Annotated in this window: 57 protein-coding genes and 1 pseudogene (2 of these 58 running past the window's edge); 29 read left to right on the top strand and 29 right to left on the bottom strand. The window is 58.5% G+C overall.

Features of this window, described 5'->3' with window-relative positions; all coding sequences use genetic code 11:
• A protein-coding gene (locus GQ39_RS12810; protein WP_047530307.1) for a heavy metal translocating P-type ATPase crosses the window boundary here: on the top strand, positions 1–22 show its end. The gene continues 2261 nt to the left of window position 1, outside the view; 22 of the gene's 2283 nt are visible here — the last part of the coding sequence; the start codon falls outside the window, past its left edge; its stop codon occupies positions 20–22.
• Between the two features lie 124 nt (positions 23–146).
• On the opposite strand, the gene gstA is transcribed toward GQ39_RS12810, so the two are convergent.
• Entirely contained in the window at positions 147–776 is a 630-nt protein-coding gene (gene gstA, locus GQ39_RS12805; protein ID WP_047530305.1) for a glutathione transferase GstA, read from the bottom strand.
• A 150-nt stretch (positions 777–926) separates the two neighbouring features.
• Here gstA and GQ39_RS12800 point away from each other — a divergent pair, with 150 nt between their 5' ends.
• On the top strand, positions 927–1277 hold the full coding sequence (locus tag GQ39_RS12800; protein ID WP_047530303.1) for a winged helix-turn-helix transcriptional regulator: 351 nt from the start codon (positions 927–929) through the stop codon (positions 1275–1277).
• A gap of 207 nt (positions 1278–1484) precedes the next feature.
• On the opposite strand, the gene GQ39_RS12795 is transcribed toward GQ39_RS12800, so the two are convergent.
• From GQ39_RS12795 to GQ39_RS12770, 6 genes are all read right to left on the bottom strand, one after another.
• Positions 1485–1772, bottom strand: a complete 288-nt coding sequence (locus GQ39_RS12795; protein ID WP_047530301.1) for a cyd operon YbgE family protein — start codon at positions 1770–1772, stop codon at positions 1485–1487.
• A complete protein-coding gene (gene cydX / locus GQ39_RS31460) occupies positions 1769–1891 on the bottom strand; it encodes a cytochrome bd-I oxidase subunit CydX (protein ID WP_047530299.1) in 123 nt (40 codons plus the stop codon). Before cydX ends, GQ39_RS12795 begins: the two co-directional genes overlap by 4 nt.
• Positions 1892–1914: 23 nt before the next feature.
• Positions 1915–3051, bottom strand: coding sequence for a cytochrome d ubiquinol oxidase subunit II (gene cydB, locus GQ39_RS12785; RefSeq protein ID WP_047530297.1), 1137 nt, complete (start codon positions 3049–3051; stop codon positions 1915–1917).
• Complete coding sequence (locus GQ39_RS12780; protein WP_047530296.1) at positions 3044–4615, bottom strand: cytochrome ubiquinol oxidase subunit I; 1572 nt, start codon at positions 4613–4615, stop codon at positions 3044–3046. The genes cydB and GQ39_RS12780 overlap by 8 nt, the downstream gene beginning before the upstream one ends.
• On the bottom strand, positions 4612–4788 hold the full coding sequence (cydP, locus tag GQ39_RS33020) for a cytochrome oxidase putative small subunit CydP (protein ID WP_047530293.1): 177 nt from the start codon (positions 4786–4788) through the stop codon (positions 4612–4614). Before cydP ends, GQ39_RS12780 begins: the two co-directional genes overlap by 4 nt.
• A gap of 180 nt (positions 4789–4968) precedes the next feature.
• Positions 4969–6294, bottom strand: coding sequence for a sigma-54 interaction domain-containing protein (locus GQ39_RS12770; RefSeq protein WP_047530292.1), 1326 nt, complete (start codon positions 6292–6294; stop codon positions 4969–4971).
• A gap of 236 nt (positions 6295–6530) precedes the next feature.
• Between GQ39_RS12770 and GQ39_RS12765 the strand changes: the two genes are divergently transcribed.
• From GQ39_RS12765 to GQ39_RS31455, 6 genes are all read left to right on the top strand, one after another.
• Positions 6531–7409, top strand: coding sequence for an MBL fold metallo-hydrolase (locus tag GQ39_RS12765; protein WP_047530290.1), 879 nt, complete (start codon positions 6531–6533; stop codon positions 7407–7409).
• Positions 7410–7462: 53 nt separating this feature from the next.
• Positions 7463–9133, top strand: a complete 1671-nt coding sequence (locus tag GQ39_RS12760) for a bifunctional protein tyrosine phosphatase family protein/NAD(P)/FAD-dependent oxidoreductase (protein ID WP_047530289.1) — start codon at positions 7463–7465, stop codon at positions 9131–9133.
• Positions 9134–9161: 28 nt separating this feature from the next.
• Complete coding sequence (locus GQ39_RS12755; RefSeq protein ID WP_047530287.1) at positions 9162–9962, top strand: sulfite exporter TauE/SafE family protein; 801 nt, start codon at positions 9162–9164, stop codon at positions 9960–9962.
• Positions 9963–10138: 176 nt separating this feature from the next.
• Positions 10139–10573 carry a YeeE/YedE family protein gene (locus GQ39_RS12750; protein WP_047530285.1) on the top strand — a complete coding sequence of 145 codons (435 nt, stop codon included), beginning with the start codon at positions 10139–10141 and terminating at the stop codon, positions 10571–10573.
• Positions 10574–10575: 2 nt separating this feature from the next.
• Positions 10576–10995, top strand: a complete 420-nt coding sequence (locus GQ39_RS12745; RefSeq protein ID WP_047530283.1) for a DUF6691 family protein — start codon at positions 10576–10578, stop codon at positions 10993–10995.
• Positions 10991–11158 carry a YgaP family membrane protein gene (locus GQ39_RS31455; protein ID WP_442961747.1) on the top strand — a complete coding sequence of 56 codons (168 nt, stop codon included), beginning with the start codon at positions 10991–10993 and terminating at the stop codon, positions 11156–11158. Before GQ39_RS12745 ends, GQ39_RS31455 begins: the two co-directional genes overlap by 5 nt.
• Before the next feature lie 136 nt (positions 11159–11294).
• On the opposite strand, the gene GQ39_RS12740 is transcribed toward GQ39_RS31455, so the two are convergent.
• The 4 genes from GQ39_RS12740 to GQ39_RS12725 form a co-directional block, all read right to left on the bottom strand.
• Positions 11295–12668: an MFS transporter gene (locus tag GQ39_RS12740; RefSeq protein ID WP_047530282.1), complete on the bottom strand. Its 1374-nt coding sequence runs from the start codon at positions 12666–12668 to the stop codon at positions 11295–11297.
• 83 nt (positions 12669–12751) lie between these two features.
• Positions 12752–13084 (bottom strand): NIPSNAP family protein, encoded by a 333-nt coding sequence (locus GQ39_RS12735; protein ID WP_047530280.1) that lies wholly within the window; start codon positions 13082–13084, stop codon positions 12752–12754.
• The gene (locus tag GQ39_RS12730) at positions 13084–14832 is read right to left on the bottom strand and encodes an FAD-dependent oxidoreductase (RefSeq protein WP_047530277.1); all 1749 of its coding nucleotides are present in this window, start codon (positions 14830–14832) and stop codon (positions 13084–13086) included. Before GQ39_RS12730 ends, GQ39_RS12735 begins: the two co-directional genes overlap by 1 nt.
• Positions 14833–14947: 115 nt before the next feature.
• Positions 14948–15787 (bottom strand): SDR family NAD(P)-dependent oxidoreductase, encoded by an 840-nt coding sequence (locus GQ39_RS12725; protein WP_177329328.1) that lies wholly within the window; start codon positions 15785–15787, stop codon positions 14948–14950.
• 204 nt (positions 15788–15991) lie between these two features.
• Here GQ39_RS12725 and GQ39_RS12720 point away from each other — a divergent pair, with 204 nt between their 5' ends.
• A complete protein-coding gene (locus tag GQ39_RS12720) occupies positions 15992–16909 on the top strand; it encodes a helix-turn-helix domain-containing protein (RefSeq protein WP_052193577.1) in 918 nt (305 codons plus the stop codon).
• Positions 16910–16927: 18 nt separating this feature from the next.
• Here GQ39_RS12720 and GQ39_RS12715 read toward each other — a convergent pair whose 3' ends face one another.
• Complete coding sequence (locus GQ39_RS12715) at positions 16928–17386, bottom strand: winged helix-turn-helix transcriptional regulator (protein ID WP_047538830.1); 459 nt, start codon at positions 17384–17386, stop codon at positions 16928–16930.
• A gap of 100 nt (positions 17387–17486) precedes the next feature.
• Between GQ39_RS12715 and GQ39_RS12710 the strand changes: the two genes are divergently transcribed.
• Positions 17487–18770, top strand: coding sequence for an MFS transporter (locus GQ39_RS12710; protein WP_047530275.1), 1284 nt, complete (start codon positions 17487–17489; stop codon positions 18768–18770).
• 165 nt (positions 18771–18935) lie between these two features.
• Here the strand turns inward: GQ39_RS12710 and GQ39_RS12705 are convergent, their stop codons facing one another.
• Positions 18936–19871 carry a DMT family transporter gene (locus tag GQ39_RS12705; protein ID WP_052193575.1) on the bottom strand — a complete coding sequence of 312 codons (936 nt, stop codon included), beginning with the start codon at positions 19869–19871 and terminating at the stop codon, positions 18936–18938.
• A gap of 150 nt (positions 19872–20021) precedes the next feature.
• A complete protein-coding gene (locus GQ39_RS12700; RefSeq protein WP_047530274.1) occupies positions 20022–20645 on the bottom strand; it encodes a glutathione S-transferase family protein in 624 nt (207 codons plus the stop codon).
• A gap of 83 nt (positions 20646–20728) precedes the next feature.
• Here GQ39_RS12700 and GQ39_RS12695 point away from each other — a divergent pair, with 83 nt between their 5' ends.
• Positions 20729–21568, top strand: a complete 840-nt coding sequence (locus tag GQ39_RS12695; protein ID WP_047530272.1) for a helix-turn-helix domain-containing protein — start codon at positions 20729–20731, stop codon at positions 21566–21568.
• A gap of 53 nt (positions 21569–21621) precedes the next feature.
• On the opposite strand, the gene dapF is transcribed toward GQ39_RS12695, so the two are convergent.
• Positions 21622–22440, bottom strand: coding sequence for a diaminopimelate epimerase (gene dapF / locus GQ39_RS12690; RefSeq protein ID WP_047530270.1), 819 nt, complete (start codon positions 22438–22440; stop codon positions 21622–21624).
• A gap of 52 nt (positions 22441–22492) precedes the next feature.
• Between dapF and GQ39_RS12685 the strand changes: the two genes are divergently transcribed.
• The 4 genes from GQ39_RS12685 (at position 22493) to GQ39_RS12670 (ending at position 25532) form a co-directional block, all read left to right on the top strand.
• Positions 22493–22693, top strand: a complete 201-nt coding sequence (locus tag GQ39_RS12685) for a hypothetical protein (RefSeq protein WP_047530268.1) — start codon at positions 22493–22495, stop codon at positions 22691–22693.
• 63 nt (positions 22694–22756) lie between these two features.
• The gene (locus tag GQ39_RS12680) at positions 22757–24178 is read left to right on the top strand and encodes an SGNH/GDSL hydrolase family protein (protein WP_047530267.1); all 1422 of its coding nucleotides are present in this window, start codon (positions 22757–22759) and stop codon (positions 24176–24178) included.
• A gap of 70 nt (positions 24179–24248) precedes the next feature.
• Positions 24249–25073 (top strand): AraC family transcriptional regulator, encoded by an 825-nt coding sequence (locus tag GQ39_RS12675; protein WP_047530266.1) that lies wholly within the window; start codon positions 24249–24251, stop codon positions 25071–25073.
• Between the two features lie 72 nt (positions 25074–25145).
• The gene (locus GQ39_RS12670) at positions 25146–25532 is read left to right on the top strand and encodes a cupin domain-containing protein (RefSeq protein ID WP_047530264.1); all 387 of its coding nucleotides are present in this window, start codon (positions 25146–25148) and stop codon (positions 25530–25532) included.
• 65 nt (positions 25533–25597) lie between these two features.
• Here the strand turns inward: GQ39_RS12670 and GQ39_RS12665 are convergent, their stop codons facing one another.
• On the bottom strand, positions 25598–26509 hold the full coding sequence (locus GQ39_RS12665) for a LysR family transcriptional regulator (RefSeq protein ID WP_047530262.1): 912 nt from the start codon (positions 26507–26509) through the stop codon (positions 25598–25600).
• Between the two features lie 109 nt (positions 26510–26618).
• Between GQ39_RS12665 and GQ39_RS12660 the strand changes: the two genes are divergently transcribed.
• The 4 genes and pseudogenes from GQ39_RS12660 (at position 26619) to GQ39_RS12645 (ending at position 30042) form a co-directional block, all read left to right on the top strand.
• Entirely contained in the window at positions 26619–27743 is a 1125-nt protein-coding gene (locus GQ39_RS12660; protein ID WP_047530260.1) for an alkene reductase, read from the top strand.
• Complete coding sequence (locus GQ39_RS12655; protein ID WP_047530258.1) at positions 27731–28273, top strand: ester cyclase; 543 nt, start codon at positions 27731–27733, stop codon at positions 28271–28273. Before GQ39_RS12660 ends, GQ39_RS12655 begins: the two co-directional genes overlap by 13 nt.
• 301 nt (positions 28274–28574) lie before the next feature.
• Positions 28575–28805, top strand: a pseudogene (locus tag GQ39_RS12650) (TetR/AcrR family transcriptional regulator); the annotation flags it as partial.
• A 286-nt stretch (positions 28806–29091) separates the two neighbouring features.
• Positions 29092–30042 carry a DUF4238 domain-containing protein gene (locus tag GQ39_RS12645; RefSeq protein ID WP_081997903.1) on the top strand — a complete coding sequence of 317 codons (951 nt, stop codon included), beginning with the start codon at positions 29092–29094 and terminating at the stop codon, positions 30040–30042.
• 179 nt (positions 30043–30221) lie between these two features.
• Here GQ39_RS12645 and GQ39_RS12640 read toward each other — a convergent pair whose 3' ends face one another.
• Complete coding sequence (locus GQ39_RS12640) at positions 30222–31094, bottom strand: hypothetical protein (RefSeq protein ID WP_047530253.1); 873 nt, start codon at positions 31092–31094, stop codon at positions 30222–30224.
• Positions 31095–31492: 398 nt separating this feature from the next.
• Here GQ39_RS12640 and GQ39_RS12635 point away from each other — a divergent pair, with 398 nt between their 5' ends.
• From GQ39_RS12635 to GQ39_RS12615, 5 genes are all read left to right on the top strand, one after another.
• Complete coding sequence (locus tag GQ39_RS12635) at positions 31493–32053, top strand: thioesterase family protein (RefSeq protein WP_047530252.1); 561 nt, start codon at positions 31493–31495, stop codon at positions 32051–32053.
• A 447-nt stretch (positions 32054–32500) separates the two neighbouring features.
• Positions 32501–32935 carry a hypothetical protein gene (locus GQ39_RS12630; protein ID WP_047530251.1) on the top strand — a complete coding sequence of 145 codons (435 nt, stop codon included), beginning with the start codon at positions 32501–32503 and terminating at the stop codon, positions 32933–32935.
• On the top strand, positions 32932–34392 hold the full coding sequence (locus GQ39_RS12625; protein ID WP_047530250.1) for an ATPase domain-containing protein: 1461 nt from the start codon (positions 32932–32934) through the stop codon (positions 34390–34392). The genes GQ39_RS12630 and GQ39_RS12625 overlap by 4 nt, the downstream gene beginning before the upstream one ends.
• Positions 34393–34402: 10 nt before the next feature.
• Positions 34403–35428: a sensor histidine kinase gene (locus GQ39_RS12620; protein WP_047530248.1), complete on the top strand. Its 1026-nt coding sequence runs from the start codon at positions 34403–34405 to the stop codon at positions 35426–35428.
• 651 nt (positions 35429–36079) lie between these two features.
• A complete protein-coding gene (locus GQ39_RS12615) occupies positions 36080–36796 on the top strand; it encodes a class I SAM-dependent methyltransferase (protein ID WP_047530246.1) in 717 nt (238 codons plus the stop codon).
• Between the two features lie 198 nt (positions 36797–36994).
• On the opposite strand, the gene GQ39_RS12610 is transcribed toward GQ39_RS12615, so the two are convergent.
• The 5 genes from GQ39_RS12610 to GQ39_RS12590 all read right to left on the bottom strand — a co-directional run bounded on the left by GQ39_RS12610 (position 36995) and on the right by GQ39_RS12590 (position 41133).
• Entirely contained in the window at positions 36995–38209 is a 1215-nt protein-coding gene (locus tag GQ39_RS12610) for an aldose 1-epimerase family protein (RefSeq protein ID WP_047530245.1), read from the bottom strand.
• Positions 38210–38497: 288 nt separating this feature from the next.
• Positions 38498–39631 carry an aminotransferase class V-fold PLP-dependent enzyme gene (locus tag GQ39_RS12605; protein WP_047530243.1) on the bottom strand — a complete coding sequence of 378 codons (1134 nt, stop codon included), beginning with the start codon at positions 39629–39631 and terminating at the stop codon, positions 38498–38500.
• Between the two features lie 95 nt (positions 39632–39726).
• Positions 39727–40182: a VOC family protein gene (locus GQ39_RS12600; protein WP_047530242.1), complete on the bottom strand. Its 456-nt coding sequence runs from the start codon at positions 40180–40182 to the stop codon at positions 39727–39729.
• A 207-nt stretch (positions 40183–40389) separates the two neighbouring features.
• Positions 40390–40701 (bottom strand): hypothetical protein, encoded by a 312-nt coding sequence (locus tag GQ39_RS12595; RefSeq protein ID WP_177329327.1) that lies wholly within the window; start codon positions 40699–40701, stop codon positions 40390–40392.
• Positions 40702–41133 (bottom strand): hypothetical protein, encoded by a 432-nt coding sequence (locus tag GQ39_RS12590; protein WP_047530240.1) that lies wholly within the window; start codon positions 41131–41133, stop codon positions 40702–40704.
• Positions 41134–41516: 383 nt separating this feature from the next.
• Between GQ39_RS12590 and GQ39_RS12580 the strand changes: the two genes are divergently transcribed.
• Positions 41517–41705: a ribbon-helix-helix protein, CopG family gene (locus GQ39_RS12580; RefSeq protein ID WP_047530236.1), complete on the top strand. Its 189-nt coding sequence runs from the start codon at positions 41517–41519 to the stop codon at positions 41703–41705.
• Positions 41706–41726: 21 nt separating this feature from the next.
• Here GQ39_RS12580 and GQ39_RS12575 read toward each other — a convergent pair whose 3' ends face one another.
• On the bottom strand, positions 41727–43388 hold the full coding sequence (locus GQ39_RS12575) for a SulP family inorganic anion transporter (protein ID WP_047530234.1): 1662 nt from the start codon (positions 43386–43388) through the stop codon (positions 41727–41729).
• A gap of 175 nt (positions 43389–43563) precedes the next feature.
• Here GQ39_RS12575 and GQ39_RS12570 point away from each other — a divergent pair, with 175 nt between their 5' ends.
• Positions 43564–43794 carry a hypothetical protein gene (locus GQ39_RS12570; RefSeq protein ID WP_047538824.1) on the top strand — a complete coding sequence of 77 codons (231 nt, stop codon included), beginning with the start codon at positions 43564–43566 and terminating at the stop codon, positions 43792–43794.
• Between the two features lie 262 nt (positions 43795–44056).
• Here the strand turns inward: GQ39_RS12570 and arsA are convergent, their stop codons facing one another.
• Both arsA and katG read right to left on the bottom strand, forming a co-directional pair.
• Positions 44057–45913 carry an arsenical pump-driving ATPase gene (gene arsA / locus GQ39_RS12565; RefSeq protein WP_236693100.1) on the bottom strand — a complete coding sequence of 619 codons (1857 nt, stop codon included), beginning with the start codon at positions 45911–45913 and terminating at the stop codon, positions 44057–44059.
• Between the two features lie 554 nt (positions 45914–46467).
• A complete protein-coding gene (gene katG / locus GQ39_RS12560; protein WP_047538819.1) occupies positions 46468–48726 on the bottom strand; it encodes a catalase/peroxidase HPI in 2259 nt (752 codons plus the stop codon).
• A gap of 398 nt (positions 48727–49124) precedes the next feature.
• On the opposite strand from katG, the gene GQ39_RS12555 reads away from it, so the two are divergent.
• A complete protein-coding gene (locus GQ39_RS12555; protein ID WP_047530232.1) occupies positions 49125–50252 on the top strand; it encodes a GGDEF domain-containing protein in 1128 nt (375 codons plus the stop codon).
• A gap of 24 nt (positions 50253–50276) precedes the next feature.
• Here the strand turns inward: GQ39_RS12555 and GQ39_RS12550 are convergent, their stop codons facing one another.
• The 4 genes from GQ39_RS12550 to GQ39_RS12535 all read right to left on the bottom strand — a co-directional run bounded on the left by GQ39_RS12550 (position 50277) and on the right by GQ39_RS12535 (position 54401).
• Positions 50277–50639 (bottom strand): cupin domain-containing protein, encoded by a 363-nt coding sequence (locus GQ39_RS12550; protein WP_047530231.1) that lies wholly within the window; start codon positions 50637–50639, stop codon positions 50277–50279.
• 13 nt (positions 50640–50652) lie between these two features.
• On the bottom strand, positions 50653–52050 hold the full coding sequence (locus GQ39_RS12545; protein ID WP_047530229.1) for an NAD(P)/FAD-dependent oxidoreductase: 1398 nt from the start codon (positions 52048–52050) through the stop codon (positions 50653–50655).
• A 35-nt stretch (positions 52051–52085) separates the two neighbouring features.
• Entirely contained in the window at positions 52086–53369 is a 1284-nt protein-coding gene (locus tag GQ39_RS12540; protein WP_047530228.1) for a nucleotide disphospho-sugar-binding domain-containing protein, read from the bottom strand.
• 99 nt (positions 53370–53468) lie between these two features.
• On the bottom strand, positions 53469–54401 hold the full coding sequence (locus GQ39_RS12535) for a GntR family transcriptional regulator (protein ID WP_047530226.1): 933 nt from the start codon (positions 54399–54401) through the stop codon (positions 53469–53471).
• Between the two features lie 196 nt (positions 54402–54597).
• Here GQ39_RS12535 and GQ39_RS12530 point away from each other — a divergent pair, with 196 nt between their 5' ends.
• On the top strand, positions 54598–55653 hold the full coding sequence (locus GQ39_RS12530) for a polyamine ABC transporter substrate-binding protein (RefSeq protein ID WP_047530224.1): 1056 nt from the start codon (positions 54598–54600) through the stop codon (positions 55651–55653).
• A 97-nt stretch (positions 55654–55750) separates the two neighbouring features.
• Positions 55751–56021, top strand: the 5' end (the start) of a protein-coding gene (locus tag GQ39_RS12525; RefSeq protein ID WP_052193571.1) for an ABC transporter permease. The gene runs 590 nt beyond the window's last position; 271 of the gene's 861 nt are visible here — the first part of the coding sequence; its start codon is at positions 55751–55753; its stop codon lies off the right edge, out of view.

Here is a 56021-nt window from a genome sequence, read left to right as displayed (position 1 = left end):
CCGTTATCTGGACAGGCGCTGAAGGGCCTGGCGGGATACTGTTCAAGTGAGCGGCTAATCGTTGTTGCCTCTGCTACAGCGATCAACGACGAGCACCCAATGTCCTTCTATTGTCGATAACTGCCTAAATCGGCCTGTGCGTCGCTTCACGCAAGACCTTCTTCTCGCAACGCTTTCTGAACCGCAGGGCGAACCTTGACCCGGTCATACCAGGCACGGAGGTTATGCAAATCATCGAAGTGGATGTCGGCCTTGTAATAGCTGGTCAACCAGTCGGCCTGGCCCCAGCCTGTCACAGCGAACAGATAGGCATCAGCCACAGTGAACGCATCACCCATGAGGTATGGGCGGCTCGCCAACTGTTCGTCAATCCAGGCGAAGCGCTTCTCCAGCTTTGGCTTGGCAGTGTCTACGTATTGACCCGCGAGGGTTGAGTACAACAGCGGAATGTACCCCTTGTGAATCTCGGACGTCAGGAAGTTCAGCCATTCTTGCAGGCGGTAGCGATCAAGGGTGCCATGAGTGGGCACCAGTCCAAGCTCCGGCTTCAGGTCACCCAGATACTGCACGATTGCCGGGCCCTCGCGCAGGAGAGTGCCGTCGTCCAGCTCGAGGGCGGGTACGTAGCCCAAGCGGTTGACCTCGAAGTAATTGGCGCCCGATTCGGTGAGGTGCTTCTTGTGATCGACCTTGATCAGTGTGGCCTCGAGACCCAGCTCATTGAGGATGATGTGAGGCGAAAGGGAGCAGGACGCGGGGATGTAGTACAGCTTCATTTGCAGACTCCAGAGCATGAGTGATCGCTGTCAATTCCAACGCAGGGACGGCTCCGGCTCATTCTAGATGTCAGGTATAAAATAGGAAGAACGCACTATTTTGTAGTATAGGTACATAAAATATACCTGAGAAAATCCGGGATTCTGACCATGAAAGACAACGTATCAGGCTGCTCGGTCGAAGAAGCGATGCGTTTGCTGGGTGGCCGCTGGCGCCTGCTCATTGCCTCCTACCTGCTCGACGGGCCAAAGCGCTTCAATGCGCTCAGGCGGGACATTCCCGCTATTTCGCAACGAATGCTGACCATCGATTTGCGCGCCCTCGAGGAAGCCGGGCTTGTCAAACGGACTGTATTTCCCACTGTGCCCGTCACGGTTGAATACGAACTCACAGTTGACGGACGCCGGTTAGAGCCTGTCATCGAGGTCATGAAACAATTCGGGCTATGGGTCAAGCGTCGCCAATCCATTGATAGCGCATGCCCGGTTCACCTTGCGTGAGATAGGGGGGCACTGATGCGGCAGCAAGGGGTCGATCTCAAACGTGCCTGCCGATGCCGGCGGGTTCGGAGCTCATTCCGAAGTACCGCCGGCTGTTGCATATGTCGAGTGGCTTTTCCGCGGTGCCCTCCACGGGAGTGAAGACAAGATCAACGTTCGGTTGTCTTGAGGCTCCGACGCCTTGTGTGAAGGTTCAGCCGTCAGTCCTCAATGCAGAAACTTGACCCAGCCGGCCACCGCAAGTGCCGCGAAGCAGGTCCAGCCTGAGAACAGCCACCGCCAGACAAGCATCCGCGGGACAAAACCCACACCTCTCACAAAGGCCACGCTCATGGCGACGAACAATGCAGTCGCCAGCGCATGGTCAGGCTTCCCATCGGGGGAGACCATCATGGGAGGGTAGAGCGTACACGCGAGCATGATGACTAATGCGATAACCAAACTCGGCACTTGAATGTGTGAGGAGGGCGGGGGCGTCGCGACACCCGGCGTCATGACAGTGTCTCGTCATTGTCGCTCATGGCGCGGCCAGCTTCGTTCTCACCCCACATCGCATTCAATATGGCCAGTAGCAATGCGAAACCGACCCCCAGCATCCAGGCGAAATACCACATGTTTATTACTCCTCTGCCGTCACTTAGTAGGCGGAATGTTCGTTGGCTTTGATCTGAGCAACGGTGACCTTGCCGCGCATCACGCGGTACGCCCACGAGGTGTAAATCACGATCAGGGGCATGAAGATCAACGTGGCCCAGAACATGATGGCCAGGCTTAAATGACTGGAGACGCTGTCCCACACAGTCAGGCTGGCCGCAGGCACCGTTGACGACGGCATGACGAAGGGGAACATCGATACACCGGCGGTGCTGATCACCCCGATCACCGCGAGCGACGAAGCGACAAACGCGGCCAGTGTGCGGCGCATCAGCAGCAACAGCGCAGCACCGGCGGCGCCCGCCAAGCCAAGTGCAGGCAGCAGCCACAACGCGGGATAGTGGCCATAGTTGGCCATCCAGGCCCCCGCTTCGCGTACCACGGTCTTGTTGAGAATGTCCGGCAACCCGGCGATATCCACCACCGAGGTAATGCGATAGCCGTCGATCGATTGCAACCAGACGCCGGCAATGACGAATGTGCACAGCAGCACCAGCGCCGCGCCAACCCCGCCCTTGATGGCACGGGACTGGATCACGCCTTCAGTGCGGTGCGCCAGATAAGTACCGCCTTGCAGGGTGATCATGGCACTGCTCACCACGCCGGTCAGCAGCGCGAAAGGGTTCAGCAGTTGCCAGAAACTCCCGGTGTAAGTCGATACCAGCATGTCGTTGAAGTGGAACGGTACGCCTTGCAACAAGTTACCGAACGCGATGCCGAACACCAGCGGCGGCACGGCCCCTCCGATGAACAGACCCCAGTCCCAGGTGCTGCGCCATTTGGCGTTGTGAATCTTGCTGCGATAGTCAAAACCCACCGGGCGGAAGAACAGCGCCCACAGGACCAGAATCATCGCCCAGTAAAACCCGCTGAACGCGGTGGCATACACCACCGGCCACGCCGCGAACAGTGCGCCGCCGGCAGTGATGAACCACACCTGGTTGCCGTCCCAGTGCGGCCCTACGGTGTTGATCGCAACGCGTCGTTCCAGGTCCGTGCGGCCTACAAAGGGCAGCAAGGTGCCGACCCCCATGTCGTGGCCGTCCATGATGGCGAAGCCGATCAGCAGTACGCCGACCAGTGCCCACCAGATAATTTTCAGGGTGACGTAATCAAGCATGGTGGAGTTCCTTCATGTTGGCATCGTGAGCATAACGGCCGGTTCCGAGGCTGCCGGGCCCTTGGCGGGCGAACTTGACCATCAGGAACATTTCAACCACCAGCAGCACGGTGTAAAAAGCCACGAATCCTGCCAGCGAGCCATAGAGGTTATTGATACTCAGGGTGGAGACGCTCATGTGGGTGGGCAGTACGCCATAGATGGTCCAGGGTTGACGGCCGTATTCAGCGACGAACCAGCCCAGCTCGCAGGCAATCCAGGGCGCGGGCAGCATGCAGAGCGCCCAACGCAGCAGCCAGCGGCGGCGTGTGCAGGCCGACTGCAAGGTGCTCCAGAAGGCCACCCCGAACAGCAGGAGCATGGCAAAACCAAGGGCGACCATGATCCGGAACCCCCAGAACATCGGCGTCACGCGCGGCACGGTATCGTTCACTGCCTTGTCGATAATCGCCGGCGTGGCCTGGTTGACATCCTCAACATACTTTTTCAGCAGCAGGCCAAAGCCCAGGTCCGCCTTGTAGGCTTCGAAGGTCTCGAACGCCGCCTTATCGGTGCGATCGGCCCGCAGGGCTTCAAGCGCATTGACGGCGGTAATGCCACGCAGAATGCGCGCGCGGTTTTTCTCTTTGATGTCATGAATGCCCGGGATCTGCTTGCTGACCGAGCGCGTGCCGATCAAGCCCATCACCCACGGCACGTCGACTTCCCAGTTATTTCTGGACTCGGCTTCATTGATGCTGGCCAGCAAGGTCAGGCCTGCCGGTGCGGGTTTGGTTTCCCACATGGCTTCCATGGCCGCCAGCTTGGTTTGCTGCGCCTCACCCACCGTGTAACCCGACTCATCCCCCAGCACGATGACGCTGAGCACGGAGGCCAGGCCGAAAGCCGCCGCCACCCGAAAACTGCGCTTGGCGAACTCGACATCACGACGCTTGAGCAAGTACCAGCTGGAAATCGACAACACGAACATCGAGCCGGTGACATAACCGGCGGACACCGTGTGCACAAACTTGGCCTGGGCCACCGGGTTGAACACCACCGCCCAGAAATCGACCATCTCCATGCGCATGGTGATGTAACTGAATTCTGAACCCACCGGGTTCTGCATCCAGCCATTGGCGATCAGAATCCACAGCGCCGAGAGGTTGGTACCGATGGCCATCAGCAGCGTGACCAGCAAGTGGTGCTCTTTCTTCAGGCGATCCCAGCCAAAGAAGAACAGGCCGATCATGGTCGATTCAAGAAAGAACGCCATCAGGCCTTCAATGGCCAGCGGCGCACCGAAGATATCGCCCACGTAGTGCGAGTAATACGCCCAGTTGGTACCGAACTGAAATTCCAGGGTGATACCGGTTGTCACCCCCAAGGCGAAGTTGATGCCGAATAACTTGCCCCAGAAGCGCGTCATGTCTTTCCAGATGACATTGCCGGTCATCACATAGACGCTTTCCATGATGACCAACAGCCACACCATGCCAACCGTGAGCGGTACGAAAAGAAAGTGGTAAAGCGCAGTGGCTGCGAACTGCAGCCGAGACAAATCTACCAGGTGTTCTGAAATCACTTGCTTGCCCCTTGAGTCGAGGTGGGTACACCGAAACGGTTGCCGATAATGTTCGGGTCGACACTGACGTGCGAATCCCGGATGAACAGCCACCACAGCACTGTCAGCACCAGTAGTTTGATCACTACTGCCGTGAGCAGATGGCGTCGAAGTCGTTTGTCGGAAATGGTCATGACTTGCAGTTAGCACACGGCATGCCAAGGGGAGGGCGTCTGTTTTTATCGTTTTAAAACAGTTACTTAGTGATCGGGGTGAGCTGGTGCGGCAGGCCTTTGCGGGTCAGTGCGCTGCCAACCTGCCAGGGTGGCAGTGATTGGCAGTCGTTGGCAGTCGTGCGGCGTGAATGCGATTGATCAGGCCAAACCTTGTTCTTTCAGTCGTCTGTACAACGTACGTTCGCTGATGCCCATGTGCCTGGCCAGTTCACTGCGGGTGCCTTTGAAGGTAGCCAGTGTCTGCGCCAGCGAGCTGCCGTCGAAAGGCGTTGACGCGGGGGGCTGAGGAGGTATCGCCACGGATGCCTGGGGTAAATGTGTGGAGCGGATCACTCCATCGTCAGCGAACAGACTGGCTCTTTCCAGCACATTGCGTAATTCGCGGATATTGCCGGGCCAGGAATGGCGCTGCAGTTGTGTCAGCGCCTCTGTCTCTATTGTCAGCCGGCGCTTGCCGGTACCGGCACGTTGTAGAAATGAATTGGCAAGCAAACCAATGTCTTCAACCCGGTTGCGCAAGGGGGGCAACTGAATGGGAAAGGCGCTGATGCGGTAGTACAGGTCCTGCCTGAACTCACCGTTCTCCATCATTTTTTCCAGGGGTTTGTGGGTCGCGGCAATTAGCCTGAAGTTGGCGTGAAGGGTCTCGACACTGCCGACACGGCGATAGGTGCCCGATTCGATCAGGCGCAACAGTTTCACCTGCATGGCCAGTGGAACATCCCCAATCTCATCGAGAAACAAGGTGCCGCCCTGGGCTGTTTCAACCAGTCCGGGCTTGCGCGTGGTGGCCCCGGTGAATGCCCCTTTTTCATGGCCGAACAGTTCGCTCTCAAACAACGTTTCGGGCAATCCCGAGCAATCGACGACGACGAAGGGGCCCGTGGCCCGGTCGCTGTTTTCATGTACGGCGCGGGCGAACAGCTCTTTGCCCGTACCGGACTCGCCCAGCAGCAGTACCGGTAGCATGGATGGGGCCACCCGCTGCAACTCGGACAGGGCAAGGTTAAAGGCCGGTGAGCGGCCAACCAGGCCTTCGTTGCTGGGGCGCGCTGAGGCGCTGCGAACCAGTGTGAGACGCTCCACATAGGCAGTGATGACGCCGTGCTCGTCCAGAATCGGGCGCAGTTCGACGTCGACGTGCTCTGGACCGCGAGGCGTGTGGTGAATGTGCAAGACACGATCCGGTCCGCGCATTTCCTGGGCCTTTTTCATCGGGCAGTTCTCACCCGCCTGATCACAAGGAACGTCGTAGTGGTGTGAGATTTGATAGCACTTATGGCCGATAAAGGGCTTGTCAGCGCTGCCAAACTGCCGCTGATAGGCCGTGTTGGCAGCCAGGATGTTGTAGTTAGGATCGAGCACGATCATCGGCTGTGGTTCGTGCTCAAGAAACGAAACCAGTGACTGCACTTGATCCGAGTGCGGGAGTGGGTGGGTTGGGGTGGGCAAGAAAGTCTTCATCGTGGCTCCTGAGAATCCATCCATCCTGTTGTGGCACTGCCAACTCTGTCAACAGGCACTGCCAATGGCAGTGAATCCAGATGGATACAGAAAAAATAAAACCGTGTTTAAAAAATAAAACCAATAAAATCAAATAGATAGGATCATATTTTGGCTCTGTTTGGGTCTGGCAGACTTATTGCTATGTCAGTCCTTAGTGTGAGCGGCTTGGTAAAAGCCCCTAAGGAGACAGGCCAATGAGTGTAAAACTTCACGTCGAAGGATTCTTCGATTCTGCTACCAATACCGTCAGCTATCTTGTGCTGGATGAGGCGACCCGCCATTGCGCGTTGATCGACAGCGTACTGGATTACGACCCAAAGTCCGGCCACACCGGCACAACCTCTGCCGACAAATTGATTGCGAGGGTGAACGAACTCAATGCGAGGGTCGACTGGATTCTCGAGACCCACGTCCACGCAGACCACCTGACGGCAGCGCCCTACCTGCAGGAAAAGCTTGGTGGGAAAATAGGCATCGGCAACCAGATTTCGACGGTGCAGGAGGTGTTTGGCACGCTGTTCAATACCGCTGGCGAGATGCCCCGCGATGGAAGTCAGTTCGATCACCTGTTCGTCAATGACGAGCCGTTCACCATCGGCACGCTGCAATGCCACGCACTCCATACACCTGGCCATACGCCGGCCTGTATGACTTATGTGATCAGCGACGGCACCGAAACGGCTGCATTCGTTGGCGATACCTTGTTTATGCCCGACTACGGTACTGCACGCTGTGACTTTCCCGGCGGCAACGCGCGCACGTTGTTCCAGTCAATCAACAAGGTGCTGAGCCTGCCGGCCAATACGTTGCTCTACATGTGCCACGACTATCAGCCGGGTGGCCGCGAGGTGCAATTCGTCAGTACCGTCGCCGACCAGCGCGACCACAACGTTCATGTGCGTAACGGCATCAGTGAGGAGGAGTTTGTGGCGATGCGCACAAAGCGTGATGCATCGCTGGAAATGCCGACACTGATCCTGCCTTCGGTTCAGGTCAACATGCGCGCCGGGCACTTTCCCGAGCCTGAAGCGAACGGAACGCGCTACCTGAAAATCCCGCTCAACGTCGCCTGACGTTGCCTACCCCAAAAAACGCATAAGAAAAAATACCCATAACGGAGTCACTTATGGACATTCGCCACCTTGCGCCCGGACTGTCGGTATCCGAACAGATTTTTCCCAACCAATTGGCTGAACTAAAGGAAGCGGGTTTTCGCACCGTCGTGTGTAACCGTCCCGATGGCGAAGGCAGTGATCAGCCCTTGTTTGCCGAAATCAAACGAGCCGCCGAAGCGGTCGGCATCGAAGCGCACTACCTTCCTGCGGAATCAGGCAAAGTCACTGATGAGCAAGGTGTTGCCTTCGGCAAGCTCCTTGAAACGCTTCCAAAACCCGTGTTGGCCTATTGCCGTTCCGGCATGCGCTCGACAACGATGTGGGCCCTGTCACAAGCGGGCAAACAATCCCTGCCATACATCGTCGAGACGGCCAAAAAAGCCGGGTTCGATATGAAAGGCGTCATTCGCCGGATTGCCAACCAGGGGCGTACGCCGGTCGAAGTGGCTGAGGCGCAGCATGCCGTGGTCATCATCGGCGGCGGTGCGGCAGGTATCGCGGCGGCATCCAGTTTGCTGGCGCGAGAGCCTGGGCTCGACGTCGCCATCATCGATCCGGCAGATGTGCACTACTACCAGCCAGGCTGGACACTTGTCGGCGGTGGCGTCTTCGACGCGCCCCAAACTGCGCGCACGATGGGTACGACCATCCCCCACGGTGTGCATTGGATCAAATCGGCGGTCGCCGCTTTCGAACCCGAGAGAAATGCCGTCATTCTCGATGGGTGCAGAGTCGTTAAATACGAACAACTGATCGTGTGCCCTGGTCTGAAGCTCAATTGGCATGCCATCGAGGGGTTGTCGGACACCCTGGGCCGCAACGGTGTGACTTCAAACTACCTGTATCACCTTGCCCCCTATACGTGGGAACTGGTGCAGCAACTGCGTGGTGGCCGGGCAGTTTTCACGCAACCGCCCATGCCGATCAAATGTGCCGGGGCGCCGCAAAAAGCCATGTACCTGTCTGCCGATCATTGGAAACGTAGCGGTGTACTGGACAACGTCGAGATCGAGTTTTGCAGCGCCGGCGCGGTGTTGTTCGGGGTTCCCGACTATGTGCCCGCACTGATGGAATACATCAAGGCCTATGGTATCGACCTGAATTTCGGCAACACACTCACCCGCGTGAATGGACCCGCACGGACCGCCACGTTCAACTGCGTTAATCCTGATGGCAGCGCCCATGTCGTGACGCGTGACTTCGATATGCTTCATGTGGTGCCACCACAGATCGCGCCGGATTTCATTCGGATCAGCCCCCTCGCTGACGCGGCCGGCTGGATTGATGTCGACCCTGCCACTTTGCGCCATAAAAGCTGGGCCAATATTCACGCGCTGGGCGACGCTGCCAACTCCAGCAACGCCAAAACGGCGGCTGCGGCACGCAAGCAGGCGCCAGTCGTCGCCCATAATGTGTTGGCGGCAATGGGTAAAGCGAAAGGCAGCGCCCATTACGACGGTTATGGCTCCTGCCCGCTGACGGTCGAACGCGGCAAGATCGTACTGGCTGAGTTCACCTATGGCGGCAAGGTCGCCCCCAGCTTTCCATCCTGGCTGATTGACGGTACCCGGCCATCGAGGCTGGCATGGCTGCTCAAGGAGCGGATTCTTCCACCGCTGTATTGGAAGGGAATGCTCAAGGGCCGTGAGTGGATGGCGAAACCCGAGATGGCTGACGTATGAGATCAGGCCTGAAAACAAGGAGACTGAGATGATCGTCGTCTTACTGCTTGGGCTCACTGTCGGGGTCATTCTGGCGCTGACCGGTGCCGGAGGGGGCATCCTGGCTGTCCCGTTACTGGTGTTTGGAGCGGGACTGAGCATGGCCGAGGCAGGGCCAATCGGTTTACTGGCTGTCGGTTTGGCCGCGACCCTGGGTGCCGTGATGGGCCTCAAAAACGGCACCGTCCGCTATAAAGCTGCGCTTTTAACGGCAGGGGCGGGGATCGTATGTTCCCCACTTGGCCTTTGGCTGGCGCAGCGCACGCCTAACCGTCCATTGACGATCATGTTTGCCTTCGTGCTGATGTACGTTGCGTTCCGTGTGTATCAACGATCGCTATCACCCTCCACGGAGTCGAAGACCCCCGTTACATCCAAGCCGCCGCCGTGTCTATTGGATGTGAACCGAGGAAAGCTCAACTGGACGGGGCCGTGTGCATGGGCACTCACGCTCTCCGGCATTGTCGCGGGAGGGCTGTCCGGCTTGCTCGGCGTGGGCGGTGGCTTTGTGATGGTGCCGGCGCTCCAGCGATACACCAATCTGACAGCGCAGTCGGTGCTTGCAACGTCTCTTGCCATTATTGCGCTGGTTTCAATTTCCGGCGTTGCTGCAAGCTCTGCGGCCGGGCACTTGCAGTGGGCAGTGGCCATTCCGTTTTCCTCTGGCGCATTGGTCGGAATGGTCGGCGGACGTCTGATCGCGGCACGGCTGGCGGGCCCACACTTACAACGAGGCTTCGCCGCCGTTTCCATCGTGGTGGCGGTGGCCTTGCTGGTGAAAGCCATTTAGTCATGTGCAAGAACCGTCCACTTCCAGGCCTCGCCTATAATCCGGGACTTGCGCCCGACTTCAACTGCCAGTGATGAGTTCCAATCAGTGACCGAATCAGATCGCCAGCAGCTGAACCGCACGGCATGGGCCGTCATCCAGACTCGTTATCAACCATTTTGCGCCGGAGAAAGCTCATGAATGTCGACTGGCTCAACTTCACGCCCTGGTCATCCCTTGCCGGTGGCGCATTGATTGGTCTAGCGGCCAGTCTATTCGTCGTCGCCAACGGGCGTATCGCAGGCATCAGTGGCCTGATCGGCAGTCTTTTACAGCGAGGGAGCGAGGGGGTGAGTGAGAAAGCACTTTTTCTCCTGGGCCTGCTCATCGCGCCGCTTCTATGGGGCTTGTTCACCGCGCTGCCGCAGATTGAGTTCAAAAGTGGCGGGTTCGGACTGATCGTCGCCGGTGTATTGGTGGGCATCGGCACCCGATACGGATCAGGTTGCACCAGTGGCCATGGGGTCTGCGGCCTATCGCGCCTTTCGCCGCGATCGATGGTCGCCACGGCGTGTTTCATGCTCAGCGGTTTCGTCACGGTGTTTGTCTTGCGTCATCTGCTGGGGGGTTGAACATGACCAAACTGACCGCGTTCATTGCTGGCCTGCTGTTCGGCCTGGGCCTGCTTCTGGCAGGCATGGCCAACCCGGGCAAAGTACTCGCTTTCCTGGATTTGACCGGTGCCTGGGATCCTTCCCTGGGGTTGGTCATGGTCGGGGCCATTGGCGTCGCCATTGGCCCGCTGACTTGGGCCCGCCGACAATCCAGTTCGCTGTTGGGAAGGCCAATGCAGCTACCGATCAAACGTGAGTTAGACCCGCGCTTGATTGGCGGGAGCCTGGTGTTCGGTATCGGCTGGGGAATAGCGGGCATCTGTCCTGGCCCCGCAGTGGCCATTCTGCTGACAGGGCACTGGCAAGTGATCGTGTTCATGTTGGCCATGCTGGCCGGCATGTTGTTGTTTACTGCGCTGGAGAGCCGGCGTAGCCATTGATCGTAGCCCGCGCATTCTGGCGGGCCTGCTTCTCATTGGCCTCAGTCTGTCCGGTGTGATCGGCGCATGGGGTTGGATAGGTTTAGTACCGCTGGCCACTGGTGTTTTCCGTTTCTGCCCTGTCTATACGTTGCTGGGCATCAAAACCTGTAACGTTCGCTGAACGCCAGCCGTTGCACACTGGCGGGCGCCTGAAGGCGCCCGTGGTGGTTTAGCGCTCGCGTTCCTGGATTTAACCGGTGTCACGAACTGGCGCGGCTGGAGCATGAGCCGGAACGGCGGGTGGAGCGTTTCAAGGTCTAGGAATTCGTCCGGCTCGGTGGAACAGACGCGACCTGTCGATCGCTCAACACCGTGCCGGCGTTGCGTCCCAGCCCATAAATCGCAAGGGCCGCCAGACCGGACGGCACCACCAGTGCCGCAAACACCTGCGCGAAGGTCCAGCCCCAACTCAGCATCTGCGCGCCGGCAAAGGCGCTGAGGATCGCGCCAAAGCGACCGATACCGCTCATCCAGCTGGCGCCAGTGGCTCGGGCCTGGGTGGGGTAAAACGTGGCGGCCAGCGCGTTCATGCCGACGCTGGCGCCATTGAGGCCGAACCCGACCATCCAGGCTACCAAGCACAGCAACAGGAAATGCCCCGTGGCCTGTCCGATCGCATAGATCACACCTCCGCTCAACACGAACACCGCCATCAACACCCGGTATTTATTGCAGCGATCCATGACCCAGCCGACACACAGCGCGCCGGCGGGTCCACCGATCTGGAACATCGCGGTCACAATGGCCGCATCCGCAACGCTATAACCGCCCCCGTCTTTCACCAGGGTCGGTAACCAGCCGCTGAACAGGTAGACCAGAAACAACGCAAGCACATAACCGCTCCACAACATTAACGTGCCGAAGCGATAGGAAGGGGACAATACGATCTGCATCGCCGAAGACCGCATCAGCGGATGAGCCGGCAGGCAGAAGGTCGATTTCGCGTCACTGACGCCCGGCGCGAGTTTTTCCACAATGGCGCGGATACGCGTGTTCGGCGCCCGCTTGGCGACCAGGAACGTCACCGACTCGGGCAGTTTGAAATACAGCAGCGGCGCCACCAGCAGGGGCAAGACACCGCCCAGAATCAGCATGCTTTTCCAGCCGAAGGCCGGGATCATCCAGGCTGACAGAAACCCGCCTCCGGCGGCGCCCAGGGAGAACCCACAGAACGCCACCGTGATCAGGAACGAACGGCTGCGCTGCGGCGCGTACTCCGACACCAGGGTACTGGCATTCGGCATGGCCGCGCCGAGCCCCAATCCAGTCAGGAAGCGCAGGATCACCATGGTGCTGATGTCCGGGGAAAACGCCGTCGCCAGCGTCCACAGGCCAAACATGGAGACACTGCTCACCAGCACGATCTTGCGTCCGTAACGGTCGGCCAGCGGCCCGGCGACCAGTGCGCCGACCGCCAGACCAATCAGCGCCGCACTCAACACCGGGCCCAATTGCTGATGGCTCAAGCCCCAGTCCATTTTCAGTTGCGGTGCGATAAAGCCCATGATTGCCACATCCAAACCATCAAGGCCGATGATCAGGAACCCGAGAAAGACGACCCACTTCTGAAAGCTGCCAATGGGGCGACTGTTGATCAGCGCGTGGATGTCGATGGGTTGAGTTGTCAGCATGAAAGTCACCTCTGTGTTGTGGGGGCGCTCAACCACGGCGCCCACTTTTTTATTGGGGTGAAGCGAGGACGGTCACCGGCGGCTCAAGCGCTGCCGAGGCTGTGGAACCGCACCGGGCGGATAATCCGGGTTTCCTGGGCAAGGATCAGGTGCGCAGAAGCCTGCAGGTAGGCCGGGAAGCGGGGATCGCCATCCCGCGCCTGGCTGCGTCGTTCGAAGTCATCGAGACTGTCATAGCCCCATAGGTGCACGACTTGGTTCAATGGGCCGATGCTGCTGGTATAAAACCCCAGCGGCGCGCCCAGATGCTCGAGCAAAACCGGCATCGCCAGACGATCGAAGACCTCAATGAACTCGGGCATGCCCCGTGGGCGGATGGTGTAGATACGGTGGTCGACGACCGGCTTGTGATTCATCAGGCCACCTCCTGCCGAGGGTTGCCCGGTGTTTTTTCGGCGGCCACCCGGGCCAGGTGCATCCCGGTGAGATAACCGAAGGTCATGATCGGCCCGAGCGTGATGCCGGCAGCGGGATAGTTGCCCCCCATGATGCTCGCCCGGTCGTTGCCCACCGCGTAAAGCCCATCGATTGCCCGGCCTTCTTGGTCGAGCACTTCACCGCAGATGCTGGTTTTGATGCCATCAAAGGTGCCCAGATCGCCCATGATCACTTTGAGGGCGTAGTAGGGGCCGTCGCCAATCGGCGCCACGCACGGGTTCGGCAGGTTCTGCGGGTCGGCGAGGTAGCGGTTGAAGCTAGTAGTGCCACGGCCGAACTGCCGATCCACGCCTTGCCCCGCCGTGCGATTGTAGTCACGTACGGTCTGTTCCAGCCCGGCAGCGTCGAGCCCGGCGCTACGCGCCAATTCAGCCAGGGTGCGGCCACTGTGCAGGTAGCCGTTGCGCAGCAATGGCGCGAGGGGCATCGGTGCCGGCTTGGCGTAACCCAGTCCGTACTTGGCCATGGTCCGGCGGTCGCAGATCAACCACATGGCGGTTTCGGTCTGCTGGGCACAGGCCTCGATCATCGCCGCGCCGACATCGTGGTATGAGTTGGACTCGTTGGTGAACCGTTGGCCATTGCGGGTCACACCGATAACGCCGGGCTTGTAGCGATCGAGCAAATGCGGGAAGGCGGTGAACCTGCCGTTACCCATCGGCACTTTCGAGACAGGCATCCAGGCAGCAGGCGCCTTGAGCCGTATATCGACGGTGCCGCCCAGGGCTTCGGCCATGCGCGCGCCATCCCCGGTGTTGCCTTGCGGCACCGGTGAGAAATGCTCGCCACCGCGGCGCACATGGGGATAGGCCTGCTTCAACCGTTGCAGATCATGGGAAAAGCCGCCGCTGGCCAGTACCACACCGTGGCGGGCTTCAAAACGCAACTCACCGCCCTCGGTCTGAGCGACCACCCCAGTGACCCGGTCTGCGCTTTTCAACAGTTGACGGGCGCTGGTTTGCGTCAGAATCGGAATCCCCAGGTCCAGCGCCGATTTCGCCAGTCGCGCGGCCAAGGCATTGCCGCTGGTCACCTGAATGCCGCGCCGGTAAAGCAGCAACTCTTTGGCGTGAGTCATCAGGCGCTTTGCAACATAGAGGAACGAGGTCAGGGATTTGGTGGCGTTGAAGAAATGCTTGAGGTCGGCATTCGACGAATTGAACATCATCCCGATAAACGTGATGGTTTTGAGCGGCGGCCGCAGACGTGCCATGTCGGCCCCCAGCCTGCGAATGTCGAACGGCGCGGCGAGGATCGAACGGCCGATATCGACGCCACCGGCCACGTCCGGGTGATAGTCCGGGTAGAGGGTCGGGATGAACTGGACTTCGGTCTCGCGCTGGAAAAAGTCGATCATCTGCGGCGCGTTATCGAGAAACGCATCGACGGCCTCGGCATCGTAGAAATCACCCGTTTCGTTCTTCATGTAGGTCAGCGCGGCCTCCCGACTGTCCGTGATGCCCTTGGCCTTGGACAGCGCGTTGCCGGGAATCCACAGCACCCCTCCCGAGAACGCGGTGGTCCCGCCGAAGTACGCATCCTTTTCAATCACAATGACTTCCAGCCCCTGCTTGCGTGCAGTGATGGCGGTCGCCAGACCACCGGCACCGGCGCCGATCACCAGAACGTCGCACCGACGGATCGCCTCGGTAGTTGTCGTCGTCATAGTCAGTCTCTCTCGGTAAAAGCCAGCCGAACGCTCGCCGTGGTCGCCATCGACAGCACGACAGGCACAGGTTCGCTGGGGGATTCGGAGTCGGCCATCATCGGCCGAACGGAGGTCAGGCCTGGCGGCTGGCCATGGGGGATTCAAAGCCGGGGCGAGGAATCAACGCCATCAACATACTTTCCAGGCCACCATCGACGGTCAATTCGGCAGCGTTGACATAAGCTGCCCGCGGGCTCGCGAGGAAGAGGACGGCATCGGCGATGTCCTGGGGCTCGCCGATCCGCTGGTTGGCGGTCATCGCCTTGCGCTGCTGCTCGACCTTGGGGTCGGCGTAAAACGCCGCCGACAGCGGCGTGCGAATCAGGCCCGGGCAAATGGCATTGCTGCGAATGCCCCGTGGCCCCCACTCTGCGGCGATCTGCCGCGAGAGCATGGCGACCCCGGCCTTGGCTGCACTGTAGGCACCGCTGAAGGTTTGCGGGTAATGCGCGGCGATCGAAGCGATGTGCACGATGCTGCCGCTTTGCCGGGCCAGCATCAGCCGCCCGAACGCCTGGGCACACAACAGATAGCCCGTCAGGTTGACCGAAAGCACCTGGTTCCAGTTGTCCAGGGTCAGCTCTTCAAGCGCGCCGGCCTGCAGCACGCTGGCGTTGTTGATCAGCACATCGCAGCGCCCATGGAGCGCCTGCACTTGCTCGGCGGCCTGTTGCACGCTGAGGGGATCGGCAATATCGCAGTGCAGCACAGAGACATCCGCTTCACTGTTTTGCGCCAGTTCGGCGGCCAGCTCGCGGCATTTTTGTTCGTCGCGATCAAGCAGCACCACATGGGCGTTCTGGCGAACCAGCGCGGCGGCAATCGCGGCACCGATACCGCCGGCTGCGCCCGTGAGGACGCAGACCCTGGAATCGAGATTCAGCCAGCTTTTCTGCAGGTCGTTATTATTCATTGTTATCTCCAACACGCATTTCAAGACAGTTCGCCCACTGCACTGGAGGCAGCAGGCGGTGCTCAGGATAGAAGCGTGGGACGGCTCACAAGAATGGACAAAACCTTCAACCGTCGAGACTTTTCCGACAAATCAACGGCGAATTGCCCAACGCGCGGGTTCTTCGCTAAGGTAGAAAACACGTGCCCGTAGAACATAAAAATAATGAACAAGATTCCCAGCTATGCCCTGTACGGCGAGGCGGTGGCGCCGATATGGCACGACTCACTGCATGTCGAATCGATCTCCCTGCGCTCCGGCGCCTATAACTGGGAGATCGCCGCCCATCGACACGACGGGTTGTTGCAGATGCTGTACCTGCAAAGTGGCGAAGGCGAGGTGCTGCTGGACAACCAGCGGGTCGAGGTCAAGGCGCCGTGCCTGCTGTACATCCCTGAGCAGATCGTCCATGGCTTCGCCTGGCACGGACGGGTCGAAGGGCATGTGATCACCGCCGTCCAACACCCGCTGGAAAGCATCGTCCAAGTGCTCTCACCGGGCCTGTTACCTCAGATCCAGAAAGCCTGTGTCGTTGCGCTGCCGCATTGGGAGCCGGCCGATAATCCGCTGGAGCCGCTGTATCGGGCGTTGTATGGGGAGTACCACGGTCGTGGTCGGGAACACACCGCGTGCAGCATGTCGTTATTGCTGGCGCTGGTGATCCAGATGCTGCGCCTGAGCGAATACACACACGACTTGCATGCGCACCGTCACGATCGACGCAGTCAGCAGGTGATCGCCTTTCGCGAACTGGTGAACCGGCACTTTCGCGAACACCTTTCGCTGCACGACTACGCCAATTCCCTCGGGATCACCGTGGTGACCCTGGGACGGCTGTGTCATGAACAACTCGGCATGACCCCCATGACCCTGATCAACGCCCGGCTGATCCTCGAAGCCAAACGCGAACTGGCCCATTCGGCCCAAAGCGTCAAGCAGATTGCCCACGGCATGGGGTTTTCCGATGTCGGTTACTTCAGCCGTTTTTTTCGCAAACACGCCCAGCGCAGCCCCAGTGAGTTTCGCCTTCAGGCCCAGGCCCTGCACACCGGCTCTCATTCCCCCGGCGTTGTTCCGGAGTGAGGCAAGTCTGCTGTCTGTTCACGACTCGCCGCCCACAAGCCTCACCCTGTGGCAGTCAGACGGTCCGAGTTTTTGACCGTTTGATGAGCGAACATCCATCGGCATCAGAGGCTGGCCGGACGCGTTGTCCAACAGCACGGAACGCGTCTCCTGCGGCTTGAACAGGTAACGTTCGCCCCATTGCCGCATGCTGACCACAACCGGAAAGATCTCCCGTCCTTTGTCCGTAAGGACGTACTCCTTGTAGGCGCTGCCATCGGACGCCGGACGCACGTCGAATACCCCGACCTCGACCAGCGTCTTCAGTCGCGATGCCAGAATGTTTTTGGCCACGCCCAGGCTCTTCTGAAATGCGCTGAATCGGCGAATGTCGTCAAAAGCGTCGCGGATGATCATGAGCGACCAACGATCCCCGATGGCCTCCAGTGTTCTTGCTACCGGGCATTCGCTGCAGTGTGGTGAGGCGTCTTCTTCCATTTTTTTGACCTTGCGCAATGTGGTTGCAATTAAAAACCCAATGCCGCAACAATGGATACTAGTTTTTAATTGAAACCAGTTTAACGCCATGGAGGTGCACATGACAGTAGAGGCCGACTCAGCCACCAAACGGTTCTCCAGACAGCCTGCGGGATGGCTTGATCCGGATACCGGCGAAAGCAGCAGGGGCGACCGGTCTCCAGGGCTTTCCCCGTCGCTCACGTTATTGTTTTCTGTCACCTGTGCGCTGGCAGTGGCCAACGTTTACTTCGCACAACCATTACTCGACTCAATGGCCCAGAGCCTGGGTGTGGCGTCATCGATCATCGGCGTTGTGGTGACGGCCACTCAGGTGGGTTACGCGTTGGGGTTACTGTTCATCGTCCCGCTGGGCGATTTGGTAAACCGTAAACGGTTGATTCTGACGCAGGTACTGTTGTCTGCGGTGGCGCTCGCGGCGGTCGGTGCAGCACAGCAATGGCTGGCCCTGTTGGGGGCCATGATCATGATGGGCTTGTTGGCAGTGGTCGTTCAGGTATTGGTGGCATACGCCGCCGCGCTGGCAACTCCATCACAACGCGGGCAGGCCGTCGGCACGGTAACCAGTGGAATTGTCCTGGGTATTCTTCTGGCGCGCTTCACTTCAGGCCTGATTGCGGACATCGCGGGCTGGCGCGCCGTTTACTTCGTGTCCTCAGGATTGATGGTGTCCATCGCGGCGGTACTGTGGAAAGTGGTTCCTGTCACGGCGCCGTCAAGGCACCAGGACTCCTACCTGGCGCTCATTCGTTCACTTTTCAGACTGTTCATCACCGAACGCACGTTACGCACCAGAGGCCTTCTGGCCTTACTGATCTTTGCCGCTTTTTCTGTGCTGTGGACATCCATGGTTCTGCCGTTGAGCGCGCCCCCGTTGTCGCTTTCACACACTGCCATCGGTATGTTTGGATTGGCCGGCGTTGCCGGGGCCCTTGCTGCCAGTAGAGCCGGGCGCTGGGCCGATCAAGGCCTTGGGCAACGAGTGACCGGCATTTCGCTGGGGCTCCTGACGCTGTCCTGGTTGCCCATCACGTTTGCCGAAACGTCCCTGATCGCGCTGGTCTGCGGCGTAGTCCTGCTGGACTTCGCGGTGCAAGCCGTACACGTCACCAATCAGAGCCTCATTTTTGCTGCACGACCCGACGCCCAAAGTCGCATGGTCGGCGCCTACATGTGCTTCTATTCGGTCGGTAGCGCGCTGGGAGCCGCAGCCGCGACCCAGGTTTATGCGCTATGGGGCTGGATTGCAGTCAGCCTGCTGGGCGCTTTGATCAGCGCTACGGCCCTGGTTCTGTGGTTTCTCACTTTTCATTTTTCAACGACCCATCAGGGACGATCAGCGTGAAAACCAGGCACCTGCCACTCGCAATCTCGATGGCTGCCATATGGGGTGTGTATTTCTCCCACGGTTGACCCGCTGATTGCTTGCCGGCATTCCAGCGCGGTTTTCACCGCCTCAGCCGGCGAGGCGGGTGCCCAACGCACATCCGGTGTCGCTCATTAGAAGGGATTAGCCCCGCAATGGCCCCGCGCGCTTTTGCTCCTTTGCTTGTGGCAGGGGCTGCACTTTCTCAGGCGGTTTGATCGAGCCGATGTAAACCGCGAAGATCGTCAATAGCGCTCCGCACACTTGGAAGGTTGAGCTGGCCTTGCCCAGAAAAGTCACGTCGATGAAATAAGTAATCACCGGTTCCAGCAGCAAGATAAGGCCAGCGACCCCCAGGCTGATCGAGCCGATCGAACGGTTGACCAGCAGCCATCCGACAAACTGCACCAACACGCCGTAGATGATCAGCATCACCAAGGTCTGGGCATCGACGATAGCCAGGCTCTCGCCATTGAACATCGCGTAACCGAGCAGCACCAGCGCTGCCCAAATGCCCAGGTTAAGCATCTGGGCAGTCTTGTCGCCGCCACCGTCAGGTAACTGCGTGTTGATTTTCAGGAAGTAAACGCAAATAGCGTAGGCAAGGCCCGACAAGACACCAAACACGACCCCCTTGATACCCAGCGAACTCGTCATTTCGGGCACCAGCAGCAAATAAAGCCCAACGAACGCGAGGAGGATGGAGATCAGGAAATAGATCGAAGGCCGCTCCTTGAGCAAGCACATTCCCAACACGGTCATGAAAAACACCTGGCAATTGGTGAGGATAGAGCCGATGCCGGGTCCCACCACATAGATACTCTGATGCCAAAGCACCAGGTCTATGGCCAAAAACACCCCCGCCAGGCCGGTGTAGAGTTGGGCTCGATAACTTTTTAGCAGTACTGGAATCCGGCGGACTTTGAGCAGCAGGAAACACAATATCGACGCAAACAGCATTCGATAGAACCCTGCTCCTCCGGCACCGATATGAGCAAAAGCCACCGCTAATGCCGAGAGGCTGAGCATCAGCCCACCGACCGTCAATTCGATAATGGCACGGTTTTTACTTAGCGACATGTGCACCCCCTTACACGACCCACACGCATTTCTCCTTTCCCTGTTGGACGGATACAACGACGCCCGACAAACAGAAAAGCTCCACGGGCTTTTCTGTTGCCGCGATCTCGACTTTTATTAGGTCTGAAACATCCGTGCTCAGGCTGAGCCTTACACTTCTTCAGCCGCTTTTTTCAGCCACTGTTGAACCGGCTCGTAAGCCACCACCAGATCCACATACTTTTGCAGTGCTGGCGGCACGCTGACGCCATAACGGCGGAAGCGGAACACCACGGGCGCGAACATCGCGTCCACGATGCCGAACGGGCCGCACAGGAATGCGCTGGATTGGCTCGCTGCCAGCAACCCTTCCCAGATGGAAAAAATCCTGGCGATCTCTTCCTTGGTTTCTTCGGTCAACGCACCGGCATCGTCGCCAGCGCCCAGGCCAAACGCCATTTGTGTGCGCAGATGGGTAAAGCCGGAATGCATTTCAGCCGCGGCGGAACGCGCCAATGCCCTTAGACGCGTATCTCGGGGCCACAGGTTGGCATCGGGGTAGGCCTCGGCAATGTATTCACTGATGGCCAGGCTGTCGTTGATCACTACGTTGTCTAACAACAGCGCCGGGACTTTCCCTGAAGGTGAGTATTCGCTGATTCGGCGATGCGTGTCAGGCTGTTCCAGCTTGATCTGTACCGTATCGAATGCAGCATCAGCGGTCACCAATACCAACCACGCACGCAGTGACCAGGAAGACTTTTTGAAGTCCCCTATAACCAGTTTTGCCGTCATATTCTTCCCTAGCGCATGTTATGAAACAGGTGCTAACTTTACGGCCGCATTTTTCAGTCGTATTGCACAAAACTGGACAAGTCATGGAAAAGACAGAAGGCCTGAAAGACCCTCTTTATGAAAAGGATTTCGTGCGTTTCTGGCGTATTCCCGAAGGTGACTGTGAGCTGTTGTCGGCGCGGTACACCACCCAGTCTTTTGGTCGGCACTCGCACGACCGTTATGCGGTGGGGGTGATAAGCGCAGGGGTTGAAAAACTGTTTTACCGCGGCAGCTATGCCTTGGGCGGGGTAGGCAGCGTTGTTACCATCACGCCTGGCGAGATACACGACGGCCTGCCTGGACACGACAATGGCTGGATGTACCGCATGCTCTACCTGGATCCAGACTGGGTTAATCGCTCGGTGTTCCAAGGGCGCGTGGCCAGCGATCACGTACATCTTTTTCAAGAAGCACTCAGCTCAAATCCAGCTTTTGCCCAGACCTTTCTTCAGCAGCATCAACTAATCGAGCAGACGCCGCCTGGACTACAGCGCGAGTCCATCTTGCTGGAACTGGTGTGTCAGGTATTCGAGCGCAGCGGTGCCCCTGCCTTGTCAGTCCTGCCATCAGAGCAGCAGGCGGTAAAACGGATCAAACAGGAGTTGGAAGACGATTTTGCCCGGGACATTCCCTTGGAGACCTTGGCGCAGCTGGTTGATCTTGATCCGCTGTACCTCATTCGGGTTTTCAAGAAGCACGTTGGTGTTTCGCCGCACAGCTATCAAATACAGAAGCGCATCGCGCACGTGCAAAAACTTCTGCGCGCTGGCGCCAGCCTGACGGAGGCTGCCTTTGCTTGTGGATTCTTCGATCAAAGCCACATGACACGGGCCTTCAAAAAAGTAGTCGGGGTCACCCCCGGAAGCTTTCGCAATAACTGAGTGTTTCGAGAGAACACTTGAGGGGCAGTAACCTGTCCATCATGACGTGGCCGTCACAAAGCGTGTAATAGCGCATTCGTGTACAGCCCGGAAAAAATGCGCTCTACCGGTCCTGTGAGAAAGACAGTTCCCACGCCATCCCATTGAACGGTCACTGTTCCGCCATCACATTCAACTTCGACACAATCGTCCAGCAAGCCACGTCGTATGCCGTTAACAACGGCACCGCAAGAGCATGAGCCCGAACCCAGCGGAATGCCTCCCCAGCGCTCCCAAATTCGCAAGCGAATGTATTTTCGATTAATGATCTGGACGAAATGCACGTTTGTCCTGAGGGGGAAAAGGGGATGGGATTCAATGGCCGGTCCAGTCGCCGCTATATCAATGGCTGTCAGATCATCCACAAAAAAGGTGCAGTGTGGATTGCCCATGCTGCAAGCCGCCGGAGCGCCTGTCAGGGGCAAAGCACCCGTATCCATTGCCTGAGCCAGCGGCACAGCCGACCACTCGAAAAGTGGCGCTCCCATGGCAACGGAAATAGCGCCGGACGAGGTTCGTTCGCAAGTGAGCAGGCCACGGTTGGTTTGAAGCGTTATCGACGAACTGTTTGATTCGCGCATCAGCGTATCGGCGGCACCACGCGTCGCGCTGCCACAAACGTCCAGCGGGGAGCCATCGGCATTCCAAAACATCAAACGCGCATCTGCATTCTCGTCATCGAGCAGAACCGCGAGTTGATTGAACCCGATGCCACGGTTCCGGTCACCCATTCGCCGAGCCAGGTTGGCTGTCATTGAGTTGGACGAATTGCGCAAGTCCACGATGACGAAGTCATCGCCATTAGCATGCATCTTGTGAAACTTCAGCGGCATAGGTTGACCCTGGCAATGAGAAATGGGGTGAATTGATGTATGACGTCGATCCATGGCCGAAATCAGTCAGGAACATCCGCTATCGGCCAAACGCAGCCTGTATCAACGACAGTACATTCTTGTAAAGGGCAGCTACAATCCCTCAAGACTCTTCTGGGCTTTGCTTGAGCCGCTCAAAGGAATTCCAAAGCAGCACACCTTTGCGATCCAGCGCCTCAGGGCGTCAACAGTGATGTCCGATACGCTCCTGTAGAGGATTTCTTGTTGCACCCTGACAGGTCGTACGGACGATTAACCATTTACATGTGGTGCTTTTATGTGGGGGAAAGTTAATGGTGTCGTCACTTTAAGCCTGGTGCTTTCAAGCTGTTTTCTACAGGTGTCCGCAGAGCCGGTTCCTCCAGATCCTGACCAGGCGATTGGCCGCTCGTTGTCCATTATTCGCTCAGCCACAGCGGAGAAGCCGCAGGTCCTGAAAATTCTTTTCTATGGACAGTCGATCAGCTCGCCGGCATGGACCGATCCGGCTATTGCGGCTTTGCGAGTCAAATATCCCAACGTGGCCTTCGTGTACCGTAACCTCGCTTTGGGGGGGTGGAGTGCTGTTCTCCTGGAACAGGCGGTCGCTCGCGACGTGGAGGAGGTCTATCCCGATCTGATCGTTTTCCACGTGTATGGCGATCACCGTGCCTACGAGCGAATTATTCGGACCCTTCGTTCAAAAACGGCAGCCGACATCATCATTCAAACCGACCACGTCGTGAATCCGCTTGAACCGGTGTGTGACACTGGCTTTCATTTTCAATGGTCGCCGCCCGAGGGCTGTACGGGGCATTTCTGGTTCAAGCAAAAGAGCTGGGAGGAGTTCATGTCCAGCGTCTGGAAGCCAGCCATGGCGGCGAAATATGACCTTGCGCTGGAACCGCGTCGCCAGCGCTGGAATGCCTACTTGCAGGAGAATAATCTCCAAATAGCGGATCTTCTCGCCGACCCGCCGCATCCCAACGCCGAGGGATGGGCCCTCATGGCTAACCTGTTCACCAGTTGGATCGAGGAGCTTGTGGATCACCCTCAAAACAATGGGCGGTACACTTCCGACCAGGTTCGCAGTTTTACTGCGCCTGTTCCTGGCGAAAAGACCCGCTATGAGTTTTATGGCAACCGCGCCGAACTCATTGCCGCGGGGCCCCTGGACGGAAAAGTCAATCTCACTATCGACGGAAAGCCGTCTCGTGAGCTCGACGGCTGCTGGCAAACCAGCCGCGTGACGGGTTTGCCGAATGTCCCGGAATGGCCGGCCCTGAAAAAAGTCGACGTCCGCCAGTCATATCGCGAAGAGGATGTCTGGACGCTTCGGGTACGGAATTTCGACACTTCGCAAGGAAGCTTCGACTTTGACGTCGAGAGCGCGCGTACAGGCGCAGAGGGAAGCGGATCGGGCAAGGACGTTTTCAAGTCGCGCTCGGGGAACGTTACCCTACAGCCGGACGCCTGGAACTTTTCCTACGCCAAGTTAATATCCGGTAAAGGTCTCGCGGATGAACAAAGCTTTCAATGGGAGCGACGCTTCGTCTGTGGCGACGAGCCGCCGACTGCCCTGGCAAATGGCTCGGTGCAGCAGCGTCATGTACTGGGAACCGGCCTTCCCAATGCACATCATGTCATTGAGTTGACTGTTCCATCCGATACGCCCGCGATATTGGAATTGCGCGCTTATCGGCCGCCCCTTGTTGAGTGATATTGCCCATAATGAACGCGCTGATCGGGCAGATCTCCGACAGTACTGTGCAGAAACGGGAAACACCTTCGTGGATCGAAAAGAAGACCCATCCGCCACCTCCGACTGGGTCATCCGCAGCGCTCGACCCGGTAGCGTCGAGCGTATCGAAGCGTGGTTCGGCAGCCACGGTTACGACCCGCATCGTCACGACACCTACTCGATCGGTCGCACCCTCGCAGGCGTGCAAAGCTTTCATTACAAGGGTTCGTTGCGCCACGGCGTTCCAGGCAACACGCTCGTGCTTCACCCCGACGAACTTCATGATGGCATGGCCGGCACCGACGCAGGTTTTCGCTACCGCATGGCCTACATCGACCCCGGATCGATCCAGAACGTTCTGGGTGGGCAACCCTTGCCCTTCATCGCCGGGGGGCTTTCGAACGATCCGCGCCTGTACCATGCCAGCCAGGCCTTCGTGCAAGCGGTGGATCATCCCTTGGAAGCGCTGGAGGAGCAGGATGCCCTGTATGACCTGGCGATGGCGTTACGTGCTGTCGCAGGCAAGCCGCGCGGTCGCAAGAGCCTGGATTACCGCTCAGCCGAACGCGCCAGAGCGTTCATCCTGGAGCATTTGCACCTCGGTATTACGCTGGAGATGCTCGAAAATGCCAGCGGGCGCGAACGCTGGAGTCTGTCACGGGACTTCAGGGCGCTCTACGGCACCAGCCCCTACCGTTTTGTCACCCTGCGTCGCCTGGATCGCTTTCGCGGGTTGATCCTTGACGGCTTCACACTGGTTGACGCCTCCCTCTCCGCAGGCTTTCACGATCAAAGTCACATGACCCGACATTTCACGCGCTGCTACGGCGTGCCCCCCATGCGTTGGCTGGAACGCTTGCGGCCTGCACGCTGACTTGCAGGATCGTACAAGATCGATGGATTCACGGTTCGATAGGCTGACGACTTCCATTCAAGAGGATCTGTCATGTCTGAGTCCCGTCACCCACACTCATCGCTGCCCATCAACCTCGCGCAAAAGGCTTCGCTGATCGAGCAGCAATGGAGCCCCAGAGTTGTAGCGGAAATGAACGACTACCAGTTCAAGGTCGTGCGAATCGAAGGCGAATTCATCTGGCACTCACACCCTGAGACCGACGAAGCGTTTCTTGTGCTGGAAGGCACCTTGCGCATCGACCTGCCAGAGGGCTGCGTCCACGTGAATCCGGGTGAACTCTATGTGGTGCCACGCGGCGTTGCACACCGGACCGCCGCGCAAGGTGAAGCGAAACTGATGATGATCGAACCCCGAGGCATTTTGAACACCGGCCATGAAGAGGGCGAGCGAACGGCCTTGAACGACGTCTGGATATGACTCAACGCCGCGTGCGCCATGGATTACCAAAAAACCTGGAAATATCCACGGGCGCACGCCGGGGTTTACAAGGCAGTCTCACGCGAGGCTTGTTCGAACCGTTCGCACAAGAAATCCAGCAATGCGCGTACCCGTGGCGCCAGGTAGCGGCTGCGGGGGTAAAGCGCGTACACGGGGGCTTCGTCCGATTGCCATTGCGGCAGCACCAGGCTCAAGCGTCCTGCCGCCAGGTCCGCGCTCACGTCCCAGATTGATTTGAGGACGATGCCGTGGCCATCGATCGCCCATTGGCGGGCCAACGCGCCGTCGTTGGTCTCGCGCGCTGCCTCCAGAGGCACCTTGAACAGCATCATTTCCTCGCCACGGTGCAGGCGCCATTCGCTGGACCACCCCGACTGGCCGGCGACAATGTGATCGAACCCGGCCAACTGCTGCGGATGGTCAGGCGTGCCCTTGCGTTGCAGATAGCTCGGCGCGGCGCACAGGACGCGGCGATTGGTGGCCAGGGGGCGGGCGATCAACGAGCTGTCCGGCGGCACACCGAAGCGGATCACCAGGTCGACATCGTCCGCGATCAAGTGCGACAGCGAGTCGGACAGCAGCAGCGCCGGCACGACCTGGGGGAAGCGGGCAGTGAACTCATCAAGCCACGGATTCAACACATGTCGGCCGAAATCCGAGGTGGCGGACACCCGGATCTTGCCGCGGATTTCCTTTTTCTCCGCCGACAGCGCCGCTCGCGCATCGTCCAGCGCCTGCAACGCCTGACGGCAATGTTGCAGGTAAATCCGCCCCTCATCGGTCAGCCTCAGCTGGCGGGTGGTGCGCTCGAACAGGCGAGTGGCCAGCGAAGCTTCGAGCTTGAGCAAGCGGGCGCTGGCGGCGGCTGGTGACAGCCCCAGCTTGCGCCCTGCAGCTGAGAGCCCGCCCAGTTGGGCTGCTTCGACAAACAGGCGGATGGCTTCCAGGTTATCCATCATTGTTCCAATATTTTTGAAAATCCATCAAAGATTAGCCTAATTATCAAATCCAGGCAGCGGTCGCAGACTGAGTCCATCCACTTCGTTTGGCTCAGGAACGCTCACCATGACGACCCCTTCAACATTGTTTGAACCCATCGCCTTCGCCGGCCTGAACGCCCCTCACCGGGTGGTGATGGCACCCATGACCCGGGCGCGCAGCAGCCAGCCCGGCGACATCCCCAACAGCCTCAATGCGCAGTACTACGCGCAGCGTGCATCGGCGGCATTGATCGTGACGGAGGCGGCGCAGATTTCCCCTCAGGGCAAGGGTTATTCCTTTACCCCCGGCATCCACACTGAAGCGCAGGTGGAAGGCTGGCAGGGCGTGACCGAGGCGGTGCATGCCGAGGGCGGTCGTATCTTCCTGCAACTGTGGCACGTCGGGCGCCTGTCCCATCCGGACTTCCATCAGGGCGCACTGCCGGTGGCACCTTCCGCCGAACCCTTTGAAGGACAGATCTGGAAAGTCGACCCGGTCACGGGGCAGGGGGGCATGTTCGATAGCCCGACGCCTCGCGCGCTGACCAAGGCTGAGATCGCACAGATCGTCGACGACTTCCGTCAGGCCGCACGTCGGGCAATCCGGGCCGGTTTCGATGGCGTGGAGATCCATGGCGCCAATGGTTATCTGGTGGATCAGTTCCTGCGCACCACATCCAATACGCGGACCGATGAATACGGCGGCTCGCGCAGCAACCGCCTGCGCTTTCTCAAGGAAGTGGTCGATGCAGTCAGCGATGAAGTCGGGGCCGAACGCACGGCGATCCGCCTGGCCCCCTTTCTGACCGCCCGAGGCATGGCCTGCCCGGACATTCTCCCGACCATACTCGAAGCGGCCGAGTACCTGCAGGCCAAGGGCATCGGCTATCTGCATCTGGTCGAAGCGGACTGGGACGATGCACCGGTGTTCACCGAGTCGTTCCGTCAGGCGATCCGCCAGCGTTTCACTCGCCCGATCATCGTCGCCGGCAATTACGACCGGGCGCGCGCCGAGTGGGTCATTGGCCAGGGCTATGCAGACCTCGTGGCGTTCGGCAGACCCTTTGTCGCCAATCCGGATTTGCCGCTGCGCCTGGCGCAGGACCTGCCTTTGGCCCCGCTTGATCCTGCCACGCTGTTCGGCGGCACGGCCAAGGGCTACAGCGATTATCCCTCCATCACCTCGGAAGCAACCCCATGCGCTCGTTGATCACTGGCCTGTTGGCCGCCGCTGTCACTGCTACGGTTCTGGGCCAACAGGCAGTCGCCGCAGAACCCACGCTGGTTACCCCCAAAGTGCTGATTGCCGATCCCGGTGCCAAGCCTGAACAGGTCCAGGCGCAGACCCTCGCGGCACGGCGTTACGCAACCTTCTGGTCGTCCGGCGACCCGGCGCTGGCCCGCCTGGCACTGGCGCCCGGCTTCATGGACCGCGCCTTGCCGCCGGGACGGGCACAGGGCATCGCCGGGCCCCTGGCGGCGTCCACGGCTTTCCACGCGGCCGTGCCCGACCTGAACTGCGAAGTCCAGCAGATGATCGTCAGCGGCGATCGGGTGGTGTCGTTCCTGCGTTTTACCGGGCACTTCACCGGTACGTTCAACGGTGTGAAAGGCCAGGGTCAGGCGGTGAATTTCATTGCCACCGACGTCTACCGCATCGCCGACGGCAGGATTGCCGAAAACTGGCACCTGGAGGACAACCTGACGTTCCTGCAGCAGATTGGCGTTATCGCTCCATGACATAGGTGCCAGGGGCAGGGCAGAGGGGCGGGTACTTGCGCGAGCCGAGCTTCTTCGGTGCCGGCCGGCTATCGATGGCGTAGTACTTGTTGATTTGCGGCGGCGACATCACCAGGGGCCGGGTATAGATATTTTCGGGGGGAGCGCGAACTGCAGCAGCTAAACATCTCGTTGCGAAACACCACTGCGCCCTTGGCCGTGGCGATATTTTCCCCCCACCTTGAACGGCGCACGGTCGACCTGTCTCGGGAGCTCGCGGTTGGTCAGCATATCCTCGCCGAACTGGCGGCTGCCACGAACCCAATCGCTGGAAGGTGCTGAGTCGCTCGATGTTCCGGGCTTCATCGACGCCTATGATGTCGCGGCGGGTGAGGGAAGAAAGCAAATGATCGACCTGCTGTCTCGTGCTGTCGGCGCGATTATTTTGTCGCGTGCCTGCCCGGATGATTTCGCGCTGGCGGATGAGGTCCTTGAGATGTGCCGCGCTGAAATGTTTGCGCCGTTGCCGGTCGATGAAGTGGAAGCGGTTTAGAAGGGCGGCTCAGTCGAAGTGTGGTTTTCGGTGGAACTTCGATTTTGATACTCGGAGCCGACATTCAACTTTGGGTCAAAGGCTGCGGTTCATGAATGGCTACTTTGGGCCGCTTTTTGCCTGTCGCGAGTGGCAGAAAACGGCCAATGGGGGACACGCACGACTATGCTTCTCGATCAAGACTAACCCTATCACTAGTGTCATCGTATTAACTGCTTAGGACCAAGCGACCAGAGGCTATCCTTTCATCGACCCCATCACCTGTCACCCATACGTAGGGCTACCCATGAGTACCGAAGCGAGAAATCATCACTACGTCCCACAGGCGTACCTGCGTGCTTTCACTGAATCAGGATCAAAGAAGTCAAAATTCACGGTCTATGAAGTGGCGACCGGTAATAGGTTTGAAACTATACCCAGAAATGTGTGCGCTGTAAGAGACTTTAATCGTGTAGCTATTCCTGGAATGCCACCAAACATAGTCGAAACAGAAATGGCAAAATTTGAGGAGCTCATAGTTCCGGCAGTGAAAGAAATTGAATGTACAAATCAGTTCGATGGTGATGCAAGAAACTCAATTTTAAATCTTGTCGCCTTGCTTGCAGTTCGCCATCCCGACCGCAGGGAGAGTATGCGTAAAGCTCATGCTCGGACCGCCGAAATAATAATGAGCATGACTCTTGATAAGCGCGATACTTATGACCGAACAATCGCCAAAGCTATTGCTGAGGGAAAAATGAAAGAGGGCGGACCTGGATACGAAAAAGTCAAAGACTTCTTCGATAGAGGTGACTACGACATTGAGGTTTGCACGGAGCACCATCTAAAAATGGAAGCTACAATGCACGAGACTGCTTTACAGTTGCTTGCTCAGAGGAACTGGATGCTCTATCGGGCAAATCCAACTGCCGGGCACTACATCACAAGTGACTTTCCTGTAGCACTTACTTGGCGAAATCCTGATAAAATCCCTCCTTTCTACAGAAGTAGTCCCGGTTTTGGAATGATCGATACAGAAGTCGTTTTTCCATTAACCAAAGGCCTCGTGCTAGTTGGAACATTCGACGGCCACAATGGCTATGAAGTAGCTTGCCCCGAATTGATAGCGGCGGTGAACTCCCGAGTTATGTCCTATAGCAGTCGACAAATTTACTCGTCAAAACGTCATTTTCCTGCACTTGCCCACAACACGGAAATCGTTAACGGTGCGGACCTACTTCGAAAACGTGACAAGTAATTTGAGCCAACGTACCCCGATGGGACGGCACTGGTGAATCGCCTCTGGTCTCGTAGGCACCTGTGGATGCCCACCGTTGGTCTGCTCTTGCCCGTACTGACCCGCAGAGAGCGGCCAAAAGCAGGCATTGAGTTAAGAAAATATTGAGCCGTCGAACGATGATTCTTGCGGGGGCATTGTCACGTGTCGCTTAGTTGATATGGACCGATGCTGACTCTGCGCTCCCGACGGGTAACATGCTTCTCTAGTCCAGCTTGGCGCTCATGCTTGTAGTCGAAGTAACTATCAATGGCTGCGATAAACTCGTTATTCTGAAAAGGCCACGCGTCGTCATTATCGAGGCCCCCGGTAACGAGAATGTCTGCAGTGAAGTTGGGGCCAATGGTTTCGAAGGCTAGGACCACGACGATGCTACAGGCATCATGTACCTCCTGAACAACCGCAGCTAGCATCTGTGCAGTCTCAAAACCAAGACGTATACCTTCAGCTCTCAGCTTGACCTTTTCATCAATACGTCTTTTAGTTAAATGGACGTAGTTGGACGAATTCACCCAAGCAAGCCGGGTTGCATCTACGAATTTTTCGCGTTTATCCGCAAGCATACGAAGCGGCAGATCGCGTATATGGTCGACGTTCTGCTTTTTAACTCCCTTTCCTTTGAAAAAGGCAAGTCGTGCTTCCACATCACCGTCTGAGGCAACTTCGTCAACAAAAGCTGTATTTACGGCCACTTCAAGCATATATCTCAGCTCACGTCGTGCCGAATTCAAAGCGCCATTCTCTATCGCCACCTGAGCGGCTACGGCTGCCTCACCGATATCGTCTTTATGTCTTGGAAAAAGATAGCGCTCTGCATACACAGGCCATCGAGTAGCAGCAAATTCACAGACCTGAAATGTTTTGTGCAGCCCCTCGATCGTGCGGCGAAGGTACGCTAGTGATTTTTGATATTCCGATGATTGCCGTACGTTTTCGTGGTCCCTCTGCAAGTGATGAAGTTCCTCCTGGTCAGCCTGTAGGGTTGCTGTAATAGGGTCATCTTGCGGGGACATGCTTTTCTCCTCTGGTTGTCGTCAGTTTAGCCTGCGCCATGACTGGGTGCATCGGGTCGAAAGCGACCTCCTAGAAATGTCCGCTGTTGGCCGAAAGTGGTCGGTCACGACTGGAAGCTTCGGGCCAGTAGCGGCCATTCGCTTAATTGAGTTTCAACCGCCTTCAGCCAGGACTATGGCGACGTAATGAAACCCAATTGCGGATCAAGTGACGTTGTCAGGACGGGGTGTTGCCCGGACGATTACAGCCTTGGAGCCAGATTTCACCATAAAACCACTAATCCCCTGGCAGCAGTGATTCAAATGCACTTTTAAGGCAAATTAAGTCATTTCCAGACCTACCTGGCTCACTCCTCACTCTTTAAAGTGCAGCGATTATTCAACTATCGGTGTCTTTTATGAATCTATGGTTTCGGCTTCTGTTCATGCTACTCCGCCGACCGTGGCGCAACCCCGCAGAAGCTCTGGGGTCAACCGTCATCCGAATGCGCGTATGGCCTCTAGATCTTGACTTCAATCGACACGTCACCAATGGCCGATATTTCACACTCGCCGATGTCGGACGTATGGATTTCGTTCTGCGTAGTGGTGCGTATCGAGTGGCTATTAGAGCGAAAGCGCTACCCATCGTAGGGGACACCTGGGGTAAATTTCGTCGTGAGCTTAGGCTGTTTGAAACGTTTGAAGTCCACACCAGAATGCTGGGCTGGGACGACAAATGGAGCTTTATGGAACATCGGTTTCTGAGCAAAGGACGGGTGATCGGAGTTGTAGTCATGCGGGGTCTATTTCGCTCATCTAAAGGGATTATTCCACCAGGCGAATTTGTTCGGGAGTTGGGATTACTCGAAAAGTCGCCAGCGATGCCGCAATGGCTGACATCGTGGTCGGCTAGCTGCGATGCGATGAGTGGCCAACTCAGAGAAGAAGAAAGCATCAGCGATCAGCAGTCCAGCTAACCTGCTGGTGTTAAGAGCCCCCACTCAGTGAGTCGCCCCGAGTTTCGTAGACGCCTTCATGCCTCAATGGAGGTCGTCTGAACCAATGAGGACAGTCCGCTTTTGGCCGATTTCTGCCTGTTAGCGATCACTCCGTCGTCATCATCACCGCCAGCGTCATCTTGCTGAACCTTTCGTTCTGGTCGATCACTTCCAAGGCGCCGCGCACCCTGTCGGGCTATGGCGACCAAGGACTAGTCGCACTGGCGGCGTGCCAGGTCAATGTAAGGAAATTTTCGCGTTGAGGCTGAAGGGCTGCAATCGACCCAAGCGGACGCTCAAACTGTTTGAAAAAAAACGCATTCCGCCATCGTAATTGACAGCAATTGCGATGCAGCGTCCGATTAGGGCTCCATAGTTGGCTATAGGGTGTACCATCAAGCCCTGTCCATCAGATATTAGTCAGTCATGTCCACGCTAAGCGAAGAGAGCCGTCAGATCGTAGCTTCTCTGGCGCACCGTGTTGGTCCTAATGTTGACACTGCAAGGATCGCTCAGGCGATAGTTTCCACTTTGCAGGATATGAACGCGGCCCTTACGCCAATCATCGGCCAGCAAGGGGTTGTCGCGCTATACCGCCGCAGTCTCCATCTGTGCGTCTCCGTACATCCACGGTTGGCCGACACCTATGACAGTGTGCAGGCTGCGCTGGATCTGAATGCCCTCAAGTCAGTACTCGTTGAACAAAGCGAAACCGATGCACTGTTTTTCGGTGAAGTATTGTTGACTACTTTCTACGAGCTGCTGACCACGCTGATCGGGCCCTCGCTCACCGCACGATTGCTTCGTGATGTGTGGGAACCTTCTTTGAGTGACACCCCCTCGCAGGAAAATTCGCCATGAGCACCAAAGTGACTATCAACCGCCTGGCTACCGGCGTGCCAGGTTTGGACGAGGTGCTGGGCGGAGGTTTGCCGGAATTTTCGTTCAACCTGATTGCCGGCCCGCCTGGCTGCGGCAAGACCACCCTGGCACATCAAATGATGTTTGCCCTGGCGACGCCCGAGCGTCCGGCGCTGTTCTTTACGGTGCTGGGTGAACCGCCGCTGAAGATGCTGCGTTATCAGCAACAGTTCGATTTTTTCGACAGCGAAGCGATCAACCACTCGGTCCGCTATATCAACCTGGCGGACGATACGCTGGCGGGTGATCTGGACGAAGTGCTGCGCCGGATCGTCAACGAGGTAGAGACGCATTCACCGGCGCTGGTGTTTGTCGACTCGTTCCGTTCGGTGGTGCTGGCCAGCCAGACCCAGGACAACCCCAACAACAATCTGCCGCAGTTCGTTCAGCAGTTGGGCATGTTGATGACCACTTGGCAGGCAACAACCTTCCTGATCGGCGAATACTTCAACGAAACCGACACCAACCCGATTTTCACCGTGGCCGATGGCCTGATCTGGCTGCGCCAGAGTGTTCAGCGCAACTCCATGGTGCGCAAGATGGAAATCATGAAGATGCGCGGCCAGCCGACCCTGCCCGGGTTGCACACCTTCCGCATCGCCACCTCTGGCATCAAGATTTTTGCGCCGGCTGTACTCAGCCCTGTTGAAGCGCCGCTGGAATATCCGCTCCAGCGCCTGAAAATGGGCGTGCCGCAGCTCGACGAGATGCTGGGTGGCGGTCTGCCTCGGGGGTACTCATTGCTGGTGGCCGGGCCGTCGGGGTCGGGTAAAAGCATTTTGGCGTCCTCCTTCCTTGCGGAAGGTGCGCGCAATGGCGAAACCGGCGTGATCGCGGTGTTCGAGCAACGGCCTAATCACTCGCAGAACGCTACCCTCGCTACGTTGATTAATAACGGTCAGGTCGGCCTCGTGGATAGCCGTACCCCTGATTTGTCCATTGATGAAATCGTGCATTTGCTGTTGAGCGAAATTAGCCGGTTGAAAGCGACCCGCGTGGTCATCGATTCGTTGTCGGGGTTCGAGCTGGCCCTGGCACCGACGTTCCGCGAAGATTTCCGCGAATCGCTGTCGCGTATGGTCACTGCCCTGACCAGCGTCGGCGTCAGTGTGCTGATGACGTCGGAGCTGGAAGATCGTTATACCGATCTGCGTTTCAGTCCTTACGGCACGGCCTTTCTCACCGACGCCATCATTGTCCAGCGCTATATTGAGGTGGAAAGCCGTCTGTTGCGCATCATGGCCGTCGTCAAAGTACGGGCGAGCGCTCATTCGGATGAACTGCGCCTGTACCGGATCGACGATCACGGATTACAGATTGGCGAAATGCTGTCGGACCAGGAAGGCCTGCTCGGCGGACGACCTACCAGACGGCATTTGGGCAAAGATGACAGGTGAATAAACCATCATGAATGAGGCCAATGGCAAGAACGAGCAAGCGCTGGCCACCGCCGCTCGTGAACTGTTCCTGCTTGGCCAGAAGACTGTCGAGGCGCGCGCAGTGCTTGCGGCGCTGCATAAAGAGCTGAACGACGCCAACACCCTGCTCGCCGATAACCACCAGGTCGAGCAACTGATTGAGGCCAATCAGCAACTGGTGCTGGCGATCCTGTTGGCGCAGTCCGATGCGGAAACACCAAAGCGCACACAGGAAGAGCAACGGCTGTACCTGGAAATGCGCGAAGCCAATGAGCAATTGGTGATCGCCGCGCTCAGCGCGCAACACTTGCAAGCGGCTGCTGAACTGGCGCTGGAACAGCAACGCAAAGTCCTGACGGTGGTGGCCCACGAGCTGCGCAATCCCCTGACGCCCATCAGCATGATTGCCGGTCGACTGGTGCGGGTGCCCAGTGAGGAATTGCCGCGCATGCAGAAGCTGATCGAAGGTCAGGTGCAGCACATGTCTCGATTGGTGGAGGATTTACTCGACGTTGCCCGCGCCAGCACCGGCAAGTTTCATCTCGATTGCAGCCTTGTCGATATGACGCAGATCATTCATGAGTCGATAGACATCTGTGCCCCCGTCATGATTGCTCACCAGTTGCATTTCAGCGCAGAACTGCCTGACTGCGCGTTGATGGTGAACGGCGATCCTGTGCGGCTGACTCAGATTCTCGGCAACTTGCTGGGCAATGCCGCCAAGTACACCCCGGCGGGCGGCGCTGTCAGCCTTTCAGTCACTGCCGAAGACGGTGTGTTGGTCATAAGCATTCGCGATACCGGCATCGGTATTACCGCCAAGGCACTGCCGTTCATCTTTGAGCCCTTTGTGCAAGACGTCCACGCGGTGGGGTTTAACGGGGCAGGCCTGGGTATTGGTCTGACGGTGGTTCGAGAGTTGATCGAGGCCCATGGCGGCACAGTCACCGGCCAAAGCGTCGGAGATGGCAAGGGGAGCGAGTTTGTGGTGACGTTACCGTTGGTCAGCCATTAACTTCTCATTGGCGCCATTTGGCTGAGAACCGAAAAACTGGAGGTTTGGCATTTGGAGACTCAATTTCCACAGTTTTTTTGCAAGTTTACTTCTGTGGTTGCAGAGCAAGGGCTGTCCCGGGAACTTAATGGGTAGAGCTCATCGCGAAGGTAAGGCGCTTTGATTGAGAGCCTGATTGATCAGCCATTTGAGCCTAACAATTTTGCCATGAAAGAAAACCCCTTCATCGTTCTACACTTATGTCTTTGTATCATATGGATCGCGACAGTCATCTCGGTGGTCGATTGGCTCAGTCCTGTAACACGTTGATCGAAACCACCTGGCTCCCTCAGTTGAATTTTCCCAGCTACAAATGACTCCTGTTGGCCGACCTCTGCCGGTCACGAAAGGCGGGAGTCGGCCAAAAAGCGGTCTGTTGCAAATGTTCGTTCTCGTACTTCGCAGCAGACCCGCATGGCAGTATTACCCGCTGAACGCGAAGGGCGATCAGGTCCGCGCCGCATGAAAGGTGATCGCGTAGCCATCGGGATCCCTGGCCACAAAGAAGCGACCGAGTTCTGTATTCCCAACAGGAATCCAATATATAAAATTAATGAATTTTTATTATCGCTTTTTATGACCTAAGTTGATTCAAGGACATGGAGAACCGCCTTGAAATCATTACTACTCAACTCAGCTGAAAAGTTTGATAACACACGGGCCAATGAGTACGGACGACAGAGCCGTATCGCACTGGCAGGTTATGACGCCTGTCAGGACTTGGCGGCGTGCATGCTCGCGGCAAGCCTTGGCAATATGGGCTCGGCAAAAATACTGGTAGTCGGTGCTGGCGGTACGGCGCAGGAGATCATCGCGATGGCCGCGCTTGAGCCGGGCTGGCGCTTCACCGCCGTTGATCCATCTGGGCCGATGCTTGAAACCGCGAAACAGCAGTTAGCCGTGAACAACGTGCTTGAAAGAACGGACCTGCATCTTGGGCACGTTGAAGACTTGGCGGCCGATGAGTCCTACGACGCAGCCACTTTGATCGGTGTACTCCATCATCTCGATGGGGATGATGCCAAAGAACAAATTTTACGATCCATTCGGTCTCGTCTGAAACCGGGAGCTCCGCTGATTGTCGCCGGCAATCAATATGCCTATGCCAGCCAGCCGTTACTCCTCGCTGCCTGGGGGCAACGCTGGCGGCAGCACGGAGCCAGCCCGGACGAAGTGAAAGTCAAGCTGGGTAAAATTCTTCAAGGCGCTGACCCTCCACATTCTGAGGCGGCGGTTCAGAAGCTGTTACATGACGCGGGTTTCGGGGACGCTACCCGTTTTTTCAGCAGCCTGTTCTGGGGTGCCTGGTTGACGTGTAAAACAGTCTGAACAGCAATGGGAGGAGGCGGTTTCTGGCCAATTGCTACCTGCCATTCATCCCTCACCTGTTCATCATATCGCCATGATGTGCGTCGCCTTCCATCGCGTCCTCCGGCATCTTGGCGACGACTTGCTGAACGGAAAAAGGGGACGGATTTATTTTACAGAAATAAAATCTGTCCCCCTTTTTCAATGATCCAGCCGGAGTCACCCCTTGGTCAGATCAACCAACGGCGTCTGCCGCACCTCAGTCTCCCGCCCACCCTGAATCTCGCTCACCTGCTTCAAGGCCTTATCCACCGCCGCCTTATCCGCCAATAAGCTGTAGCTGATGCGGAATTGCTTGTGTTCCTTCGGCCCAATGGTCGGTACCAGGTTCAGTGGCCGCTGATAACGGCGGTTGTAGGAAAAACTTGTCCCCGGCTCCAGCCCCGTGACATAGCCCTGGCCTTGGGTATCGGTGTTTTTCCATAGGGAAAACACGGGCAGTGTCTGAGTGTTGAAACCGACCGAAACACCCAGGCTGCCGGCCTTGTTATGCAACACGGTCAACGTATCGCCCTTGGCATCGGCATACGGCACCACGTTGTAAACCGTTTCGTCGTAGTCCTTGGTCGGTGCGCGGTAGGTTTGCCAGTCGGGCAGATCGCCCTTGGCCTTGTCGTTGAACGGCGACACCTGTTTCACCGGCGCGGCGAAACGAGCGCCCTGTTCCAGGAACGGGGTGCTGAAATTACTGTGATACAGCGCCTGGTATTCCTTCGGATAGTCACCGTTGTTGGTCAGGGTGTCGTTGAGGGCGAACACGACGCTGCCGGGTTCGGTGACCAGTTCGGTCGCGACGGAGAAGTCGACCTTCTTGAACGCCTGCTCTTTCAGTTCGCCGCGCAGGGTGATGGCGTACGGTGGTTTTTCATCGATGTGCAGGGTGACTTTGTTCGCAGGAATGTTGGCGGCCCGACCGTGCAGGGTCAGCAGTTCGCCATTGTCGACGCCGGGGTGACCGACCCATTCGTATCCGCAGCGGGTGACCAGCTCATTGAAACCTTCCAGCCAGCCCAGACCACCGCGGCCATTGAGTTCGATAAAGGACGGATTGACCACTTCCTTGACCGGCGAATCCCAGCCCATGCGCACATTTCCGACCGAGGCCTGCAAGACGTTCATTCCTCGAGTCGGCACTACCGAGAGTTTCATCGTGCCATTATCGATATCGACGATGCTGACGCCCTCCTGCCGACCGCCGTGCAAGGTGCGCAGGGTGACACTGAAGGGTTTGTCGGTTTGTACGCCGAGTTGCTGGCTGGTGATCTGCCAGTTCTGGGCGGCTTTGTCGGTGTCGAGCAGAACGTAATCCCAGGCCATGGCGTGGGAGGCAGCGGACAGTGCGCTGAGGGCAACAAAGAGTTTAAGCGGAATCATGGCAGCAGCCTTTCTTGGAGTTGTGCCATTTTTATAGACTTGATGAAACGTTTCAGCAAGCTTAAAAATCAACAAAACATCGGCAAACGACTAGAAAGATTTGGGACGAATCGGAAAATTGAGTCGATGCCATGGCGAGCAAGCGCTTTCCCTCATGGTTCCAAACATGACGTCCGGGCGACCCGCGTCATATTCGTTGAAGATCAGCGCCCTGGGCCGGCAGTGCCCAGGGCAGGATGCCTTCTTGGCGTTCACACGTTCGGTATGTGCTGCGGGCAAGATGAGGGCTTAGTGAACCATCACCTCGTCCAGTGCCTGCTCGAGGGTGCTGACCGTACGCTCGATATTGTGCAGCTTCTCGAGCCCGAACAGTCCGATGCGGAAGGTCTGGAAGTCGGCCGGCTCGTCGCATTGCAACGGCACTCCGGCAGCGATCTGCAGGCCGTGGTCGGCAAATTTCTTGCCGCTCTTGATGTCGGCATCATCGGTGTAGCTCACCACTACGCCAGGGGCCTGAAAGCCGGCTGCGGCCACGCTTTTGATGCCTTTGCCGGTCAACATGGCGCGCACCCGATCGCCCAGCGCCTGTTGTTCGCCGCGGATCTTCTCGAAACCGTAGGCTTGCGTCTCTTTCATCACTTCGTTAAATCGCGCGAGGGAATCGCTGGGCATGGTCGCATGGTAGGCATGTCCGCCCTGTTCGTAGGCCTGCATGATCTGAAGCCACTTTTTCAGGTCGCAGGCGAAGCTGCTGCTCTGCGTCTGTTCGATGCGCTCGAGGGCTAAGGAACTGAACATCACCAGGGCGCAGCAAGGGGAGGCGCTCCAGCCTTTCTGCGGTGCGCTGATCAGCAGGTCGACTGCGCATTTGTGCATATCAACCCAAAGCGTGCCTGAGGCGATGCAGTCCAGCACGAACAGGCCACCCACCGCATGCACGGCGTCGCCGACGGCCCGCAGATAGTCGTCTGGCAGGATAATCCCTGATGAGGTTTCAACGTGGGGGGCGAAGACAATCTGCGGCTTCTGCGTCTCAATGGCTGCCAGCACTTCGTCCAGAGGGGGTGGGGCATAGGCAGCCTGGCGACCCGTGTCGACCGGTCGGGCTTTCAGCACTGTGGTGGCCGCCGGGATGTTGCCCATCTCCAGGATCTGGCTCCAGCGATAACTGAACCAGCCGTTGCGTATCACCAGGCATTGCTGGCCGGTGGCAAACTGTCGCGCCACCGCCTCCATGCCGAACGTGCCGCTGCCCGGGACCACCGCAACAGCCTGGGCGTTGTAGACCTGTTTCAGGGTCCTGGAAATGTTCTTCATCACGCCTTGAAATGACTGCGACATGTGGTTGAGCGAGCGGTCGGTATAGACCACTGAGTACTCGACCAGCCCCTCGGGATCGATACTGGGATAGAGCTTTGACATGGATGACTCCTTTGGCAGAGATATCAGTGGTATCGACCCTGCCCTAAGCCCTGGCAAATGACAAGATTGCTCGGGATTGAATGGCGACTTCTCACTCAGGAAAATGCAGCTTCTACAAATGCCTCTAAAGCCTTGTCTTCCAGGATTTCGATAGAGAAGTGTCCGAAGCGCTTGGGCAACCAGATAATGCGTGTCCCGGACGGGGATTGCAGGTTCGCACGGGCCAATGGCTTTCCGTTTTCGTCTTCTGGCTGAACACCGGCGACCACCAGTTCGTCGTAGGCCTTCTCGATGTCCGGCGTCGAATAGCAGTGGCGATAAATCATCCCTTCTCCCGAGGCGTCCAATAGCTCCCTCAGGTTCCCCGCCAATGGCTGTACCAACATGAAACGCTCTTGACCGATCAGCGCAATCGCGTAGCGCACGTGCAGACCATCTCGTTCCCAAACGAGCGTTTTGGAGATCCTGGCATTGAGTATCCGTGCGTAGTAAGCACAGGCCTCTTCGAGATTATTGACCAGTACATCTACGTGACTGAACTTCAGATCCATTGCAGCCTTCCTGTTGAACCGACGTCCATGGTAAGCCGGACCCGCTCAGAGTTCGATGGATTTCATGAAGCTGTATTGTTGATGTAGAAGTGCGCCAATCCGGCGATAAACCAGCGTTCAAACTGAGGTCACCGAGGGGCTGTCCATCGCTGGAGGCGAATCAAGTGACTGTCCGCTTCTGGCCGATTGCTACCCGCAATTCATCCCTCACCTGTTCATCATCTCGCCATGATGTGCGTCGCCCTCCATCGCGTCCTTGCCATGGTCGGAAAGCTGGGCGTCAAACCACTGGTGGAGCGCCGCTATCAAGGCTGGATCGGAGGTCTTGAAGAGCAATTGGGCGCCGCCTTCAATGTCGCTGTAGTCGATCTCGATTTGTCCGGGCTGGGCGGCTTTCAGTTCCGCTAGGCCGGGCATGTCCTGGCCATGGATGTGTGCCGGGCCTGAAAAATCACCTTTGAGAAACCAGCAGGCGCGTGAACGCCGCGACGCCCACAGGCGGCATACCGGATCAATCACTCAGTGTATCGGCCCAGGCGGGACTGCTGGAATCATGCGCCACCCTTCGGGGCACTGGCGCACATTCGGGTAGTAGCCTCGGGCGGAATCGCAGTAGTACCAGTTGGCGGCGGGTGGAGGGGCGGGTGGCGCTATGGCCGTAGAGCCGGGAGGCGGGGCAACCATCACTGGTGGTGGGCTGGCCTGGTAGTAGTACACCGGGGGGGCCGGATAGTAATAAACCGGGTAGGCGGGGTAGTAATACGGGTTAAAGACGTGCGCAGCTTCCCAGCCCAGGCCCAAACCAATGCCCAGGCCCCACCATCCGGCATCCCCGCCATGACCGCCATGTCCACCGCCATGGGGCCCGGCATTGGCCGGTAGCGCGAAACTGGTGGCCAGCAGGATGATGCCTGCCAACAAGCACCGGCTGATCAGGCTTGATTTGTTCATTTGGGTTCATCTCGACACCGAGGGGTCAATTCGAGAATAGGAGCCGGCAGGGTGGGGCATCTGATCCACATCAGTAAACGGATAGACAAGAGAGCAAGGGGATGGATGGTCAATCGCGACCTCCCTTCGATCGCTGACATCAAGGCCTTATTCAGGATGGGACACAGGCCGATTCTCATGAACGTCCGCTTCGCTTCTGGCGGACCGTCAGCCAAGGGGCGTTTTCTGCCTCTCGCGACGGGCAGCAAACGGCCCTGACAACCCGGCCTTTTCCTGTGAGTAACGTCGAGGTGCCAGGCAACAGGCTGCCAGTACAGTGACAGCACAGAACAAGGCAATTACAATTTGATTAACATCCAGCGACTCGAGCGATTGAATACCCCATGGAAAGCAAGACTGCGCGCCTCACTGTGCTCATTGATCCCGTCAAGAAAAAAGCGTTCGAGGAACTCTGTGCAGCACAAGACCTGACGTCTTCGCAGGTTGTCCGGCAACTGATTCGTGACTATCTGGCCACTCACGGCGCCAGCTATACGACCAAGAGCAAGCATGCCGTCAGTACCAAGTCATGACCCAAAACTGGCCGTTAGCCTCTAGAGGGTCGACGTACCCTCTACGTGACTGACAGCTTTGGCCAGCGCGCTGTTGAAGTCGGCGTGGTAATGCTCCGGGCCAATTTCTTGCAGGATGCCCACCCTGTCGAGCTTGCCGAGCACCTTCGTATTCGCCTCGCAGAGCTTTACCACGATATTGCGCTTGTGCAGCTGCTGAATGACTTCCTCCAGTACTTGCAAGCCCGTGATATCCATAAACGGCACGCGTTTCAGACGGATAATCAACAGGCGTGGATCTGTATGGGTCTGTGCCAGCACTCGCTCGAAGGTCTCGGCCGCAGCAAAGAACAGTGGCCCTTCAATCGTGTAAATCAGTATCCCTGGGGGCAAGTGCGCATGGCCATTGGTTCTCAGCTCTTCTTCAAGCTCGTGCTCGACGACCTGTTGTACCTCCACGGATGAAGCCATGCGACGCATGAAATGCAGCATGGCAAGAATGACACCGATATTTACGGCGATCACCAAGTCACTGAACACTGTGAGGCTGAAGGTGATGAGCAGAATAGACACGTCTGCGCGTGGGGCTCGCTGAACCATGCGCTTGAAATGTTTCAACTCGCTCATGTTGTACGCGACCACGAAAAGAATGGCGGCCAGGGCGCACATCGGGATGTTTGCAGCCAGAGGTGCCAGAAACAGAATAATGAACACCAGGGTGACCGCGTGCGTAATGCCGGCCAGCGGGCTTGTGCCGCCGTTACGGATATTGGTGGCAGTACGGGCAATGGCTCCGGTCGCTGCGAAGCCGCCAAACAACGGCGTGACCAGATTGGCAATCCCCTGACCGATCAGTTCCTGATTGGAGTCATGCTTAGTGCCCGCCATGCCATCGGCCACCATTGCAGACAGAAGCGATTCGATTGCTCCAAGCATGGCGATAGTGAAAGCCGGACCAATCAAATCGATGACGCGAGAGAGCGTGATTTCAGGCAGGCTTAACGCAGGAAGACCTTGAGGTATGCCACCAAATGCGCTGCCAATCGTGGCCACTCCCTCGAAATGAAAGGCTGACTGTATCGCCGTAGCTACCGTCATTGCGACTAGCGGGCCAGGCACCCGTTTGAGACCGGGAATTTTGGACGCGGTGACGACCAGCAAAAGACTGAGTGCAGCCAGCAGGGTCGTGGCCATATGAAGATCCGGGAGCGCCTGTAGCAAATGCCAGAGCTTTTCATGGAAGTGCTCTCCACTGATCGCCGGTAAGCCGAAAAAGTCTTTCCACTGCCCGATCCAGATGATCACGCCGATGCCGGCGGTGAATCCGACGATCACGGGATCGGGGATAAACTTGATGATTGCACCCAGCCGGGCGACCCCGAGCAATAACAGCATGGCGCCCGCCATCATCGTAGCGATTTGCAGGCCGTCGACCCCATGCTTGGCCGTGACGCCCGCCAGAATCACGATGAACGCACCTGTTGGCCCTGCAATCTGTAAGCGGCTCCCCCCAAAGAGCGAAACCAGCAGGCCGCCAATGATTGCGGTGTAGATGCCTTGCTCAGGCTTGACGCCAGAGGCAATGGCAAACGCCATGGCCAGGGGGAGCGCCACGATCCCGACTATCACGCCAGACACCAGGTTGCGGAGCCAGTGCTTTCGACCCAACAACCCCGCCTTCCATGCCTCACCTATCGCAATCACGGCTAGCTCCTCAGTGGATGCATGTGCATAATATTAACATGCAGTGATAATTTAAATACCGTGGAGCCACTGCTTCTTGCGGCTGGATATGTTGACGGTGAAAGCTCAGACGGAACTGAGCAGGCATACACTGCACATAGAGAATTTTGAGAAAGCGCGTAGCGTGGTGACAGACATGAATCGCAAAGCTGTGAAAAGCAAACATGCCGAAGGCGTAACCTTTGACACCCACTTGATCGCAAATCCGACCAATCCCAAGGAGTGGATCGTATTCTTCAAGAAGGACGCCGGAAGGAGTTATTTTTTGGTTGATGACAATGAAGAGGTCGAGTCTTTCGGGCATCTGGATGACTTGATCGCCGAACTTCGAGACTTGGGCCTCAAGACCGCTGAAATCCATATCTGACCTTTGGATGGCGCCTTGGCGATGGTGACCCTCGACGTGATCAGCCAGCGTTCATCCATGGGTGATCGGTACAGGCAGGTCGAGCCTGCCCCAGTCTGTCTATCTGTGTGATCTGCATAAAAGACATCCTTGCCGCGACCCGCCACCTCGGCTTGCCGCCGGGCATCGGCATTCGAATGGTCCAGGGGCTAAGCGCGATGGCAGTTTTTTTAGCACGGCCTTGGTTCCAATAGAGGCAAGGTGTCGAGCCGATACTGGCGCTTCAATCCAGCAGGCGCGTGAGCGCCGCGACCCCCACAGGCGGCTCTGCCGACCAGGGCACAACGATGACTGCATGCCGGGTTTGGTCGGCGACGCGCGCCATCTGTTTGCGCTCGCTCTCCAGTCGTGCTCGCAACAACGGGTCTTGGGTGTCCGTGGCCAGTAGCGACTTGTTGACCACCCACGCAAAGGGTTCGATGTTGGCCCGGCGCAAGTCATCCTGCAGCGCTGCGGCCTGAGACACGGGCGTGGCTTCGGGCAGCGTCACGAGGATGATTTTGCTGTAGTGCGCATCCTGCAGGCGCATCAAGGGCGTGACGATGTGGTCCGAGGTCTTGCCTTCGAACGCCCGAACCATCTGGCGGTGATAGGCGCCAGTGGCATCCATCAGCAGTAGCGAGTGACCGGTGGGGGCAGTGTCCAGCACCACGAACGAGGTTCTGGCTTGAGACACCACGCGGGAAAACGCATGGAAAACGGCAACCTCTTCGGTGCAGGGAGAGCGCAGATCCTCAATGAGCAACGCTGTCTCATCTTCCGTCAAGGTCGGCGCGCGGGACGCTACGATCTTGTCCACGTATTTTTGAGTTTCGACCTTGGGGTCGATGCGGCCTACGCTGAGTCCCTGCACATCGGCGTTGAGGGTCACCGCCAGATGCGCCGCAGGATCGGTCGTACTCAAATGCACGGATTTGCCGCGCTGGACCAGGCCTAGCGCGATGGCGGCGGCAATGGTGGTTTTGCCAACGCCACCTTTGCCCATGACCATGATCAACCCGCGCTCGTCCTTGGCAAGCTCGGCAACCAGTTCCGAGAGTCCGTGATATTCAAGGTGTGATGGCGCTTGGGATGCCGGGCCTGTTGACCCGGCAGGCTGCGGGTCAAGCAGCCCGCGCAGCGCGGGCAAGCCAACGGAATCCACGGCCTTGAGCGGAATGTAGTCGACGGCCAGCGGGCGCAGCGAAGCGGGCATCTCGTCGAGCGCCTGTTGGCCAATGGCCTCGATGGCGGCAGCAATCGGGTCATTCAAGTCGCCGCATTTGAACACGGCGTTCACGACCAGACGCTGATTTTCCAGACCCAACTCACGAAGTTCGTCGGAGGAGCGCGCTGCTTCGGCGAGCGCGCCTTTATCGGGCCGGGCCACGAGCACGACGGTGGTCAGGGCAGGGTTATTGAGCGCAGCCAAAGCCTGATTGAAAAGCTGCTCCTGCATTTTCAAACCCGAGTGCGGCCCCAGACAGGACGCCCCACGATCATTGCCTTCCAGAAATCCGCTCCACGCTTTGGGCAGGCTCAACAACCTGAGCGTGTGTCCCGTGGGAGCGGTATCGAACACGACATGGTCATAGGCTGCGCCGCCTTGCGCCAAGAGGTGGGAGAACTCATCGAAGGTTGCGATTTCGGTCGTGCAGGCCCCCGAGAGTTGCTCACGCACCAGTGCAATGTCTTGATCGCTGGCTTGCGAGCCCATTTGCTCGACCACTCTGGCTCGGTAGTCGGTGGCTGCGGTTGCGGGGTCAATGTTGAGCACGTACATGCCAGGCACGTCCGGCACCGGGACAGGCTGATTGCTCAGCTCGATGCCGAGCATCTCATCAAGGTTCGAGGCGGCGTCCGTGCTGACCAGAAGCACTTTCTTGCCTGCGTCAGCCAACGCGATGGACACCGCCGTGGAGACCGACGTTTTGCCAACCCCGCCCTTGCCGGTGAAGAACACATATTTGGTGGGCTGATCGAGCAGTTTGATGGTTGGCTGCATGGTCACTCTGACCTCTCCTGGGGAGCACGACTGGGGATCTGAGTTTAGACCGATGCCCGGGATTAAAAACATTGTCTTATGAGCCAAACGGAACATTCAGGGGCTTGTTGAAGCGCCCTACAACTCACTTCCTGAAAGCTACAACACCTTGCGTCGTTGCCTACGGTTACGCCAGAATCCGCCGGCTTGTGCGCCTTGGGACTGCTCGGTAACTTGATTCGCGTCACTGCGCATCAGTGATCAGGTTTAGTCGCCCTGTGGTGTATCGAAGCGCATCTGCATCTGGATAGTCAGGTCATGTTAATGCCTGCATTTCATGGTAGTTGCGCGCAGGACGCCTTCGGGCGCGCCGGTTTGGTACTCCCCGGTCGACTAACCTGCGTACAGCTGCCACCCCTTGTTTAGTCGCAAGTGATGACGGCTCCACGTTTTTGGGGACCGAACATGATCAAGCCTTCACCCAATCCCCCGATTTTCACAGCTGGCGGAAATCACGGCGAACCGGGTGCTGGATCAGATCGATCCGCGTGAGTAGGGCGGACACGCAAGTGGCAATCAAAATGACAGGGGCGGCATTGCGCCGCCCCTGTTCAAGCGACGGGTCACTGCGGCTCATCCATGGCCGAAGCGACCCATCAGTGACCCGCGTTTCACTTCAGGTCGAAGCGATCCAGGTTCATCACCTTGGTCCACGCCGCTACGAAGTCATGGACGAACTTCTCTTGCGCCCCGGCGGTTGCATAGACCTCCGCCAGCGCCCGCAGCTGCGCGTTGGAACCAAACACCAGATCGACGCGAGTGGCGGTCCACTTTGGCTGGCCGGTCTTGCGGTCGCGACCTTCAAACTCCTCATTGGCCTCCGAGACTGGTTTCCATTCCACCCCCATGTCCAGCAAGTGGGTGAAGAAGTCGTTGGTCAGCGCTTCCGGGCGTGTGGTGAAGACGCCATGGGCGGTTTTTCCGACGTTGGTGTTGAGCACGCGCAGGCCACCGATCAGCGCGGTCATTTCCGGTGCGGTGAGGGTCAGCAATTGCGCCTTGTCGATCAGCAGCTGCTCGGCCGGTACGCGGTAGCGCGTCTTGAGGTAGTTACGGAAACCGTCGGCGATGGGTTCGAGAAAGCCGAACGACTCGACATCGGTCTGTTCCTGGCTGGCGTCCATGCGCCCCGGCCTGAAAGGCACCGTGACGTTGTGCCCGGCGGTTCGCGCGGCTTGTTCGACACCGGCACCGCCGGCCAGCACGATCAGGTCGGCCAGCGACACTTTCTTGCCACCGGTATTGAACTCGTTCTGGATGCTCTCGAGTTTTGCCAGCACCTTCGCCAGTTGTTCCGGCTGATTGGCCTGCCAGGACTTCTGTGGCGCCAGGCGCAGGCGCCCGCCGTTGGCGCCGCCGCGTTTGTCGGAGCCACGGAAGGTGGATGCCGCCGCCCAGGCCGTGGACACCAGCTCTGACACCGTCAGGCCCGAAGCCAACACCTTGCTCTTGAGCGTGGCGATGTCACTGTCGTTGATCAATTCATGGTCGAGCGCCGGGATCGGGTCTTGCCAGAGCAGCTCTTCGTCAGACATTTCCGGGCCGAGGTAGCGCGAAAGCGGCCCCATGTCGCGGTGGATCAGCTTGAACCAGGCACGGGCGAAGGCGTCGGCCAACTGGTCGGGATTGGCCAGGAAGCGACGGGCAATCGGTTCGTAGATCGGATCGAAGCGCAGGGCCAGGTCCGAGGTGAGCATGGTCGGATCACGGCGTTTGGACGGGTCATGGGCGTCGGGAATGATGCCGGCGCCCGCGCCGTTTTTCGGTTTCCACTGGTGCGCGCCAGCCGGGCTCTTGGTCAGTTCCCACTCGAAGCCGAACAGGTTTTCCAGGAAGTTATTGCTCCATTTTGTCGGGGTGGTGGTCCAGGTCACTTCCAGGCCGCTGGTGATGGTGTCGGGCCCTTTGCCGGTGCCGAAGCTGTTTTTCCAGCCCAGGCCCTGTTGTTCCAGGCCGGCCGCTTCGGGCTCGGGCCCGACATTGTCGGCAGGGCCGGCGCCGTGGGTCTTGCCGAAGGCGTGGCCGCCCGCGATCAGCGCCACGGTTTCTTCGTCATTCATGGCCATGCGGCCGAAGGTTTCGCGGATATCCAGCGCTGAAGCCACCGGGTCCGGCTGGCCTTCCGGGCCTTCCGGGTTGACGTAGATCAGGCCCATTTGCACGGCGGCGAGGGGGTTTTCCAGGTTGCGACCTTGCGCGGTACGGCTGTCCTCGTTTTTCCCCGGCTCGGCGACGAGCGGCACATCGCCGGGCGCCTGCACGGGTTTGCTGTCATCTTTGCCATAGCGCGTGTCGCCGCCCAGCCATTTGTTTTCCGAGCCCCAGTAAACGTCCTCATCCGGTTCCCAGACGTCCGCGCGGCCGCCGGAAAAGCCGAAGGTCTTGAAGCCCATGGATTCCAGGGCGACGTTGCCGGTGAGTACGATCAGGTCGGCCCAGGAAATATTGCGGCCATATTTTTGCTTGATCGGCCAGAGGAGTCGGCGAGCCTTGTCCAGGCTGACGTTGTCCGGCCAGCTATTGAGGGGGGCAAAGCGCTGCTGGCCGGAGCCGGCACCGCCACGGCCGTCACCGGTGCGATAAGTACCAGCGGCGTGCCAGGCCATGCGAATGAAAAACGGACCATAGTGGCCGAAGTCCGCCGGCCACCAGTCTTGCGAGTCCGTCATCAGCGCGTTCAGGTCATTCTTGACTGCCGCGAAGTCCAGGCTCTTGAAGGCTTCGGCGTAGTTGAAACCCTCGCCCATGGGGTCGGACAGGGGCGAGTGCTGGTGCAGGATCCTCAGGTTCAGTTGGTTCGGCCACCAGTCGCGGTTCGTGGTGCCACCGCCGGCGGCATGATTGAACGGGCATTTCGATTCAGTTGCCATGTGTGCGCTACCCTCGGTCGTGTCCATGCCGCCATCCGGCCCGGCTCAGTCGGGAAAACGGCCAGTGAAATCAATGACTCAGGCGGCGGGCCCGGCAGGTCGATCAACGGATCGTCGGGGCTACGCGGGCATTCATGACAGCGGCAATCGATGTGCCGACAGATCACCCACGGTACGCCTGGTCGGTTTCTGACTCATTCTTGTCTCGATATCAGTCTCGGCCGGCCAGAGTGCACCGGCAGCAGCTAATGCTAGTCGCCCGTTGCCAAGTCAGCTAATAGTCGCAGTATTGGCAGGTGATAGGCGCAATCTCTCAGCCCTGCACAGAGTGTTGCAGGCGCTGCTTGGCAATGTGCCACAATAGCTGTTCGTTACGGCATCACGATCAGGCGGATTGAATGGACGGCCTTGGTTTTCGGCACGAGCAGGATCGTTACATTGCACAGCAGGTGCACATGGATCGATTGCATCAGTTGTTTCGCCAATCGGTTTCGGCGGTTTTCGGCAGTTTTCTGGCCGTGATCATGTTGAGCTGGCTGTGTTGGGATCGTTTTGATCACAACGTGGTTTTCTGGTGGATAGCCCTGCTGACGGGGGCGACGTTGATACGCATTCTGATGTTCGTAGTCTATTTCCACAGCCCGGCAGCGCTGCGCACGCCACAGCGCTGGGAACTCAAGTATTGGCTGACGCTGGTGTTGTCCGCTGGCATCTGGGGCGCTGGAGCGTTGGCGGTCATGCCCAGGGACGACCTGTTGGCCCAGGCGCTGGTCATGTTGTTTACCGTCGGGATGTCCGTCAGTGCGGTGTCCTGTTACTCGGCCTACCGCTACATGACGGTGGTGTCGATTTCCCTGGTGCTGTTGCCTTGCACCCTGTGGCTGCTGTTCCAGCCGTCAACCCTGCAAATCGGGATGGCCGTGGCGGTCCTGGTGTTCGCCTCATTCGTGTTCAGGGCCACCAGCAGCCTGGCCAATGCGGTGGAAACGGCCTTTCGGCTAACCCGCGAAATGGAGCTGGCGCACGGCATTTCCACGCGCGCGGCACAAACCGATGAGCTCACCGGCCTGAAAAACCGCCGGGCTTTTTTCCAGCATGCCCAGCAGCTCTATAGCCATTGCCGAAATTACCAGTTGCCGCTGTGTGCGGTCATGCTGGACATGGATCACTTCAAACACATCAACGACACCTACGGGCACCAGATCGGCGATCAGGTCCTGCGACAAATGGGTGTGGTGATCGGTCAATCCTTTCGGGAGGGCGATATCCACGGTCGACTGGGCGGGGAGGAATTCGCGGTGTTGCTGCCCAATACCTCCATCGAAACCGCCCAAGGCATTGCCGAGGACCTCATCCAGTCCATTTCCGGGCTCATGACCGGCCCGGTTCACTGCATAACCGCCAGTGTCGGTGTGGCGGTCATGGTGCCTGGCGACAATGATTTGCACAGTTTGATGTGCAACGCCGATAAAGCGCTTTACCGCGCCAAGGCCCGTGGGCGCAACCAGGTCGCGGTGGCCGAGTAACGCCCGGTACCACCGGCCGGGTGCTCATCCCAGTATGAAATACACCTTGCGCACCGCCGTGAGGTTTTCCCAGGTGCCTTGAAATCCGGCGGCAACCACGAACGAAGAACCGGGACCAAAAGTGCAACTGACACCCTGCGCGTCGGTCAGGCGTACGGTGCCTTCAAGGATATGGCACAGCTCGTCGTAATCGCATTGGCAGCGCTCCAGATGCGGGCCGGCCTCCCAGATGCCGGCCACGGCGTTTTTCTGCGGGGCCACGAAGTGGCGCCAGCTGCTGCTGCGATAGGGCGCATCGACAATGGCCGGGTCATTGACTTCGAGCTCTTTGGGGATCAACTGCGGGTTGGCGAAGTTGATCACGTGCTGGGGCAGGGCGCTGGACATGCGGATCTCCGGTTCAGGAATCGAAGCCGATACCAAAGGCATCGAAGGTTTTGAGCAACAGGTCGCGATGGCCATCGCGGTCTTCCCGGGCCAGCGAGCGCTGCGCCAGCTTCACCCCGGCGTAGCGCAGTGGCTCTGGCGGAAAACGGAAGGGCGCCTTGGAGGTCATCATCAGTTCTGTTCGTTCCGTGGCTTCACCGGCCAGCAGGTCGAGCATGTTCAGCGCGGCAAAACGGCTGGCCGACACGCCTTGCCCGGTGAAGCCGAGGGCGTAGGCCACGCGACCCTGCATCTCACAGCCAGTGAACATCGTGGTGCGCGCGGAGGTGTCGATGATGCCGCCCCAGGCATGGCTGAAGCGCACATCGCGCAACGGCGGGAACGCCTGGTGGAACTGCTCGGCGAGACGCTTGAAACTCGCCGGTCGTTGCGTCAGTGCTTCATCGCGGCGTCCACCGAAGTGGTAGATGGCGTCGTAGCCGGCCCAGAGTATGCGGTTGTCGGCGGTCTTGCGCAGGTAATGGAACTGGTTGCCCGAATCGGCGATGCCGTAGCGGCCGGTCCAGCCGATAGCCTGCAGTTGCTCATCGCTCAGCGGCTCGCTGACCAGGCTGTAGTCATATACCGGAATCACGCTGGAGGCCAGGTGCCCGAGCAGCGGCGGGGCGATGTTGGTCGCGAGGGCGATTTGCCCGGCTTCCATCCCGCCGTTCGCCGTGCGCAAGCGCAGACGGTCGCCGGTGTTCTGAAGTTCCAGCACCGGGCTTTGCTCGAACAGCCGAATGCCCTGCTTAAGGCAGACCCGGCGCAACTCGGCGGCCATCTTCGCCGGGTTGAGCAGCGCGTAGTTCGGTTCGAACACTCCGGCACCGTAGCGCGGTGAGTCCAGGTGCTGTGCCAGCGCGCGGCCTTCAAGCCATTCGCACTCAATGCCGAACCGGGCGTAGTTGCGTTGCATCGAGCGCAAACCCTCGACCTGCCAGGGTTGGCTCGCCAGGTTCAACTTGCCTTCGCGTTCGAACTCGACCTGCATGCCGAAGTGCTGCAGGTCGGCCGCCAACTCGTCGAGGTTCTGCCGTCCCAGGCGGATCAGTCGCTCGGCTTCCTGCGGCCAGCGTTTCAGTGCGTTGGAAACGCCATGGGAGATGCTCGGCGCGCAGAAACCGCCGTTGCGTCCGCTGGCTTCACCGCCGCAGTGGCGCGCTTCGATGATCGCGATGTTCAGGGTCGGCCAGCGTTGACGAGCCAGCAGCGCCGTCCACAACCCGGTGAAGCCGCCGCCGACAACGGCCAGGTCGCATTGCAGGCTGCCCGCCAGTGGCGATGCGCTTGGCGCTTGTGCGACGGTGTCCTGCCAGAACGGGTGGGCGTGTACGTTGTCGAGCGAGTCGTGGCGCGTTGGGGACTTCATTCAGCAACTCCGGCGTTGTGGGCGGCAATGGTGGGTCAGCTGTCGGGCAACGCCAGGATCGCCCGTGCCGCCAAGTCGGTGCCGCGAATCGCCTGCATGCGCTCGCTGAACGCCTTGAGGCGCTGTTTCATCCCGTGGTCGGCCAGCAACTGTTCGAGGGCGGCGGGCAGTGCCGCCAGCGGATCGGCGAAGCGTGGCAGGTAGCGGCCGACGCCGACTTCCTCGGCGCGCGCGGCGTTGTCGTGGCCGTCCCAGCAGTAAGGGATGATCAGTGACGGCAAGCCGAAGTACAGCGCTTCACAGAAACTGTTGTTGCCGCCGTGATGAATGAACAGCTCGCATTCCTTGAGCACCGCCGGTTGGGCAAACCAGCTGTCGAGGTACACGTTGTCCGGCACGGTGGTGTACATGTCGCGGTAGGCGCCTACGTTGATCAGGAAGCGATAGGGCAGGGTTTCGACCGTGGCGATCAGTCGTTTCATCATCTCGGTGTCGGCGGCCCCGAGGCTGCCGAAACTGATGTAGATCAGCGGCGCTTCGTTGTGCCGCGGAAAGTCAGGAACGATGTAGGGCGCTTCGCGGCGCACGCAGCCGTCGAGGTAGACGTAGCGTTGCGGGTCCAGAGGTTGCTGGCGTTCGTAGCGCACCGGCGTCGGCGACAGCAGCAGATTGAGCCACGGCGAATCGACGAGGAACTGGCCGGGCGGGCAGGGCGGCGTGCCGTTGCTGGCGAGAAACTGCGAAAAGCGTTCATGGGCCGGTGCGACGGCGTTCAGGTAATGCTCGGTGAAGCGCTCGCGGCCTTCGACATCACTGGCCAGGCAACCGGACAGGTAGGGCGGCACGGCGGCGTCGGGGAGTTCGGTTTCCGCGCAGGAGACCATCCGCACCCAGGGGCAGCCGGCGTTGGCGATGGCCGGAAACATGACCACGTTATCGAGGACGATCACATCCGGTTTCAGCCGGCCGAGCAATTGCTGCAAGGGTTTTTCCGCTTCGATCGCGGTGTCGATGATCGCGTCCCAGGCCGGTGCCACGTAGCTGTCGATCTGTGCCAGCGGGGTCTGGTCGAAGTAGGGAATGTTGCGCTCGATGAAGCGCTCCCAATAGTGCTGGTGCTCCGCCGCCGACAATGGGCTGGCTTGCGGAATCGGGTACTCGTCGAAACCGTATTCGGCGAAGAGTCCCCGGAAATGCTCGTGGCAAATGAACACCGGTTTGGCGCCCAGCTCGCGCAGCGATTGGGCGATGCCAATGCAGTTCAAGGCTGCGCCGAAACTGGCTTCTGGAAACAGGGCGATTAATTTTTGTGTGTGCATGGCGCCGCCAGATCCAAGGCGGGAAAGTCCCGCCGTTTCTGAAGATGATTTGATGCTGTCTTATTTTATAAAAAAAATCATCAAGTTTTTTGAGGCGCTTCAACGGCGGCCGAACGGGTGGCTCTGCGGGATGCCACGGTTGGCGGTTTGCGGGCGTTGCGCGGCGCTCAGGCGCAGGTGCAGGCGCAGCAGGTCGGCAGCGATCTCCATTTGTCCGCGCTCGATGTGCGCGATGATTTGCAGGTGCTCGCGCAAGGCTTCCTGCAAGCGGTGCACGCTGACCGATGGCAGCAGGTTCGGCAGGCGTCGCAGACTCTGGTGCTGGAGCAGGGCGTCGCCGATGAAACGGTTGCCGCAGCTCTGGGCCAGCAGTTCGTGGAAGCTGATATCCAGCTCGCGGAACTGCTGGATGTCGAAGTCTTCCACCGGGCGTGCAAGCAGCGTTTGCATGGCGCTGCGCAGCAAGGCCAGGCGTTGCGGATCGGCGTTGAACTGCCCGCTGAGCAGGGCTTCCGGCTCGAGAATCAGGCGGAACTTCAGGCTTTCTTCCAGCGCGGCGAGGCTGTTCAGTGAGGGCCGAAACAGCCAGGACTGGCCGGGGCCGCGCTCAATCGCCTGGCTTTCGCTCAGCTGTTGCAGGGCTTTCTGCGCCGCCGGCCGGCCGATGTCGTACCGGCGCATCAACTCGCTGATGCTGATGCTGTCACCCAGGCGCCCGGCCATGCGGTCGCGCAGGACCGAGGTGGCCAGCTCTTCTTCTTCGGCCTGGGGCAGGGCGGCGTTGAAGGCCTGGCCAGCGGGGGCCGCAATCAGGCGATAGCCCTTGCCGGATTCATGGCTCAGCAGGTTTTCTTCCAGCAGCACTTTGAGGGCGCCGCGAATCAGGGTGCGCGAGACCTGAAAGGTGCGCGCCAGAGCCTGCTCGGCCACCGGGTCACCGGCCACCAGCCCGGTTTCCTGGGTGTGTTCCAGGATCCTTCGGGCCAGTTCCAGGTGGTTAGTGCGGGGTTTTTTCTCGGCTGTTGTGCTCAAGCGTTTTATCTCGGTTCGGTCGCTTCGGACTCAGGCGCTCATCTTATGCCATGCACCGCTCAATCGTCAGGCGCAGAAAAAAAGCGTTGACATCTTTTAGTGCTGGTCCTAATTTCTAAAAAAAAACACATGTAATCGTTTCTCTTTTTGCCGTACTGCCTTCGAAAAAACAATAAACAATCGTCGGGTGAGTATCATGAGAAAGCTGAAAGACGTGCTGTGCGTGGGGTTGGCCGTTTCCCTGGCGATCGCTACACAGGCTGCAAGCGCGAAAGACATGGTGATTTCCATCTGGGACGGCTACATGGCCCCGGATGCGCTGGACAAGTTCAAGGCGGCCAGTGGCGTCGATGTCGACAAAGCCTTGCACGCCACCAACGAAGAGATCATGGGCAAGCTCATGGCGTCTGGCGGTGAAGGGTATGACGTGGTCTTCGTCTCCTCGCCCTTCGCCGAAGTCCTGCACAAGCAAGGCCTGCTGGCCGACATCGATCCGGTCAAGGTCCCCAATCTCAAAAATCTCTACCCCGAAGCCACACACCTGGAATACGACCCCGGCAACCATTTCTCGGTGCCTTACACCTGGGGCACGACCGGTATCTGCTATCGCACCGACAAGGTGACCCCGGCGCCGCAAAGCTGGAACGACCTGCTCAACCCCAGCGACGCGCTCAAGGGCAAAGTCACGATGCTGGCCACCGACCGTTGGATGCTAGGGGCCGGTTTCCTCGCCAAGGGCTGGTCGGTCAACGACAGCGACCCCGGCCAGATCGCCGCCGTACGCGATCAACTGATCGCCACCAAAAAACGCATCCTCGCCTTTGACGACACTACCTTCTATTCCAAGCTCGCTTCCGGCGAATCGCTGATGGCGCACGCCTGGGACGGTTGGTGCAACTACGGCACCCAGGCCAACGCGGCGATCAAGTTTGTCGTGCCCAAGGAGGGTTCCGATCTGTGGGTGGACACCATGGTCGTGCTGAAAAGCTCGAAGCATCAGGACGAGGCGTTCAAGTTCGTCAACTTCATGCTGGCCAAGGAAAACCACGTATGGGTCGCCGAAAACATCCTCTACAAAATCCCCAACCAGGCTGCAATGGCCGGTTTGTCCGCTGACCTGCTCAAGCAATACCCCAACCTGACCATCGCCCCGGGCGATCTGGTGAAGATGGAGCAATTGCGTGACCTGGGCGGCACCACGCAGAAGGCCTACACCCGGGCCGTCACCGAAATCATGGCGGCACAGAACTAAGCCCCGCACAACGCAAGCCGCATCGAACCGAGGCATGCCGTGCATGCCTCGCCACGCTCGCAAGCCGCCTCGGTCCTGAGGCGGGAGGATATGGGTAATGAGTGCTTTGCATGCTGACAGGCGTCTGTCGGCCTGGCTTCTTGCGCCCGGCTTTGGCTGGCTGCTGACTTTTCTGGTGATTCCTTGCTTGCTGGTGCTGGTCTACAGCTTCGTCGAACGCGGTGCTTATGGCGGCATCGATTGGTTGTTCACCTGGGAAAACTACCAGCGCGCCTTTGATCCGCTGTACCTGAGCATCCTGCTCAAATCGGCAAAAATCGCCGGTCTGGCAACGGTCTTCGCGGTGCTGATCGGCTACCCGGCGGCCT

The sequence above is a fragment of the Pseudomonas sp. 11/12A genome (genome assembly GCF_000800055.1).
Lineage (GTDB): Bacteria > Pseudomonadota > Gammaproteobacteria > Pseudomonadales > Pseudomonadaceae > Aquipseudomonas > Aquipseudomonas mohnii.
The sequence above is the reverse complement of the archived record's forward strand: the minus strand, read 5'-3'. Positions and strand labels throughout refer to the sequence as shown.

What these genes read in the sequence shown, in the direction of transcription:
- gstA (WP_047530305.1), bottom strand. Translation starts at nt 776, where the DNA reads ATGAAGCTGTACTACATCCCCGCGTCCTGCTCCCTTTCGCCTCACATC.
- GQ39_RS12800 (WP_047530303.1), top strand. Translation starts at nt 927, where the DNA reads ATGAAAGACAACGTATCAGGCTGCTCGGTCGAAGAAGCGATGCGTTTG.
- GQ39_RS12795 (WP_047530301.1), bottom strand. Translation starts at nt 1,772, where the DNA reads ATGACGCCGGGTGTCGCGACGCCCCCGCCCTCCTCACACATTCAAGTG.
- cydX (WP_047530299.1), bottom strand. Translation starts at nt 1,891, where the DNA reads ATGTGGTATTTCGCCTGGATGCTGGGGGTCGGTTTCGCATTGCTACTG.
- cydB (WP_047530297.1), bottom strand. Translation starts at nt 3,051, where the DNA reads ATGCTTGATTACGTCACCCTGAAAATTATCTGGTGGGCACTGGTCGGC.
- cydP (WP_047530293.1), bottom strand. Translation starts at nt 4,788, where the DNA reads ATGACCATTTCCGACAAACGACTTCGACGCCATCTGCTCACGGCAGTA.
- GQ39_RS12770 (WP_047530292.1), bottom strand. Translation starts at nt 6,294, where the DNA reads ATGAAGACTTTCTTGCCCACCCCAACCCACCCACTCCCGCACTCGGAT.
- GQ39_RS12765 (WP_047530290.1), top strand. Translation starts at nt 6,531, where the DNA reads ATGAGTGTAAAACTTCACGTCGAAGGATTCTTCGATTCTGCTACCAAT.
- GQ39_RS12760 (WP_047530289.1), top strand. Translation starts at nt 7,463, where the DNA reads ATGGACATTCGCCACCTTGCGCCCGGACTGTCGGTATCCGAACAGATT.
- GQ39_RS12755 (WP_047530287.1), top strand. Translation starts at nt 9,162, where the DNA reads ATGATCGTCGTCTTACTGCTTGGGCTCACTGTCGGGGTCATTCTGGCG.
- GQ39_RS12750 (WP_047530285.1), top strand. Translation starts at nt 10,139, where the DNA reads ATGAATGTCGACTGGCTCAACTTCACGCCCTGGTCATCCCTTGCCGGT.
- GQ39_RS12745 (WP_047530283.1), top strand. Translation starts at nt 10,576, where the DNA reads ATGACCAAACTGACCGCGTTCATTGCTGGCCTGCTGTTCGGCCTGGGC.
- GQ39_RS12740 (WP_047530282.1), bottom strand. Translation starts at nt 12,668, where the DNA reads ATGCTGACAACTCAACCCATCGACATCCACGCGCTGATCAACAGTCGC.
- GQ39_RS12735 (WP_047530280.1), bottom strand. Translation starts at nt 13,084, where the DNA reads ATGAATCACAAGCCGGTCGTCGACCACCGTATCTACACCATCCGCCCA.
- GQ39_RS12730 (WP_047530277.1), bottom strand. Translation starts at nt 14,832, where the DNA reads ATGACGACGACAACTACCGAGGCGATCCGTCGGTGCGACGTTCTGGTG.
- GQ39_RS12725 (WP_177329328.1), bottom strand. Translation starts at nt 15,787, where the DNA reads ATGAATAATAACGACCTGCAGAAAAGCTGGCTGAATCTCGATTCCAGG.
- GQ39_RS12720 (WP_052193577.1), top strand. Translation starts at nt 15,992, where the DNA reads ATGAACAAGATTCCCAGCTATGCCCTGTACGGCGAGGCGGTGGCGCCG.
- GQ39_RS12715 (WP_047538830.1), bottom strand. Translation starts at nt 17,386, where the DNA reads ATGGAAGAAGACGCCTCACCACACTGCAGCGAATGCCCGGTAGCAAGA.
- GQ39_RS12710 (WP_047530275.1), top strand. Translation starts at nt 17,487, where the DNA reads ATGACAGTAGAGGCCGACTCAGCCACCAAACGGTTCTCCAGACAGCCT.
- GQ39_RS12705 (WP_052193575.1), bottom strand. Translation starts at nt 19,871, where the DNA reads ATGTCGCTAAGTAAAAACCGTGCCATTATCGAATTGACGGTCGGTGGG.
- GQ39_RS12700 (WP_047530274.1), bottom strand. Translation starts at nt 20,645, where the DNA reads ATGACGGCAAAACTGGTTATAGGGGACTTCAAAAAGTCTTCCTGGTCA.
- GQ39_RS12695 (WP_047530272.1), top strand. Translation starts at nt 20,729, where the DNA reads ATGGAAAAGACAGAAGGCCTGAAAGACCCTCTTTATGAAAAGGATTTC.
- dapF (WP_047530270.1), bottom strand. Translation starts at nt 22,440, where the DNA reads ATGCCGCTGAAGTTTCACAAGATGCATGCTAATGGCGATGACTTCGTC.
- GQ39_RS12685 (WP_047530268.1), top strand. Translation starts at nt 22,493, where the DNA reads ATGGCCGAAATCAGTCAGGAACATCCGCTATCGGCCAAACGCAGCCTG.
- GQ39_RS12680 (WP_047530267.1), top strand. Translation starts at nt 22,757, where the DNA reads ATGTGGGGGAAAGTTAATGGTGTCGTCACTTTAAGCCTGGTGCTTTCA.
- GQ39_RS12670 (WP_047530264.1), top strand. Translation starts at nt 25,146, where the DNA reads ATGTCTGAGTCCCGTCACCCACACTCATCGCTGCCCATCAACCTCGCG.
- GQ39_RS12665 (WP_047530262.1), bottom strand. Translation starts at nt 26,509, where the DNA reads ATGGATAACCTGGAAGCCATCCGCCTGTTTGTCGAAGCAGCCCAACTG.
- GQ39_RS12660 (WP_047530260.1), top strand. Translation starts at nt 26,619, where the DNA reads ATGACGACCCCTTCAACATTGTTTGAACCCATCGCCTTCGCCGGCCTG.
- GQ39_RS12655 (WP_047530258.1), top strand. Translation starts at nt 27,731, where the DNA reads ATGCGCTCGTTGATCACTGGCCTGTTGGCCGCCGCTGTCACTGCTACG.
- GQ39_RS12645 (WP_081997903.1), top strand. Translation starts at nt 29,092, where the DNA reads ATGAGTACCGAAGCGAGAAATCATCACTACGTCCCACAGGCGTACCTG.
- GQ39_RS12640 (WP_047530253.1), bottom strand. Translation starts at nt 31,094, where the DNA reads ATGTCCCCGCAAGATGACCCTATTACAGCAACCCTACAGGCTGACCAG.
- GQ39_RS12635 (WP_047530252.1), top strand. Translation starts at nt 31,493, where the DNA reads ATGAATCTATGGTTTCGGCTTCTGTTCATGCTACTCCGCCGACCGTGG.
- GQ39_RS12630 (WP_047530251.1), top strand. Translation starts at nt 32,501, where the DNA reads ATGTCCACGCTAAGCGAAGAGAGCCGTCAGATCGTAGCTTCTCTGGCG.
- GQ39_RS12625 (WP_047530250.1), top strand. Translation starts at nt 32,932, where the DNA reads ATGAGCACCAAAGTGACTATCAACCGCCTGGCTACCGGCGTGCCAGGT.
- GQ39_RS12620 (WP_047530248.1), top strand. Translation starts at nt 34,403, where the DNA reads ATGAATGAGGCCAATGGCAAGAACGAGCAAGCGCTGGCCACCGCCGCT.
- GQ39_RS12610 (WP_047530245.1), bottom strand. Translation starts at nt 38,209, where the DNA reads ATGATTCCGCTTAAACTCTTTGTTGCCCTCAGCGCACTGTCCGCTGCC.
- GQ39_RS12605 (WP_047530243.1), bottom strand. Translation starts at nt 39,631, where the DNA reads ATGTCAAAGCTCTATCCCAGTATCGATCCCGAGGGGCTGGTCGAGTAC.
- GQ39_RS12600 (WP_047530242.1), bottom strand. Translation starts at nt 40,182, where the DNA reads ATGGATCTGAAGTTCAGTCACGTAGATGTACTGGTCAATAATCTCGAA.
- GQ39_RS12590 (WP_047530240.1), bottom strand. Translation starts at nt 41,133, where the DNA reads ATGAACAAATCAAGCCTGATCAGCCGGTGCTTGTTGGCAGGCATCATC.
- GQ39_RS12580 (WP_047530236.1), top strand. Translation starts at nt 41,517, where the DNA reads ATGGAAAGCAAGACTGCGCGCCTCACTGTGCTCATTGATCCCGTCAAG.
- GQ39_RS12570 (WP_047538824.1), top strand. Translation starts at nt 43,564, where the DNA reads ATGAATCGCAAAGCTGTGAAAAGCAAACATGCCGAAGGCGTAACCTTT.
- arsA (WP_236693100.1), bottom strand. Translation starts at nt 45,913, where the DNA reads ATGTTCCGTTTGGCTCATAAGACAATGTTTTTAATCCCGGGCATCGGT.
- katG (WP_047538819.1), bottom strand. Translation starts at nt 48,726, where the DNA reads ATGGCAACTGAATCGAAATGCCCGTTCAATCATGCCGCCGGCGGTGGC.
- GQ39_RS12555 (WP_047530232.1), top strand. Translation starts at nt 49,125, where the DNA reads ATGGACGGCCTTGGTTTTCGGCACGAGCAGGATCGTTACATTGCACAG.
- GQ39_RS12550 (WP_047530231.1), bottom strand. Translation starts at nt 50,639, where the DNA reads ATGTCCAGCGCCCTGCCCCAGCACGTGATCAACTTCGCCAACCCGCAG.
- GQ39_RS12545 (WP_047530229.1), bottom strand. Translation starts at nt 52,050, where the DNA reads ATGAAGTCCCCAACGCGCCACGACTCGCTCGACAACGTACACGCCCAC.
- GQ39_RS12540 (WP_047530228.1), bottom strand. Translation starts at nt 53,369, where the DNA reads ATGCACACACAAAAATTAATCGCCCTGTTTCCAGAAGCCAGTTTCGGC.
- GQ39_RS12530 (WP_047530224.1), top strand. Translation starts at nt 54,598, where the DNA reads ATGAGAAAGCTGAAAGACGTGCTGTGCGTGGGGTTGGCCGTTTCCCTG.